The sequence below is a fragment of the Polynucleobacter sp. Nonnen-W13 genome (genome assembly GCF_018881735.1).
In the GTDB taxonomy this organism is placed as follows: domain Bacteria; phylum Pseudomonadota; class Gammaproteobacteria; order Burkholderiales; family Burkholderiaceae; genus Polynucleobacter.
Map to the genome: position 1 here is coordinate 114,269 of NZ_JACVPU010000002.1, position 57,671 is coordinate 171,939.

Here is a 57,671-nt window from a genome sequence, read left to right on the forward strand (position 1 = left end):
TTGCGTTTGCGTACCCAAGGCTAAAGCAGCGCATTGTCTCGTGTGGTCATCAGGCGTGGCTCCAATACCACCAGTACTAAAAACTACATCGCCACTAGTGAAGCTGTCTTTCAAGGTAGTGGTAATTTGCTCGGGATCATCTGCAACATATTTAGCCCAAGATAGGCTGAGGCCACGCTCATTTAAAAGCTTAATCAATTTATTGAGATGTTTGTCTTGACGACGACCGGACAAAATTTCATCGCCAATCACAATTAAACCGAAACGACGCGAATTCACTTCGGAGTCCTCGAGAATCGGCTTATTCAATACCTCAGCCATGGTTTGGTAACTCCGTATCAATAACACGCGCTTCTATATTGAGGGATTGAGTCAACTCATTGCTGCGCAATTCTTTTAGAGCCTCAAGCAAATAATATGTAAACCAAAGCGCAGCAAAGACAAATATTAAAGAATAGATCCAGAGCGCAACAAAGCTAACAATAGGAAATAAGACAAGAGCTAAAACAGAGGTTGCCCAGAAAAAGGTAGGTACTGCTCCTAACACCCCAGAAATCACTCCCATAGCCAATAGTGGCCAACGGTGTTGATGCAACAGGATATCGCGCTCCTCTGCAGTAGCATGCAAAGCCAATACATCGTAAGACATCAAACGCATGGTCAACCAGCCCCAAAGTAATGGGGGTAAGACGGCAACCAATGGTGGCATCCACCATACTGGCAAAGTGAGCATCACTAAAACTAAGCAGATCAAAGCTGACCAAAGGGTATAGACAAAGCTGCCAAATAAGCTACCGCCCTTTTTCTTCGCAATGTCTTTATAAGCATATTGCCGCGTGACCACCTTAACGATAGTTGGCACGGTTGTTAAGGCGATGAATACCAATAAACTGATTGAGATTAGAGGAATCAGTAACATTACAAAGAAGAGTGGCGCGATCCATGCACGAGCACTCTCGAAGCCGGCCCAGATCAAACCATCCGCAATCCAGCCAGTAAATATGGATGCCGTCAGAAAAGTACTCAGCATCTCTAATGCTGGCGTCCAAGTTAGCCAAATTAAGGCGCCCCATAAGACGGAGACGATCATAAATGGCCGCAAGCTCAGCAATAGCATTTTCGGATGCATTGCACCAACTAAAGCCAAGCCAAAAGATTTAAAAACTTGCTGCATGCTGTCCATAGATTTCCATTGCTGCCATGTGAACTTCTAGCTTCTATTTTGCTTTGGGAAAGATTTCTCGAAGGGAATGTATTAGACCCTGCCACTGATGCTGCAATACATTGGGCGACAACACTAGGTCTCTAACGCCAGTGGGATGAACCTCTTTTGAAAAGATTGCGGTATTGAACATCATGTCCCACCAAGGAAACAAGACTCCAAAGTTACAACCACCTAAAACGCCTGGCTTACCTTTGGCCTCATGACCGTACCCTACCGCATGATGCATCCGGTGATACATCGGGGAAATTAACAAATACTTAAATGGTCCAAGATGAATCCTTAAATTAGCATGTTGCCAGCTTTGAATTAACTGGCTCAACACCACTAATAGAATAAATTGACTAGGTGACACCCCAAACAATAGGGCAAAGAAAGAAAAGACTAATGCATGCATGATGTCATCGACGATATGGTTACGATCATCAGACCAAGCAGTCATCACCGTTTGACTATGATGCAAGGCATGCAATTGCCACCACCAATTAAAAACATGGGAGGCGCGGTGATATACGTACTCCACAAAATCAAGCAATATGAAGTAGATAAAAAAACTCACCAACGGTATCGATGTCACTGACGGCCACCAAGACTCCACATTCAATCTACCAAAACGAAAGTCATGTAAGACAGAATCAATCTGAAAGAAAAATCCTGATAAGGCGATGAAAATCAGACCGTGAAAAATACCTAGACGATGAAATAGGGTATAAAAAATATCTGCCTTAGAGCTCTTTGCAAATCGTTCTTGCATCTCTGCGGGAGAAAATCTCTCCCAGGCTCTGAGAATCACAGCAATCAGGAAAATCTGAATACATCCAAATAAAAACCAGTCGATACCATCAAATACATCCTCGGCCATCGCCATCAGATCGAAGTGATACAAAATTGGTCCAGCCACATAGGTAAACAAGAATTCTTGAACGCTAGCGTAGGCTGAAGCGATGGCAGCTATCAAAGGGTTTGAGTCCATATGCTCAATTGTGTCTCATTTATCACGTTTTGGCAGGGTTGCAAAACAAAACCCCCGGGCCTTTAAGTTCAGTATGAGTTGCTCTAGAACTGCCGGAGCCCAGGGATCCTTGCGTGACCAAATACCCAAATGCGCCATAGTGATATCGCCATCCTGCAGCTGGCTACTAGCCTTATCCAAAAGCATTTTGTTGGGATGCGTCTGCGAACTCAGTTCATCACCCAAAAATCCCGCAGGACTCCAGCCAATATGTTGATAAGCGCATTGATCGCCCATCCTGACCGAACGGGGCGATGTATTACCGCCAGGGGCACGCCAGATTTTTTCAATGCTGGCGCCTGTTAACTCTTTAAAGCGCTCATCCACTCGGCGGATTTCTCGACAATAAGCTGCTTCGTTGTAAAGAGTGGTCACTCCCGCCTTGGGACCAAATTGTGGCTTTGCAAAGATCTCTCCACTTGGACCATCCTTAACAAAGTACACATGGTCATAGGTGTGGCTACCAAAGTGATGGCCTTCACGAACCCGATCTTGCCAATACGATTTCCAAGAGTCATCCAAAGAAAAATCGCCACGGCTAGTTTTTTCATTAGCCAGAAAAAAAGTAGCTTTCACATTTTGACGATTCAAAATATCGGCGATAGTTTGTGCTACAGACATATTGCCGGTATCAAAAGTTAGGTAAACCGTTTTTTTACAATTCGCCTCTTGTGTAAAGCCAAACGAAGAGCATGAAGCTAGAATAATGAATACTGTCAGTCGAGCGAGAGTGGCATTGAAATACATCTAATTGGGCTATTCCCAGCTAGCATGCGGTGTGAAGAAAACGCCATGGGGTGATCTACCAACAGGGATTACCGAGACTAACTTCATCGTAGGTATATCAATTACCCCCACCTTTTTAGAGAAGCGGAGAGTGACCCACAGGGTTTTTCCGTCAGGCGTAATTTCCATATCATCTGGACCGGCCGGCAGGCCGGTAATATCGCCCACCTTTTCCAAGGTCTGCATATTAATCATGCTGATAGTTGACGCAATACGATTACTGACGAACACATGCTTTTTATCACCTAAGGGACGGAAGTTGTGAGCGCCCTTACCAGTAACGATTCGTTTGACCTCTTTACGGGTTTTCCAATCAATGACCTGAACATAGTCTTCACCAGTAATACCAATCAATAGGTATTGATCACCAGGCGTCATCCAAACTCCTGCTGGCACTTTACCTGTGGTGATTTTCCAAATGACAGTCTGGGTATCTAAATCAATTGCCGCCAGTTCATTCGAGTCCTGCAAGGTAATAAATGCAATCTTGCTATCTGCTGTAAATGCGACATGACTTGGCGTCTTACCAAGCTTAATTGTTTTAGCTAATTTGAGATCTGCGCCCTGCGCATGGTAAACATCCACCCTATCCAAGCGATTACCGTTTGCAACAAACCACTTATGATTGGGCGAATAACCAATTTGGTAAGGATCAATAATGTTCGGTATCTTGCCAGTTAACTCACCAGTAGTGGGATTCATCAGCACCACATCATTGCCTGCAGCATTCGCAATCAGCAAAGTCTTTTGATCTTGGGTCATCATCAAGTGATGAGGCTCTTTTCCAACCGGCACTGTCTTGATCACTTTGCGACTTGGCATATCGATCAGACTGACAGTAGCCTCACCAGAGTTCAAGACAACTGCTAACTTGGGCTCGGATGAGTTCGAGCCTTGAGCATAGGCAGCGTTCAAGAGCCCAGTCAGGGCATAGATTGCCAAGATTGAAATACTGCCAAATTTGGCTTTACGAATGTAAGTGTGCATGACTCACATTGTAAGCAAATGATTCACCTGACGTAGGCCTTTAACCACAATCACTTGACCTATCGCAAGCTAGCTAGGACCTTTTCTAGGCGCTTTAAGGACATTGGGCTTGGGGTCTTTAATTCTTGGGCATATAAAGCCACCCTCAATTCCTCGAGTTGCCAGCGAAAATCTGCTAAAGCCTGATCCTCGTTAATGTCATATGCTACAGAGCCATGGCTGGCCTGAACGAGTTTTTGCCATGGCCTAGCAACCGACTCCCAGTCTTTTTGGCACTGTGAATCCCGGCCAGGGTTAGCGCGCAATTTATCAATACGCATGGCAATGGCTTTGAGATAACGAGGGAAATGCACTAACTGAGCGTAAGGCGTATCTGAAATAAATTTAGCAAAGATCAAACCCTGGATTTGAGTCTGAATATCCACATGGGCAGTTGCTGAGGCAGCCTTTGCCTGGGATAACTTCTTTTGTAGATCTGCATAAGCCTGCAATGCCGCCAGGGCATGTTTTGAAATCTCCTGCGCAATCAGAGCCAAACGGGGCTTACCTGCCTGCAAACGCTCTGCAAACTGCTCGGCATTCACGGGTAATGGATCATTCATAAATGCCCGCTCTAAGGCGAGATTCAGAATTTGCTCAATTAAGCCATCAACAGACCCAATATTAATAAAGAGTAATCCAAGCTCCCGAATTCCAGGGAGCTGTTTCTGCAGTGCCTTGAGCGTATCTTTATTCGATAACGCAAATAGTCTACGCAATCCTTGCCAATGATGTTTGCGAGCTTCTAGTAAATCATCAAACACTTCAAGATCGCACGCCTCGGTTCGATCCACTAAAGCGGGGTAGCCAAATAAAGTGCGATTGCCTTTCTGAATTTCTAGAGTCTCGGGCAGTTCACCAAAGTCCCAGCCTCGATAACCACCCTGCTCTACCGTTTTTACTGTTGATGCATTGACGCTTTGATTGGTTTTGCCAATAGGGGCCATGTTATTTAACGGAACACTACTCCCGAGCTCATCATGGACTGCTTGCTGCGCTATGGCTTGGAAGGCTGTTCGGGCAGTCTCTCCATATTCAGCGCGTAATCGAGATAAATTACGCTCTAACTCCAGCTGACGACCGTGCTCATCCACTAGGCGGAAATTCATTGAAGCATGCAAAGGTAAGGATTCGGGCCTGAAATCAGTACGCTTAATTTCTAAGCCACGTTCTTTACGAATATCAGTAATCAGGCTATCTAAAAAGTCACCCACCCCAAACTGTTTGCCTGATAGCATCCGCTCTAAAAACGATTTTGCATACTCGGGCAGTGGGACGCAGTGGCGACGTAGTTTCTGAGGAAGTGATTTGAGTAATAACCCAATTTTTTCTTCACACATACCCGGAACCAGCCAATCACATCGACGACCATCAACCTGATTCAATAGAGTCAAAGGCACCACCAGCGTTACTCCATCTTTGGGACTGCCCGGTTCGAAGTGATAAGTCAAACTCAATTCGCTACCACCGACCATCATCTTTTTAGGATAACGATCTACTGTAATTCCAGCTGCCTCGTGGCGCATTAAGTCTGCTTTGGCTAGGCGCAAAAGACTATCGGGCGCTTCCTCAATAACGCCATTACTCGCTGATGTCTTTAGCAACCAGGCTTTCATACTCTCCCTACTCAAAACATCCTGAGGAATGCGCGAATCATAAAAAGCAAAAAGGAGGTCATCATCTACCAACACATCGGGACGTCGTGAGCGATGCTCTAAAGCTTCAATCTCTTTAATCAGTCTGCGGTTATGCCAAAAGAATTCAAAAATCCCAGGATATTTTTTTCTAGCATCGGCCTCGGTCTCCCGCATCAATGCAGGGCTATCCATACGGCCAAACATCTCTTCTTGAACTAAGGCCTGGGTAATGAATAAATTACGAGCATCTTTTGGATTGTGAGGCTCATAACGGACGCGACGACCGTGATAAATCGGGAGTCCATATAAAGTGCCGCGCTCAAAGGCCATCACCTCTCCTTGACGGTGATCCCAAAAAGGCTCGCTCAAAGATTTAATCAGGCGATGGGCTGCAACCTTCTCAACCCACCCTGGCTCGATTTTGGCAATCGTGCGCGCATACATGCGATTGGTTTCTTGTAGTTCACCAGCCAAAATCCAGGCGCCGGCCTTTTTGCCAATCGTTGAGCCTGGCCAAATAAAGGGACGGATACCGCGTGCGCCCATATAGCTACCAGTCTTGCTGCCACGCTCCTGAGATTTTTCATCTTCCTCTTTTTTAGCTACATAACCCAAGAGGCCGGTTAAGAGCGAGAGGTGAACTTGTTCATAAGTAGCGGCGGATGGATTTTCTTTCCAGCCCTTTTCAGCCAACATCGTATGCAGCTGACCATGAACATCGCGCCATTCACGCAGACGTCTTGGTGATAAAAACTTACTACGACATAGATTCTCTAATTGTCGATTGCTGTGCTTGTGCTTCAGGGCATCTTGATACCAATCCCAAAGTTTGACGAAGCTGAGAAACTCGGAACGCTCATCCGCAAACAGGAGATGCGCTTGGTCAGCGGCTGCAGCCTGATCCATTGGTCGATCACGGGGATCCTGAGTAGCTAAAGCGGAGGCGATGATGGTGACCTCACGCAATGCATTGTGCTCCTTGGCCGCTAACAGCATACGACCAATCCGAGGATCTAATGGCAGATCTGCTAACTGTTTGCCAATAGGAGTGAGCTTGAATCTGCTGTTGCTATCCGAATCACTGCTGAGGGTGACATCGTCATAGACGATAGCGCCCAACTCATCTAGAAGCTGGACACCGTCGGCAATCGCGCGACCTAAAGGTTTATCAATAAATGGAAACTCTTGAATACGGGGCAATCTTAGAGAGCTCATGCGAAGCAATACTGCCGCTAATGAGCTACGCAGAATTTCTGGATCAGTAAATTTGGGGCGACTTAAATAATCTTGCTCGCTGTAGAGACGAATACAAATACCATCTGATACGCGACCGCAACGACCTGCCCTCTGATTGGCAGCTGCCTGCGAAATTGGCTCGATCTGAAGTTGCTCTACTTTGTTGCGATAGGAATAGCGTTTGACGCGAGCCAAGCCGCTATCAACCACATAACGAATATTGGGAACTGTTAATGAGGTCTCGGCAACGTTAGTCGTCAAAATAATACGGCGGCCATTGCCGGGGTTAAATACGCGCTCTTGCTCCGCAACCGATTGTCTAGCAAAAAGACTCAAAATCTCCGGATGAAAGCGTTGCTGCAGAACATGATCTTTTCTAAGAGCTTCAGCACAATCCCGAATTTCCCGCTCGCCGGGCAGGAAGACGAGCACATCGCCTGCACCTGATACACCTTCACGCCATACCTTTGCAATTGATTCTGTTACGGCATCAGAAAGCTCTTTGGCCTCTTTAGACTCTTTTTTTCCATCAGGCTTAACATCAGGCTCCAGTGGCTCATAACGTTGCTCAACCGGGAAAAGTCGCCCGCTTACCTCAATTACCGGAGCAGACTTGCCATTTAAGGCGAAATGATCCGAAAAACGCTTTGCATCAATGGTGGCTGAGGTAATGATCAACTTCAGGTCTGGACGTTTGGGTAACAACTGCCGTAGATAACCGAGTAGAAAATCAATATTGAGGCTGCGTTCATGGGCCTCATCAATAATGAGAGTGTCGTAGGTGCGCAGCTGAGGGTCTCGCTGCGTCTCTGCCAGCAAGATGCCATCAGTCATCAACTTGATTGAAGCACCCTGGCTAGTCTTGTCAGCAAAGCGCACTTGATAGCCTACGTCTTGACCAATTGGAGTGCCCAACTCCTGAGCGATACGCTTTGCAGTAGCTGTAGCAGCAATCCGACGGGGTTGCGTGTGCCCAATGAGACAACCACCATTCATAGTGCCCCTGCCGAGATCTAAACAGATTTTGGGTAATTGGGTTGTTTTGCCTGATCCAGTCTCTCCACAAACAATCACAACCTGATGAGAGCTCAAGGCATCCTTGATGGTTTGACGTTGGCTTGATACCGGCAACTCCTCCGGAAAGCGAATCTCCAGCCTTCGAAGGGTGTTGGAAGCAGGCACAGTCTCAGGGCTCGCTTTGGGTTTTTGTTGGTTTATGGGCTCTTGCACCCTATAATTTTCTCACTATGCCAACAAATGCACCGAATCCCGGCTCAAATGCCGAAGAATCCAGCTCTAACTTTCCTTTTGTAGGATGGCTGCGTGATGTTGCGCCCTATATCCATAGCTTCCGCGAGAAGACATTTGTCATTGCCTTTGCTGGTGAGCTGGCCCAAGAAATTGGCCTAGAAAATCTGATTGAAGATATCGCCATGCTGCACGCCATGGGCATGCGTATTGTTTTGGTTCACGGCATCCGCCCTCAAATTGAAGAGCAGTTAATGCTTCGTAATATTAAGAGTCAATTTGGCCAAAGCGCAATGCATAGTTACCGGATTACCGATGCAGCCGCCCTAGAATGCGTTAAAGAAGCTGCCGGTGAATTGCGCCTAGATATCGAGGCAGCATTTAGTCGGGGATTGCCGAATACTCCGATGGCAGGCTCAAGAATATCTGTTATCTCAGGCAACTTTATTACAGCAATGCCGGTAGGCGTAGTGGAGGGAATTGACTACATTCATACTGGCTTGGTGCGTAAGGTGGACTCTACGTCCATTAAGCTCTCTCTGGATAGCAACAAGATCGTACTGCTCTCACCATTAGGATTCTCGCCAACTGGTCAAGCATTTAATCTCGCTTTTGAGGATGTAGCAGCATCTACTGCTGCAGCACTCAAAGCTGATAAATTGATTTTCTTAAGTCCTTATGCAGGCTTGAAAGATGAGGAAGATGACTTCATCACCGAACTCTCAATGCCTCAGCTTCAAGAATACGTAGCTCAGCATCCAGAACTCGATCTAGGCATGAAGAGTTTGTTAAATATTTCTGGCAGAGCAATTCGTGCTGGCGTGAGTCGGGTGCACTTCTTACCTTGCAATCAAGATGGTGCACTGCTAGAAGAGCTCTTTACTCATGATGGTATTGGCATGATGCTAGCCTCATCTGATATCGAGAATTTGCGTGAAGCCAATCAAGATGACGTTGGCGGCATTCTGCAGCTCACCAGCCCGCTTGAAGAAGAGGGTATTCTGGCTGCCCGAGGTCAAGATGTCATCGAACGTGATATTCAGCGCTTCTCTGTGATTGAGCATGACCGTGTTCTCTTTGGATGCGCAGCCCTCTTCCCATTCCCCAATGGCGTAGGTGAACTTGCTTGCCTCGCAGTCGATCCCGATGTCCAAGGCTCAGGCGATGGAGAACGTTTGCTCAAGCGCGTTGAAATGAGAGCTAAACGGGAAGGCATTAAGAAACTGTTCGTCTTGACGACTAGAACAGAACATTGGTTTTTGAAGCGCGGCTTTAAACGCGCCTCGGTAGATGATCTCCCGGAAGAAAGAAAGCAAATTTACAACTGGGATCGCAAATCTATGGTCTTGACCAAAGATCTCTAACAAGCTCTTTATTTCATATTTTCTCTTTAGTACATCGTATTTGAAAGGCAACATAAATGGCACGCATGGTTCAATGCATTAAACTTAACAAAGAAGCTGAAGGCATGGACTTCGCTCCACTACCAGGCGATCTCGGCAAGAAAGTTTGGAATCAAGTCTCTAAGGAGGCTTGGGCCGCTTGGTTGAAGCACCAGACCATGCTCATTAATGAGAATCGCCTGAATATGGCTGACCCTCGTGCTCGTCAGTACCTCCTCAAGCAGGTTGAAAAATACTTCTTTGAAGGTGGTGCAGATATGGCCCAGGGTTATGTACCGCCAACTGAATAAGAATTTTTGAATATCGCTTGACGAGTCAAATTCAGAAGCATAGGATGAAGTCGTAGTCAGTCAGTTTTCGTGATCGACTACATTGGCGAAAGCCACTACTCGTGAGCATATCTATATGCTTATGGGCATTGGGAACTAAAACTCTTCTCTTTGCCTGCGCCATGAATCATCATGGCAAACAAACCCGATGGATCAGTCTAGCTGCCCGTCGGGTTTTTTACTTAGAAAGTAATTCTGCTTACACCGGAGGCATTGCTTACCAGCAAAATATTGGCCTTCTCTTTTGCAAATAGCCCAACAGTGATTACGCCAGCAATTTGATTAATTTGGGCTTCAAGAGCGATGGGATTAGCGATCTTTAAACCCGCGATATCCAAAATCCATCCGCCGTTATCTGTCACAAAAGGCTGACTGGGTGTTTGACCTAAATCTGCACGCGTCTCTTTATTAGTTCTGAGTGTTACTGTGCCGCCCAGCTTGATCAGTTCCTGAGTAACAATTCCTTTAGACAGTGGAATGATTTCCACAGGCAATGCAAAGTTACCCAATATCGGAACCTGTTTTGAGGCATCACAGATACAGATAAATTGTTTGGCCATGGAGGCAATAATTTTTTCGCGGGTCAAAGCACCGCCGCCACCTTTAATCATGTAACCAGCAGGATCAATTTCATCAGCGCCGTCCACATAGGCAGGAAGATGGTCCACCTCATTGGGGTCCAAGACCTTAAAACCGTGTTTTAACAAGCGTTCAGTCGTGGCATTAGAACTAGATACTGTTCCCAAGAAATGCGCCCGATGAGGTGCCAAGGCATCAATGAAGAAGTTGGCGGTAGAGCCTGTGCCAACACCTAAGATCTGACCTGCGGGCAGCCTTAATACCTCATCCCGAGCGGCTTCACCTACCAATTGTTTTAGTTGATCTTGATTCATGATCTTGCCCGATATCCTTATCTGAACTGGAACAGCCTTATTTATCCATCTATCATATGATATTCAATCTATTTAACCGATTAATTTATCGAGAGTATTGCAAATAACCATGACCTCATCTGCAAGTGCCCTAAGCCAACTCAAACAACTCACTACCGTCGTGGCCGATACTGGCGACTTTGAGCGCATGCGGGAATACCAACCGCAAGACGCTACCACCAACCCCTCTCTGATCTTGAAGGCTGCCCAGCAAGCCAACTACCAGGCACTGGTAAAACAGGTCAAATCAGAGCACCCTGGCATAAGACCAGTCGATTTAGTCGACCATATCTTGGTAGCTTTTGGTCTGGAGATTTTGAAGATCGTCCCAGGTAGAGTTTCGACAGAAGTCGATGCGCGCCTCTCTTTTGACACTCAGGCGACGGTTCAGAAGGCTAAGCATCTCATCTCGCTGTATGAATCGCACGGGATTGATCGCAAGCGCATCTTGATTAAGCTAGCTGGTACATGGGAAGGAATTGAAGCAGCCAAAGCTTTAGAGGCAGAAGGTATTCACTGCAATATGACGCTACTCTTTTCTTTAATACAAGCTGCAGCCTGCGGTGCAGTCAATGCAAAATTGATTTCTCCATTTGTAGGGCGAATTACTGATTGGTATAAGGCCAAACTTGGTATCAATTGGAGTGATGAAAAAAATACCGGGGCAAATGATCCTGGCGTTACATCAGTCAAACGTATCTTCCACTATTACAAGCACTTTGGGATCGGCACAGAAATTATGGGGGCTAGTTTTCGCAATACTAGCCAAATATTAGAGTTAGCCGGGTGTGATTTACTTACCATTAGTCCGGAGTTATTGGGCGATCTTCAAAAAAGTACGGAGGTCGTAGAGAGAAAACTCATTGCAAGTAATGCAGCTAGCGCGCTTGCTAGCGAAAATATCCTAGCACTTAAGCTAGATGAGTCGAACTTTAGATTGCAACTGAATAATGATGCAATGGCCACTGAAAAGTTAGCTGAAGGCATCAGGAATTTCTGCATCGATACTGAGAAACTAGAAGCGCTCTTAAGTAACTAATTCTGTAAATTGCTAGATTGAGGAGTCAAGATGATTATTCATTGCCCGCATTGCAATAAAGGGAACCGTGTTCCAGCTGAAAAACTCAATCAAACGCCTGTCTGCGGGGCTTGTCAACAAGAGCTCCTATCGCTCCCGATTAATGCCACAGCAGCTAACTTTAGCGAACTCGTCACTCAATCTACGCTGCCAGTAATAGTCGATTTCTGGGCACCATGGTGCGGACCATGCAAGATGTTTGGGCCAACCTTTCAGGCAAGCGCCAGCACTCATGCAAATCAAGTTTTATTTGTGAAAGTGAATACTGAGGCAGAACAACTACTCGGATCGCAATGGAATATCCGCTCAATTCCAACACTAGCGGGATTTAAGGGCAGTAAAGAAGTACACCGCATTAGTGGTGCTCTGCCGCCAGCCGAACTAGAGCAATTTGTGAAGCAGTTGACTATTTAGGCTCTGTAGATAAACGCTGCCTTAGTGCCTCATACAAGCAGACGCCACTTGCAACGGATACGTTCAGACTCTCTACTACACCCTTCATCGGAATACGCACCAACTCATCACAAGTCTCGCGGGTTAAGCGGCGCATGCCCTCACCCTCTGCACCCATAACAATACCGATGGGGCCGGTCAGGTCTAAATCGTAAATCGATTTTTCAGCTTCATCATCGGTACCGATTAGCCAGACACCCGCTTCTTGCATTTCTTTCATGCTTCGAACCAGGTTAGTAACCGTAATCACGGGCATTACCTCAGAAGCACCGCTAGATACTTTACTCACAGTGGCATTAATTGAAGCTGAACGATCTTTAGGGATCACTACGGCATCCACACCAGCGCCATCAGCCACGCGCAAGCATGCGCCAAAGTTATGTGGGTCGGTCACACCATCCAAGACCAAGAACATGACCTTACTTTGATTGCTTTCTGCATCTTCAACTACCTCAGTAATGGTCCGAGCTATGGTCATCTTCTCTGCTAGAGCCACCACACCCTGATGGCGATCATGGCCCGCGAGCTTGTGAAGCCGCTCGGCATCGGCGGCATGTAATCTTTCCCCTAGAATTTCTTCAGCTTGCTTCAAAAAATCACCCATACGGCGATCTCGTCGACTGGGATCAAAATAAACCGACTTCAGACTCGCGGCATCTACTCGTAAGCGCGCTTGAACAGCATGAAAACCAACTAATATTTGCTTCATCTTTACTTATCTCGATCTAATATTGATACTTATTTGCGACGCGCTTTAGTGCTGCGAACAGGTGGTTTGGTACCAGCAGGTTTGCCGGAAGGTCTTGTAGGCTTCCCAGACTTCGCAACTTTACTTGCGGTTCGACCAGCTTGATTCTTAGATTGATTTGCGCCAAGGTTAGCAGCAGATTTGGCGGCATTCACATTCACACCAGAATGCTTTTGCGGCTCTTTGCTGCCAGGGCGCCCTTTTTTAGGGGACGCTTTTTTATTGGGTCTACCAGTATCACTAGCCAATACAATTTGACGGCGATTAGTGGTGCCTCCAGGCTCCAAGCCAACAGATTTGACCAGGCTAAATTCAATCTTGCGCGCATCTAGATCCACTCGACTGACTAAAACATGCACCCGATCACCTAAGCGGTATCGAATGCCAGTTCTCTCACCACGTAACTCTTGACGGGCTTCATCGTACTGGAAATAATCACCACCCAATTCAGTTACATGGATCATGCCCTCAACAAAGAGATTTTCTAATTGAATGAACAAACCAAATGTAGCTACCCCAGTAACTGTGCCAGCATATTCTTGACCCAAATGATCGCGCATGTAATAACACTTAAGCCATGCCTCAACATCACGAGATGCCTCATCTGCACGGCGCTCATTTGATGAGCAATGCACACCCAGTTGACCCCAAATAGGCATGGCCGCATTAGCGCCCTTAGGCAATTTAGGTAAACGCGTGCCATTAGCCGCAGCCTCTTTTGCATCGCTATGAGACTTCTTGGCATTCACGGCATTTTCGCGACCCTTACCTTTGCGTGGCAAAGTAAGATTTAAGGGAACCGTTGGCGGCAATACTGGCGTGTAAGGCTTCTTAGTGAGAATTGCCTTAATGACGCGATGGGTTAGCAGATCAGGATAGCGACGAATCGGGCTTGTGAAATGAGAGTAAGCAGGATACGCAAGTCCAAAGTGTCCTTCGTTATCAGGCTGGTACATCGCCTGCTGCATAGAACGCAAAACAACTGACTGAAGCATGTTTGCATCAGGACGCTCTTTGATTTCACGCATGAGCTTGGCATAGTCTTTTGGTTTCGGCTTTTCACCGCCGCCCAATGACAAGCCCGAGGTACGTAAAACTTGGCGTAAAGTGACCAACTTCTCTTCTGAAGGCTCGCCGTGAACCCGGTACAGACTAAGATGCTTATTCTTATCAATGAAATCTGCTGCGCAGACGTTTGCTGTCAACATACACTCTTCGATCAAGCGATGTGCGTCATTGCGAAGACGAGGTTCAATACGCAAAATCTTACCCAACTCATTACTAATAATTTGGGTTTCGGTTGTCTCAAACTCGATAGCACCACGTTTTTGACGTGCGTCTAGCAAAATTTTGTAAAGTGAGTAGAGATTAGTCAGTAGCGGTCTTAACTGCGCAAAGCGTGTCGCTTCAGGACCTTTGCTATTAGAAAGAATCTCCCAGACCGTATCGTATGTAAAGCGCTGCGCAGAATGCATCACTGCAGGATAGAACTGGTAAGCCAAGACTACTCCGCTTTGATCCACTACCGAATCACACACCATGCACAAACGATCTACATTGGGATTCAATGAGCAAAGACCATTGGAGATCTTTTCCGGCAGCATAGGTATTACCCGCCTTGGAAAATACACCGAGGTCGCACGCAGGAGTCCTTCATCATCCAGAGGATGTCCTGGCTTTACATAATGAGATACATCGGCGATAGCAACAATCAGGCGCCAAGCCTTGCTCTTGCCGTACATCACCGGCTCGCAATACACCGCATCATCAAAGTCACGAGCATCAGCACCATCAATAGTGACTAGAGGAACATCGCGCAAATCCACGCGACCTTCGAGATCAGATTGCTGAACGGTATCGGGTAAGGCATCCGCTTCCTTTTTTGCGGCTGCTGAAAATTCGTGGGGCACGCCGTATTTACGCACAGCGATTTCGATTTCCATACCAGGATCATCAATTTCACCTAGCACCTCAACAACGCGACCAACGGCTTGACGGTAACTATCCGGATAGTCAATGATCTCAACACTGACGACCTGACCTAATTTGGCATTACCCTGGCCTTTTGGTGGAATCAAAATATCATGGCCAATGCGCTTGTCTTCGGGCGCAACAATCAAAACACCATTCTCATTCAAGAGACGCCCGATGACTACTTTATTGGCGTGCAAAATGACATCAACGATCTGACCTTCTGGGCGACCGCGCCGATCTGTTCCTAATACTCTGACATTGACCCTATCCCCATGCATGACGCGGGACATTTCTCTTTCAGAAAGAAAAATATCTTCACCACCGTCATCTGGAATAACAAATCCAAATCCATCTCGGTGACCTTGGACTGTACCTAAGCGGTCAGCCTCTCGTGGTACCAAGTTTTTTGCTTTACGCATTTAATTCCTTCGGCAATACATGCCATATATTTCAATGAAAACTCTGAATTAGCTTACTGTATCAAACCATCAAGTCTGAAGGATGAAAGGCGAAAACAAATTAAGAGGTGGGCCAGAAGGCGCATACCTTTATAATAACGGCATGCCCAGGTGGCGAAATTGGTAGACGCACCAGCTTCAGGTGCTGGCGATCGTAAGGTTGTGGGGGTTCGAGTCCCTTCCTGGGCACCAAACAAGGCTTAACGGCGCTCTGCGCCTGAAAATACAAGGCCATTATGGAGAAAACTGGCCATTTCTATATAAAAATACTTACAAACTATATGGGGACGACTTTCTTAAATACAAGCCCTATTTTGCTTCACGCATCGAGCATTCGCTAATACGTCATATTAATCACTCCATAATTTGCCTGCAGTCGCCCAATCTGATTTCTTGACGTCTTGATAAATAACATCTACTGATTCAGCACTGCATCCCATGATTTTGACTGCTGCTTCCGTAATTGCCTTAGCGTATTCGCGCTTGACCTCATCGCTACGACCCTCAAATAATTGAACTTGAATTAATGGCACAGATATCTCCTATTCACTATTGATTTAATAATCCTAGATAAGCTGGCCACTCCATCTGGCCTTCCTCAACACCATCACTGCATAATTGCTCATAAGTCATCCTGCAAATTACCGGGTCGGGAGTGATCAAGCCCTCTACCCCACCTGCCAATAGCTGAATTTTGCAGGCCTTATCTAATACATCCATCAAATAAAATGCCTGCTGAATACTGACTCCACAGATAATGCTGCCGTGGTTTTCTAACAATAAAGCCTTTTTATCTCCAAGAGCCGATATGAGCGCCACTTGCTCAGACGCTGATAAAGCAAGACCTTGATAGCGATGCCTTTCAATATCACCATAGAAGCGTAAGGCATGCTGTGATATCGGCAATAAACCTGACTTTTGTGCAGAGATAGCAATAACGGAATCAACATGCAAATGCAGTACACATGCTGCATCTGGTCTAGCCGCATGTACCGCTCCATGAATAGCAAAACCAGATTGGTTGACTGGTCCTTGGCCTGAGATGATATCTCCTTGAAGATTCACCTTAACTAAATTTTCTGGTAATACCTCATTAAAGCGCAAACCAAATTGATTGATTAGATAAGCGCCCTCTTCGCCTGGAATAGAAGCTGAAATATGGGTATAAATACCATCATCCCACCCCTTCATCGCAGCTAGACGATAGGCTGCAGCTAAATTGATTCGAACCTCTTCCTCAGTCTCATTGCGATGCTTGAACTTCTTTTCATCAAGGACTTTATGAGAATGTAAACTCTCCGAATGCTTTGGGTTAGATTCATCAGTCATGAAAAAAATTCTCGCTGTTGTGCTGGCCTCATATCGATCAACTAGAGACCCATAGAACGATGCAAAATCTTAGGCTTCATTTCATCCCAAAGACCCTCAAACTCTTCGACTCTATCCTCTGATAACTCAATAGGCTCAAAGAGTCCGCTAAAGAAGATTGTCTTTTTGGGAGCTAGGATCTTTTCAAACTCTGTTAGCCCAACTGGCTTATCGTCAATATCTCGAGTTAATTGGGCAGAACACACAATTGCCTGTGCGTCATCCTGATCAATGACTGCAAACTCAATGAGTTGTTGAGACTTCTCCAGAACCACTAATGTACCGCGTGCATAACAAACCGCCTCATGCTCTTGCACGATATAAGCTAAAAATTGATTCTCTTCATCCCCATTCATACGCAAGTCGTCAATAAAAAAGAGGTATTGACTCCCCTCTCCATTGACCAAGGTAAAGACCTTAGGAATCACTCCATGCCCTAGGGCAAGATTACGGTAATAAGAAGAAAGTTCAACAGCGAGGTTTTCGGCGAAAAGATGCATAAAGTAGATCTATAAGTAAGGCGCTTATAAAGTGAGCTGAGCTTTTAAGAAGGCCATCGTGCGATCCCACGCTAAATCTGCAGCTGCAGAGTTGTATTTCAATGGTGGCAAGCCTCTAGCGTCTGACTTTGGATTAGCAAAAGCATGCTTAGCGTCATAGCGCTGGAAATCATGGGTAACTCCAGCGGCTTTTAACTTTTCTTCTAGTTGATCTACGCCAGCGATAGAGAAAAATTCATCATGCAGAGCCCAATGGGCCAACATCGGCTTTTTAATGGCCTGCGCATCAACGTACTCTAATGGAGGATAGCCATACCAAACTACCGTTGCATCGCATTCTGGAACAAGGCCAGCTGATAGAACTGTGAGTGCCCCGCCCATGCAAAAGCCAGTAACAGCAACTTTAGTGCTACCTGTTTCTTTGAGATACTGAACAGCGCCACGAATATCCTGACTGGCAGCGTCACCAAAATTCAGGTCATTCATGAGGTGCTCTGCTTCATTTGCTTCCAAGGCGAGCTTGCCTCGATACAGATCTGGAACTAAGGCGCGATATCCTGCTTTTGCTAAACGGCTAGCAACGTTCTTAATCTCATCATCAAGACCCCACCACTCTTGAATCACCACCACACCAGGAGCATTTGTCGGGTTAGCAGGCTCAATTAAATAAGCTTCTACTGAAGTACCATCTGGTCTCTTATATGAAATCATCACAATCTTTCTTTTCAAATATATTAGATTTACTGCGCTTGCTTATCAGTATGAATATAGCCCACCAACCAGAAGGTAAGCAAGCCACATGCTGCCGCCCCATAACCAACTAGGTTGTAGTGCTCCATTTTTCCATCTGCACTAATTGTCACCACCATGCCAGCAAGCACTGAGGCAAGCCCCGACGCCAACATTTGCACTGAGCCCATCAAGCTCATAAAGGTACCCCGAATTTTGGCGTCCACCACCTGACTCACGATTGCCATCGCCGGAATCATGCGCCCGGAAACTAAGACAAAGAATGCCGTGGAGTTAATCAATACTACCCATAGCGGTACCGGCATTAAATTAGTGGTCACTAGTAATGGAACTAAGCTGATCAATGCCAGCGCCTTAAACACTTTGACCTTGCCGTAACGATCAGACATCTGCCCAATCAGGCGAGAGCTCAACAGCGTAGCAAGGCCGCCACAAAGATAGATCAAAGAAATATAGGAGTTTTCAACACCGACATTCGAGGTGAGATAGAGTGCAATATACGGAATGACAGAAAACCCCGTCAACATGATCAACGCCATAAAAAAGAATGCGCGTAGATGTTGGTGGGCAAGCAAGATATTCCAGATCTGGCTGAGGCGACTTCCCTCGTGAATGTGCTGTAGGTGGCCAGAGATCTTGGGGATATTGCGATAACCCAAATACAAAATGAGACTGGATATCAAAGCAATAAAAAAGAATGGTGCTCGCCAACCTAAGTACGGAATATTGTGAGCCAACAATAGACTAAGAGGAACTCCCGCTACAGTTGATACCGAGAAAGCAGACATTACCGTACCTAAAGCCTTGCCTCTCCGCTCAAACGGAATGGAGTCCGCAACAATCGTTTGCACTAGTGCACTCAAAATACCGCCAAATGCACCTGCAAATGCGCGAGCAATAAAAAGGGAGTGGTAATCCGGCGCCAAACCACAGACTAAGGTAGCGATAATGAAACAGGCGTACAAACTCAGAAGCAGTACTCGCCTCTCAAAGCGATCTACAAAGTAAGTGGCAAAGACACCAGCAAGAGCCGCGGCAAAAGTATAGGAAGAAAGTAATAGACCGAACTCATGAGTATTGATATTGAGCTCGCGAATAAATTCGGGGCCCAAAGGCATCATGATCATGAAGTCCAGGATGTGGGTGAATTGAATTCCGGCCAAGGAGAATAAGAAAAAGTGTTCCTTCTTTTTGCCGCCTGGCATGTGATGCTCGGTCAATGGTTTCTTAATATGAAATTAGGGATACTGCATTATCAACCTAGGGGATGGAAACCTAGCCTTGCTGAATTGAGAGCGCCGCCCAGTAAAAGTGGATCCTGATAGTCAACGTCTGCAATAAATTAGCATAAGGTGTATCATTAGGGTTAACCCTTAAAGGAGCTCACCATGGCACATTCAAACTCAGTACAGTTTCAACAGGCATCCGCTTTCAGTTTTAAGCCTTTTTTAGCGATTAAAGACTTTTTCGTATTGCTGGCAGTTGCTTTTAGCGAAGCTAAAGTGATGGAACAGAAATCACGTAGAACTAGTGGAAATTGGTAATTTATTGCTGATTTAGCTCTGTTTTAGGCCATTTTTGGTCATTTTTGATGAATTAAGCCTCCGTATTTTGGAGGCTTTTTCTTTATCAATAGCGCCCCTAGCGGAAAATATAGTAGCCATAAACACAGCGTGACCCAGCCCGAGACGGGTTGTGGGTATCCTGAATAACGCCGTCAATGACAGCCGTAAGATGCTTAGAAACCTTCACAATTAATCTACCCGATGGCAGCTCATTTGCCAGTAAATGGACTTTACAGCCAGCACCAACCTGCATAGTCGACACCCAATCAAACCCATGACCCAGGATGTAGTCATGAAATACATTGCGATGATTGCCGTTGCGCGGTGAAGCACCCTGAGCATTGAGCCGTCTAGCTAACCTATCGTTTCTTTGATCGGCATAGGCCGCATTGGCAGCACGAAGATCTTCGTAAACTTGTATATAAGGCAGTTGGGCAGCAATAGCAATCGCCCGAACAACGCAGTCACCTGCCCCACCTTTGAAGCCTGCCAACTCCCTACCCCCGTCATTGACTTCAAAGCCTAGCTCTTGGCCACGACTGCTAGATGGCTTGGTGAAGAAGTTTAGAAAGCTCAGCATTGAATGAGTGGGAATGGATGGAAGTTGTGACCAAAAAGAAAAAATGGACTTGCCTTTCGGCAAATCCATTCTAAATGCTGCTCACTTAAGATTACTTTGCTTGCGCCTGCTTGACCTTCAAACGCCAAGCATGCAACAAGGGTTCGGTATACCCGTTTGGCTGCTCAAGACCCTTAAAAATCAGATCACTTGCAGCCTGAAATGCGTATGAATCCTTATAGTTTGGCATCATTGGCTTGTATAAAGGATCGTCAGCATTTTGCGTGTCAACAATAGTAGCCATACGTTGCATCGCTTCCTCTACTTCAGCCTTAGTTACATACTTATGTAGCAACCAGTTGGCAATATGCTGACTAGAAATACGCAATGTTGCGCGATCCTCCATTAAGCCTACGTTATAGATATCAGGTACCTTGGAGCAACCAACACCCTGGTCAATCCAGCGAACTACATAACCCAAAATACCTTGGCAATTATTATTCAGAGATTCGCGAATCTCCTCTTTAGTCCAATCAGGATAAAGCGCAATAGGCACAGTCAAGAGCTCATCGGTTAAGGCCTCATACTCAGCTGCAGTATCCTGCTTCTCCATGTCCTCTTGGATCTTTGCTACATCGACTTGGTGATAGTGCATTGCATGCAAAGTTGCAGCGGTAGGTGATGGCACCCAAGCTGTATTTGCTCCTGCTTGAGGGTGTGCAGCTTTTTGCTCTACCATTTCCTTCATGAGATCTGGCGCAGGCCACATACCTTTACCAATTTGTGCGCGACCACGTAAGCCGCAATCTAAGCCTGCTAATACGTTGCGGCGCTCATAAGCTCCAAACCATTTAGCAATCTTCATCCTACCTTTACGAACCATGGCGCCGCCATACATGCCGGTATGCATCTCATCACCAGTACGGTCTAAGAATCCAGTATTAATGAAGGCAACACGAGCACCAGCCGCAGCAATAGCAGCTTTAATATTGACGCTCATACGGCGCTCTTCATCCATGATGCCTAATTTGACAGTGTTCTCAGGTAAGCCGAGTAATTTCTCAACCCGACCGAATAGTTCGCTAGCAAATGCTACTTCTTCTGCGCTATGCATTTTTGGCTTAACAATATAGACAGAGCCCTTCCGTGTATTACCAATAGCCTGAGTCGCTGGGCGATTGATGTCATACAAAGCAATCAAGACTGTCACGACTGCATCTAAGATGCCTTCGTAGATTTCCTTGCCATCGCCAGTGATGATGGCTGGGTTGGTCATCAGGTGACCAACGTTACGGAGAAACAAGAGTGATCGGCCATGCAAAGTAACAACACCATCTTTAGCATTAATAGCGCCAATGCCTGCGGTGTATTGACGGTCTGCGTTGAGTTTGCGGGTAAACGTCTTGCCACCTTTGCTGACTTCTTCAACCAAGGTGCCTTTGAGAATGCCTAACCAATTCTCATAAGCAAGTACCTTGTCATCGCCATCAACTACTGCTACTGAGTCCTCAAGGTCCAAAATAGTAGAGAGCGCGGCTTCAAGCACCACATCATTTACTCCCGCTAAATCAGCAGCCCCAATGGTTTTGGTCTTATCAATTTGAATATCAATATGAATACCATGATTGCGCAATAAAACAGATGATGGTGCAGAGGCATCGCCTTGGTAACCAACAAACTGCTTCTCATCAACTAAACCCGTTGTGCTTCCGTCTTTTAATTTCACGGACAGTTTTTTGTCTACGACGCTATAAGCAAGGACATCACCATAGGAGGCCTTAGCCAAAGGTGCTGCTTGATCTAAAAACTGACGTGCGTAGGCAACTACCTTGGCGCCACGAATTGGGTTATAGGCCCCCGCTTTAGTAGCGCCATCTTCCTCAGAAATAACATCTGTGCCGTACAAAGCATCATATAAAGAACCCCAACGCGCATTTGCAGCATTTAAGGCATAGCGTGCATTGAGTACCGGAACAACCAGCTGCGGACCGGCTTGAAGAGCTAATTCGTCATCCACATTTTGAGTAGTAGCCAAAACTTTGGCAGGCACATCGTCGATATAACCAATTTCTTTTAAATACTTGCGATAAGCAGGCATATCCTTGATCGGACCAGGGTTAGCTTGATGCCATTTATCCAAATCCAATTGCAAGCGATCACGCTTAGCTAGTAAAGCTTCATTTTTTGGACTCAGATCTTTCACGATCTCGTCAAAACCCTTCCAAAAATCTGCGCTTTTAATACCTGTGCCAGGCAAAACTTGATCTTCAATAAAACGGTAAAGCGGTGTAGCTACTTGAAGGCTATTACATTGTGTACGTGCTGTCATTTCTAAATCCCAAAGCAAATGTGTAAATTAAATATAAAAAGTTAAAAAAGAAGTATTTTATTAACCTTTGAATGGATGTTGCAGAAGAATCGTTTCATCACGCTCTGGTCCTGTTGAGACCATGGCGATCGGCTTTCCTGCAACTTCTTCGATACGACGCAGGAACTTCTGTGCCTCTATTGGGAGTTTGTCCCATTCACGAATACCAAAAGTAGTTCCCTTCCAACCTGGGAAATCCTCATAAATTGGTTCGCAACGCGCAACCGCTTCGGCGCCACGCGGCAATACATCTAATTTTTGACCGTCAAGGGTGTAACCCACACAAAGACGAATCGTCTCAAAGCCATCCAATACGTCAAGCTTAGTAATGCACAAGCCAGATAAGCCGTTAATCTGAATAGAACGCTTTAGTGCGGCGGCATCCAACCAACCAGTGCGACGCGGACGGCCAGTAACAGAACCAAACTCCTTACCCACTTCAGCCAAACGAATCCCAACTGGATCTTGCTTGGCTGGGTTATCAAAGTCGTACAACTCACTTGGAAACGGGCCGGCGCCAACACGCGTGCAATAAGCCTTGGTGATACCCAAGATATATTGCAATGAATCTGGGCCTACGCCAGATCCAGCTGCGGCATTACCAGCCACACAATTACTGGAAGTTACGTACGGATAGGTGCCATGATCAATATCAAGCAAGGTGCCTTGCGCACCCTCGAATAATAAGTTTTGACCAGCCTGTTCTGCTGCGTATAAAGCACTAGAGACATCCACCACCATCGGCTTGATGCGCTCCGCATAAGACATGGCCTCTTCTAAAGTCTTTTGGAAATCGACTGGCTCAGCCCCATAGTAATTTGTGAGCATGAAGTTGTGATATTCCAAGTTCTCGCGCAATTGCGCAGCAAACTTTTCTGGATAAAACAAATCTTGGACACGTAAGGCGCGTCTGGCTACCTTATCTTCATAGGCCGGTCCGATACCACGACCAGTTGTCCCAATCTTGGCATTGCCACGCTTTTTCTCACGGGCATGATCAATCGCTACGTGATAAGGCAAGATTAAGGTTGTCGCTTCAGAAATCTTTAAGCGAGACTGAACATCCAATCCAGCAGCCTCTAGCTCAGCAATTTCTTTAAAGAGCGCTTCTGGAGAAAGCACAACTCCATTGCCAATGTAGCAAATCACATTCTTGTGCATGATGCCAGAAGGAATCAGACGCAAAATCGTTTTTTTATCGCCAATAATCAGCGTATGACCAGCGTTATGTCCACCCTGAAAACGTACGACTGCTTGCGCATGGTCAGTCAACCAATCCACTACTTTGCCTTTGCCCTCATCACCCCACTGGGTGCCAATGACAACGACGTTACGACCATGAGCTTGTTGCTTTGAAGACATAATGAAATCCAAAAGGTAATTACAGAATTAGTGTGTTGTTAATAAAGCTTTTACTTCTTTTTTACTACCCATGAGCTATCTTGCTTTACCAACTCACGATCGCAATGATATTCAGCGGTTTCTACATCATCACCGCCAAGCGCTTGAATGACCACTTCACCGGCATTGCGCAACTCGCTAATCTTGCTAGCTAGGCTGGAATCCAAAGTCCAAGGCGCTACGATAGCGGGCTTTTTTTGCGCTACAGGGGCAAGGTTAGCCAGAGTCAATAAATCCATAGAAAAGCCAGTCGCAGGACGGGAGCGTCCAAATGCTTGACCGACATGATCGTATCTGCCACCTCTAGCAATTGGTTGCGGCAACTGATCAACATAAGCTGCGAACATCACACCGCTGTGATATTGATATCCACGCAAATCCGCCAGATCGATACTGAGCTCAACATTTCCTGGAAGTGCATCAGTGGTTGCAGCTAAATTTTCTAATTGCGCCAAAGCCTCATCAATCAATTGATGTTTAGGCAAAGACTTTCTAGCGCCAGCCAATACTTGCGCGCAAGGGCCATTTAATTCAGTGAGAGCCATTAAGGCTTGAGCAGATTTTGCTGGTAGTCCTTTAGCCCAGATAGCCAAACGTGGTCGATCCTTACTTTGGAGCAAGCTATACAGAGCCTCAACATCGCCCTTCTCTTTAACTTGTCCATCCAGAATTCCTTCCAGCACACCCGCATGCGAAAGATCAAGATATACCTTATTCAGCCCAGCTAGACGTAAGGTTTGTAGCAATAAAGTAATCGCCTCGAAATCGGCTTCCGAAGTAGCGCATCCATAAATCTCTGCGCCAATTTGTAATTCTTCGCGAGCGGAACTGCCTACTGGTGTGCGCGCATGAGCAACAGATCCTGCATAGCAGAGCCGTGTTACACCTTTACGATTGAGTAAATGCGCATCAATACGAGCAACTTGCGGGGTCATATCTGCACGTAGACCTAATGTACGGCCAGACAACTGATCAACCAATTTAAATGTCTGTAAATTAAGGTCTGAACCAGTACCAGTGAGCAAAGAATCCAGGAACTCCAATATAGGAGGGGCAACTAACTCATAGCCATAGGACTGATACAAATCCAGAATAGCGCGACGCAGAGCCTCCACCTTGCGAGCCTCGGCTGGCAAAACATCAGCAATATCTTCAGGAAGTAACCAGCGATTCATGATTTGAAATATTCACTCTTAATTTTTTTTGTGCATGAATTTAAAGAATTCGCCGTTAGGCTCAAGCACCATCACGTCCTTCTTATCTTTAAAGGAGCTTCGGTAGGCCTGAAGACTTTGATAGAACTGTGCAAACTGAGGGTCACGTCCAAACGCATCGGCATACAAAGCAGTAGCTGTGGCATCACCAGATCCCTTAATTTTTTGGGCTTCACGATAGGCTTCAGCCAAAATCGTGTCACGCTGACGCTCTGCATTGGCTCGAATCTTGTCTGACTCTGCAGCACCTGTGGAGCGTAGCTCGTTAGCGACGCGTTTACGCTCTGCTTCCATCCGCCTATAAACGGAGTCACTGATTTCTGCCAATAGATCAACTCGCTTGAGGCGAACGTCAACAATTTCAACGCCAATATCAGAGGCATCGTCAGCTACTTTTGTACGAATACCCTGCATCACTTGCTCACGTTGATCTGAAATAATCTCTCTGACCGTACGCTTAGTAAATTCTTCATTCAAGGCAGAGCGCACTAATTGAGTCAAGCGATCTTGCGCCAAACGTTCATCACCTTTAAAGCTAACAAAGAACTTGCGGGGATCAACAATACGCCACTTCACATAAGAATCTACCAAGAGATTTTTCTTCTCAGAGGTGATAAAGCGCTCCGCTTCCGGAGTGTCAATTGTCAAAATACGACGATCAAAGAAGCGTACGTTTTCAAAGGGTGCTGGGAACTTCACTTGCAGACCAGGCTGCTCAATCACGCGCACGATTTGCCCAAAAGAAAACACCACAGCAAAGTTACGCTGATCGACCACAAAAATACTTGAAGTCAGAACATAGAACAGGCCAATCAGGCCAGCAGTGGCGGCTAAGAGACGATTTGCGTTCATTATCTTGCATCCCCTCTATCACGGTTTCTCAAGCCGTCGCGTTTATCGGAAGCGCCAATGCCTGAGGTGTTGCTGGGGCTGGGGCTAGCAGTATTGTTACTAAATGGAGCCGCTGGATTACCTGTCGCACCACCCACTGTCACAGATCCAGTAGGCGTTGAAGTTGGCGCCTGACCGGAAGCAACTTGCGCGCTTTCCGCGCTTACCTGGGCGATGATTTTATCTAGAGGCAAGTACAGCATGCTGTTGCTCTTAGTAGTGTCTACTAATACCTTAGACACGTTGTTGTACATCTCGCGCATGCTATCGATGTACATCCGATCACGTGTCACACCTGGCGCTTTTGCGTACTCAGTCAGCACTTGCTTAAAGCGGTTTGCATCACCCTCTGCGGTGGCAACTACTCTAGACTTATAACCTTCGGCCTCTTGAATGAGTCGGTCGGCTGTACCCTTGGCACGTGGAATGATGTCGTTCGCATATGCTTGACCTTCACTCTTGAGTCGCTCCTGATCTTGTCCAGCCTTAACAGCATCATCGAATGCTGCCTGCACTTGCTCAGGCGGTTGAACGTTTTGAACAGTCACGCTCGTCACGTAAATACCAGTTTTATAGCTATCTAGAATCTTCTGTATTGAGGCAGCCAAGTCAATCGCAATCTTTTCACGGCCTTCATACAAAACGGTATCCATCTTGCTACGCGCCACAATTTCACGTACTGCAGTTTCTGCAGCTTGCACCACAGTGGTGTCGGGATCGCGATTGTTAAACAAATAATCGGTTGGATCTTTTAAGCGGTACTGCACTGCGAAACGCACATCAATAATATTTTCGTCTTCCGTGAGCATGGAAGTATCTTTTTGATTGGTTGCTTTAATCAAAATAGAACGGCCAACCTCGACAGAACGTACACCGGAGACGTTAACGATTTGCTCGGTCTGAACAGGCCAAGGCATGCGCCAGTTAATACCAGGACCAGCAGTGTAAGCATACTTACCAAAAGTGGTAACCACGCCCGACTGGCCCTCTTGAATGATGTAAAAGCCACTAAAGATCCACAGCAGTACGACACCGCCTGCAGCCATGATTACCGTGACTTTAGATCCAAAGGGATTGGTGAAATTAAAGTTAGGCGCATTAAAGCCGCCACCACCGTTACCACCATTACCGCGCTGTGATGGCGGAGGAATATCAGTACTGCTCGGCTTATTGCCTGGCGCACTGGATGTGGAGCCTGGCTTTTTCTTGCCGCCAAAAATACCACTCAGGCGATCATTAAAGTCGCGCCATAACTCATCCAAGTCTGGAGGACCATCTGGCCTCGCAGGCTGATTTTGTGGTTGAGCTTCAACAGGCTTATCTGACCCCGGCTTAGCAGGATCTACTTTTGGAGCCTGATCAGAGCCTTGACCTTCTTTGGCATCTTTAGATCCATTACCAGGTTGACTGTTACCCCAGCCTGGATCATTGACCGAAAATAGTTCGAGAAATTTACGCATCGTTTGGTGAGTACTTACGGTTAGGAATCGGATTAAATTCGGAAGTTTCTGGTCGTTCTGGTAAAGGAGCTAAAAACTCGTCTGGGTCCATTTGAACTTTGGCGCGATTCTGCTCGACCCTTATTCTATCAGTCATTTGAGAGCATTCAGCAAGGGCTGATCGCAATAAATCAAGGCCTAGGCCCGTCTTGGCGGAGAGGAAAACCTGGCTAGGAATTCCCTCGGCATCGCGTACTAGGACCGCCCCTTCCGTAAAAGTCTGGGGCATCTGATCAATCTTGTTCATGACCTCGATTCGGGGGATATCATCAGCCCCGATTTCCCGTAAAACAGCTTCTACTTCAGCCTTTTGCTCCCTTGCGACTGGGCTACAGGCGTCAATCACGTGCAAAATCAGATCAGCATGAATGGTTTCATCCAAGGTTGCCCTGAATGCCTCCACCAGTTGATGCGGTAACTCTCGGATAAATCCCACTGTATCGGAAACCACAATTGAACCCACACCGTCTAAATGGACTTTACGGGAGGTTGTGTCTAGGGTTGCAAATAACTGATCTGCCGCATAAGTCCCTGCTTTTGTAAGGGAATTAAACAAAGTGGATTTACCAGCGTTGGTGTAACCCACCAGCGAAACTGAAAAAATGTCCCTTCGATTACGAGCTCTTCTTTGCGTTCTCTGCTGGCGCTGAAGCTTCTCAAGCTCGGTCTCTAGACGTTTAGCCTTAGTTGCCAGCATCCGCCGATCTAACTCCATCTGGGTTTCACCAGGACCGCCCCGCACACCAATACCACCGCGTTGACGCTCTAGGTGACTCCAGGCACGTACCAATCGAGACATACGGTAGCGAACCTGGGCTAACTCGACCTGCGTTTTACCGATATGACTTTGCGCTCTTTGGCTAAAAATGTCCAAAATCAGACCAGTTCGGTCCATCACATGAAAGCCAATATGGCGCTCTAAATTACGTTGCTGGGTTGGGGAAAGCGGATGGTTAAAGATCACCAATTCTGCACCATGCTCTTCCATCGCTTTTTTAACTTCATTCGCCTTGCCTGAACCAATAAACAAAGCGGGATCCGTTTTACCCTTGCGGGCAATCACACTGGTGATAGGTATGGAGCCGGCACTTTGCGCAAGCAGGCTGAGCTCTGCCATGCTGTCCGTAAAATCTTCACGGCCTGTGTCGACACCAACCAGAACGGCACGCGCCGCATCTACACCCGTTTTAAACAGAGCTAACTTCTTCCGTGCGGAACTCCACTGCGCGAGCAGGAACAATGGTAGAAATTGCGTGTTTGTAGACCATCTGCGTTACGGTATTGCGCAAGAGGACTACGTATTGATCGAACGATTCAATATTGCCCTGCAGCTTAATGCCATTAACAAGATAAATGGAGACAGGAACGTGCTCTTTGCGTAAGGCATTGAGGAAAGGATCCTGTAGTAATTGGATTTTGCTGTTGTTCATACTGCTCCTTAATGGTTTTTCTTTGCTGCTATTTTGGGAGTCTTGCTTTTTTATCTATTGATCTATTACTAGGTGATGCTAAAACGGCTGTATATCTCCAACATAAGGGGGCTGATACTTAAAAAAACAAGCCCCTCACTTAGAACACAATTAAAACTGTAGCTCTATTGTTATCTTTTTACTTCTTTTTACCTTTTTTAGCCTTGTCCGCATCAACATAAGGGTTTTTAGCGGTATTCATCTGAATGCGCAAAGGGGTGCCCCGCAACTTGAAGACCTCTCTAAAGCGACCTTCTAGGTAGCGCTTATAGCTATCGGTTACACCACTCAAGGAGGTTCCGTGAATCACCACAATGGGGGGATTCATACCGCCCTGGTGGGCATAGCGTAATTTTGGACGACCCATGCCGACACGCTTAGGCTGTTGGTGCTCAATAGCCTCCTGCAAAATGCGAGTCAGTTTCGGAGTTGGCAATTTCGCCATCGCTGCTGCATAAGCTAGATCAACATCTTTAAATAGCTCTTTGAGGCCGGTACCCTTTTTAGCAGAGATCGGATGTACGTTTGCAAAATCGAGGAAACGTAATTTTTGAGCAATCTCTAAACGCGCGCGTTCTTTGACGTAAGTGTCCAGACCATCCCACTTATTCACGGCCACGACTAATGCACGTCCTGCCTCGACAATAAATCCAGCGATATGGGCGTCTTGCTCAGAAATATCCTGTTGAGCATCGAGCATCAGAATAACCACATTGCAATCTGCAATCGCTTGTAATGTTTTAACAACTGAAAATTTCTCAATCGCTTCAAATACTTTTCCACGACGGCGCAAACCTGCAGTATCTACGAGGATATAAGGCTTACCATTGCGCTCAAACGGCACTTCAATGGCATCACGGGTAGTGCCTGGCATATCAAATGCGATCACACGCTCTTCACCGATCAATTTATTGATCAGGGTGGATTTACCAACGTTAGGACGGCCCACCACCGCAATCTTCATGGGACGATTGGGATCGTTTTCTTGCTCTTCTGGTTCTGGCTCTGGAATACCTAGAGAATCTAAAGCGTCATCAATCAAACCACGTACACCATCACCGTGCGCTGATGAGATCGGGAATGGCTCGCCTAAACCCAGTTCATGAAAGTCTGCGGTGACCACGCCAGACTGCATACCTTCAGTTTTGTTCACCGCCAAGATGATCGGCCTACCAGTCTTGCGCAAGAAATCGGCAATCACGCGATCTTGTGGAGCCATACCTAAACGGCCATCCACCAAGAAAATCACAATGTCGGATTCAGCAACAGCTTGTTTGGTTTGCTTTGCCATTTCGGCAACAATGCCGGTCTTGGCTACAGGCTCAAAACCACCGGTGTCTACGCAAATAAATGCGCGTTCGCCAATCCGGCCTTTGCCGTAGTGACGGTCACGGGTCAGACCTGAGAAGTCAGCAACCAAAGCATCGCGTGAACGCGTTAAGCGATTAAAGAGAGTCGATTTACCAACGTTAGGACGACCGACAATAGTAATTACTGGATTCATTTTGGACTGTACGCCGCTATTTTTCCACCTTGAGACTGAACCAAGATGAGGCCATTCACCGCAATCGGTGCGGCTGTGATGGGACTACTGTCATGACGAATGCGTGCCAGCATTTCACCATTTGCTTGTGAGAGTGCATGCACATAACCTTGTGCATCACCAAGGAGTAAAACCTTGCCAACCGCCATTGGCTCGCCGACATCTCTAAATGTCAGTTGCGTATTTTCCCAAAATTGTGAACCGTCCTTTACGGCAAAGGCGGTAACATGCGATTTCTCATTTGAGGAGAAAACCAAATCCGGACTTTGCGCTGTGCCGGTATAGCTTGAGTAATCTTTGAACCACAGTAAATTACCGGTACGCGCTTGACCACAACCTATACGGCCCTGATAAGAGACTGCGCAAATGATTTCGCCTTCCATGCTCGGCTTAGCTGTCACGTCATTGAGCCGCTCAATTTCAGAAAATCCCTTTGGAAATGAAACCGGGGTTTCCCAAACTAGACCGCCATTCGCAATCGCAATCATGCCAAAGCGACCACCAGAAAACCCAGTCACAATCACTTCATTACCAATGGCGAGCATGCCGTAACCAACGCGCAATGAAAGAGCGGATTGTTGGCGCTGATAAGTCCACTTGCGCACACCGGTCTGAGCATCAAAACCAATAAAGCGATTATCCAAAGCTCGAATAATCACTATGCCACCAGCAACCACCGGCTCTGATAGAACCTCGCTACCAACGCTCACATTCCAAATAGCCTTGCCAGTATCGTCGTAGGCATAGACCGTTCCTTTGGTGGTGACTACTGCGGTAGTACGACCATCCGACCCAGGCCCAATCGATAGGCGATCTGGTACAGATACTTCCCATACTTTTTGACCAGTGCGTAAATCAATCTTGGCGAGATTGCCACGATGAGAGGCAGCATAAACAGCATCACCCGTCACTGCAGGATGAAAATTAAATGGCTCAGATGAACCTACGCTGGCTGTCCATACAGGAGCAAAGTCAAATTGATTGCTAACGGGAACTAGCTCCGCAGGCTTGCGTACACGCGAGCCGCCTGAACAAGCTACTAGGGCTGCCACCACAGAGCCTAGTACTAAAGCTGTACTTGCTAGTTTTGCTACGCGTTTGCAATCCATCATCACTGAGCTACTCCTCCGACGGCATCCAATTTAACTTTCAAAAGACGACGCGCCTCTTCAGGGAATTCTTTTGCATCATTTAACTGCTTCCAAGCAGCCTCATAACTCTTGCGTGCATCCGCCGTATTCTTTTGTGCCAAATACCAATCGCCGCGGCGCTCTGACCATAAAGGCTCAAAGCCTGAAACCGGTTTTTCTTTCAATATTGCATCCGCTTCTGCAAAATCTTTTTCTGTACCAAGCTCAATTAATTGTGCAGTTAGGCGTAATTTAGCTAAGGCTAAATATCCTTGATCAGAGGCATTCTTCGTAGCCCAGCGCAAATAATCCATCGCTTTTACTACGTCACCCGCATCAGAGGCAATCTTGGCAGCCACTAAACTAGACATTGCCGCATAGGGAGTTCCAGAGAACTGTTTTTGCAAATCATCAGCGGCACGTAAAGTTTGATCTTTATCACCCTTGTTAATCGCAGTAACCATAGTCTCGTATAACTGGGATGCCGCTGCAGCTTGGCTAGTCCGCCACCATTGATATCCGTTATAGCCTGCATAGGCAAATAAGGCAGCTGTCACCACAGCAGTGATCAGGTTGCGATACTTTTGCCAAAACGCTTTAAGTTGATCTAATTGTTCTTGTTCTTCTAGGTCTAAAGGCATGTCAATCCAAGCAAATAAATACAGTATTAATCATCAATGGCTTCATTCTATTCGGTGGCGCCTACTATGGCGTCAATTACCGCCTCTACAACGCTGTCGAGGGCAACTGCCTTCTGTTCACCAGTACTACGCAAATCTTTGAGTTGAGCCTCATTCTTAGCCAACTCATCTGGGCCAATGATGACAGCATAGGCTGCCCCACTCGCATCCGCTTTCTTCATTTGCGACTTAAAGCTAGCAGCCTGACCATCGGGAGGGCAAAACAGGATGGCATCGATGCCCGCATTACGTAGGCGCTCAGCAATGATCATGGCGGAAGTTAAAGTCTCACCCCCTTGATGAATAACAAAAGCATCGCATTGAGCCTGTGCTTCTGGCAAAGACCCAGAAACCTTCATGAGCTCTAAGACACGCTCCATTCCCATTGCCCAACCGCAGGCTGGAGCAGCTTTGCCACCCATACGTTCAATCAAGGGATCATAGCGACCGCCGCCAGCAATCGTGCCTTGAGCCCCTAGTTCTTCTGTAATCCACTCGAAAACAGTCAGGTTGTAATAATCCAAACCACGTACCAAGCGGGGATTGATTTTGCAAGGAATGTTGTTGGCCTTGAGTAATGCTTGCACCGCCTCAAAATGCTTGAGCGATTCTTCACCTAAGAAATCCAATAACTTGGGTGCGCCTTCAACCAACTCTTGCATTGCTGGATTCTTAGAATCCAAGATACGCAATGGATTCGTTAATAAACGGCGCTGAGAATCTTCATCGAGCTGATCTTTGTTTTTCTCAAAGTACGTTACCAAGGCGGCGCGATGCTCGGCACGCTCAGGTGCTTGACCTAAAGAATTAATCTCCAGACGCACACCCTTCAAACCAAGCTCGTCCCACAAACGTTGACCCATCAAAATGATTTCCGCATCGATATCTGGACCAGCAAAGCCTAAGGCTTCAATACCAAATTGATGAAACTGACGATAGCGACCACGCTGTGGACGCTCGTGACGGAACATCGGTCCGGTATACCAAAGACGCTTTGGTCCTTCATACAAAAGATTGTTTTCAATCACGGAGCGAACTAAAGCAGCAGTCCCTTCTGGACGCAATGTGAGCTGTTCACCATTCAGTCGGTCTTCAAACGAATACATCTCTTTTTCAACAATGTCGGTTACCTCACCAATACCGCGCTGAAATACTGCAGTGGCCTCAACAATCGGAGTGCGGAGGAATTCATATCCATAGGCACGGGTGAGGTCACGCAGAACATGTTCTAAATGTGTCCACTGCGCAGCATCAGCTGGCAAGAGATCATTCATGCCGCGTACGCCATTGATTTTTTGAATCTTTTGCGCTTTAGTTGGGTTTGCCTGGTCAGTCATGAGGTGCTTTGGTGGATTTCTTTTTTATTGTTATTTCGGTGCGTAATTTTGCTTCACGTACTCATCGACAATGACCTGAAACTCTTGAGCAATATTATCGCCACGCAAGGTTTTGACTTTGATGCCATCCACGAATACAGGTGCAGCTGGAGTTTCGCCAGTACCTGGCAATGAGATACCAATATTGGCATGCTTACTCTCACCGGGGCCATTGACAATACAACCCATCACAGCGACATTCATTGCCTCAACACCCGGGTGGGTTTTTTTCCACACCGGCATTTGCTGACGAAGGTAGGATTGAATATTGGCGGCCAATTCTTGAAAGGTGGTGCTCGTTGTTCTGCCACAACCCGGACAGGCAATCACCATGGGTGTGAAATTACGCAATCCCATAGTTTGTAAAATCTCCTGAGCCACAATAATTTCATTCTCTCGTGGCGCACCTGGGTCAGGCGTTAAAGAAACTCGAATGGTGTCGCCAATACCCTCTTGCAACAAGATACCCAATGCCGCAGTGGAGGAAACAATACCCTTGCTTCCCATGCCTGCTTCGGTTAATCCCAAATGCAATGGGTAATCTGAGCGATTAGAGAGATCGCGATACACCGCAACCAGATCTTGTACGTTACTGACTTTACAAGACAAAATAATTTGGTTTGGATTCATACCAAACTCCACCGCTTTTTCAGCAGACTGCAAGGCTGACTGAATCAAAGCTTCAATCATGACCTCTTGCGCAGTCTTGGGAACTGGCAGTGCTGCATTAGCATCCATGATGCTGGCTAACAAGTCTTGATCCAAGCTACCCCAGTTCACACCAATCCGAATTGGCTTGTCGTATGTACAGGCCGCTTCAATCATTTGGGCAAATTGCGGATCACGTTTAGCGCCCTTACCTACGTTACCGGGATTAATTCGATACTTAGATAAAGCCTTCGCACACTCAGGATAGTCTTTTAATAGGGTGTGTCCGTTGTAGTGGAAGTCGCCGATCAATGGCACTAAGACATCCATCTTGTCTAACTGCTCACGAATATAGGGCACTGCTGCAGCTGCAGCTGGTGTATCCACAGTAATACGAACCATCTCTGAGCCAGCACGAGCCAACTCTTTAATCTGGATAGCGGTACCGACTGCATCAGCAGTATCGGTATTGGTCATCGATTGCACGCGCACAGGCGCGTTACCACCAATCGTAATGATGTTGGTTTTCCAGGCAACTGTTGCCTGACGTGTTTCTCGTTTTGGCAATGGGCCTAATGGCAGCTTTGCAGGATTGCTAGATGTATCGCTCATAGGACTCTTTTTATGAAATTAGTCGTCTAATCTTTTAAGCCACTGCACTGGGTGCTCGGCTTGGTACTCTTGCTCTTCTTCATCATCAAGACTATCAGTATCGCCATCTTGACCCAAATTCATCTGCTTGTCATGTACGGCACGCTCACGCACATTGGTGCGATCAACCACATCACCCGCTAATTGACCACAAGCTGCAGCAATATCATCACCCCGGGTTTTACGAACAGTAGCGACCATGCCAGCGTCTAACAAAATGCTGGCGAAGGCATGAACGCGCTGCGCTGTTGAGCGTTTTAATCCAGACTCTGGAAATGGATTAAATGGAATCAGATTGATTTTGCATTTGATGTTTGCCAGTAAACGCACTAACTCCTTAGCCTGAATATCAGAGTCATTAACGCCATCGAGCATGCAGTATTCAAAAGTTAAGAAATCTCTTGGGGCAAAAGGTAAATACCGTTCGCACGCAGCAAGCAATTCTCTTAATGGATACTTTTGATTGAGTGGAACGAGTTGATCGCGTAGCTTATCGTTAGGTGCATGCAATGACACCGCCAATGCGACTGGGCAATCTTGTGCCAAGCGATCAATCATCGGCACTACGCCAGAGGTTGAGAGCGTCACACGCCGACGCGATAAACCATAGGCTCTGTCATCGAGCATCAAACGTAAAGCCGTTACCACGTTGTCATAGTTGAGCAAAGGCTCACCCATACCCATCAGCACTACGTTCGAAATTACACGACCCGTGTGCTCCCAACCTGGAGTCGGGTATTTCTCAATACGGCGAACGGCATTTGGATCTGTGCGGAGTAAATGTTCTGCAAACCAGAGTTGACCAATGATTTCACCAGCGGTGAGATTGCGTGAGAAGCCTTGATGCCCCGTTGAGCAAAAACGGCAATTGACTGCACAACCAGCCTGAGATGAAATGCACAAGGTGCCACGATCATCTTCAGGAATAAATACAGACTCGACAGCATTTCCAGCGCCAACATCAAGCAACCACTTCCGGGTGCCATCGGCTGCATGCTCATCTTTCATGATTGGCAGTGAAAGAACTTCTGCCTTATCGAGCAGCGTTGCTCTAAAGCTTTTTGCTAGATCACTCATGTCATTAATGTCAGAAACACCACGTTGGTGTATCCACTGCATGAGCTGCTTTGCCCTAAAGGGCTTTTCATTTAACCCCGCGACATACGCTGCCATTTGGTCAGCGTCAAAATCTAAGAGATTTACGCGCGGGGAGGTCAATGCGACTACTTATGTATGAAATAGCTTATTCGTTAGCAATCGTGAATTAACGATTGAAAACATTCATGCCAGCGAAGAAGAATGCAACTTCGACAGCTGCAGTTTCAGGAGCATCAGAGCCATGAACCGCGTTTGCATCGATGCTGTCAGCGAAATCAGCACGGATAGTGCCTTTATCTGCCTTCTTAGGATCGGTAGCACCCATCAAGTCACGGTTCTTAGCAATTGCGCCTTCGCCTTCCAATACCTGAATCATGACAGGACCAGAAATCATGAAGCTCACTAAATCCTTGAAGAAAGGACGTGCTGAGTGAACGGCATAGAACTGCTCGGCTTCAGCTTGTGACAAATGCGCCATTCTGGACGCAACAATCTTCAAACCAGCAGACTCGAAACGGTCATAGATCTTGCCAATGACGTTTTTTGCTACAGCGTCAGGTTTGATGATAGAAAGGGTGCGTTCAATAGCCATGTAAAACTCCAATAGTGATTTCAAAGATTTTGCCAAATTGGCGCTGAATTAGGTCTAGAGAGAACTTCTCCCCTACTTCCTACAACGCGCCAGGATTTCGGCGACCCCCAAATTATACATCGGCTGACCGTATTTACCCTGATCTGAGCGGGTCTAAGCCATTGAATTTACAGGGCATAACCCTTCAATTTGTAGTCCTTTTCAGGGGGGGCTTGAAATTACCCTATTTTGTCTATACTTACTGTCAACAGTCCCTTGTGGGCTTATGTATTCACTATGAAAAAGGAGTCAATATGAGCGATCTAAACTCTTACGGCTTTGGGCAAACTGGCTCGATTAGCACCCCTCAAGTACGCAACCGCGTACTGCGCAACACTTACGCCCTTTTGGCGCTGTCGATGGTTCCGACTGTCATTGGCGCATGGCTTGGCGTTGCTTTTGGGCTGAACTTTATGGCGGGCAGTCCTTTTCTAGGCTTCATCGTCTTCATGGCAATCGCTTTTGGTTTCTTCTGGGCGATTGAGAAAAACAAAGACACTGGAGCAGGCGTTCTGCTACTGCTGGGTTTCACCTTCTTTATGGGCATCATGATGTCCGGCTTAGTGGGCTACACCCTCAATAGCTACAGTAATGGCGCCACCTTAATCATGCTGGCCTTTGGTGGTACAGCTGCAATTTTTGCAGTCATGGCATCCATTGCAACTGTGAGCAAGAGCGACTTCTCAGGCATGGGTAAGTGGTTGATGGTAGGTGTACTGCTCTTGATCGTGGCTTCATTAGCCAACATCTGGTTGCAACTACCTGCCTTGATGCTCACTGTGATGGTTCTCGCAATTGCGATCTTCTCAGCGTTCATCTTGGTTGACGTACAGCGCATCATCAACGGTGGTGAGACCAACTACGTGATGGCAACTTTAGCTATCTACCTAGATGTGTATAACGTCTTCACAAACTTGCTCGCACTCTTGGGTATTGTGGGCGGTAATAGAGATTAAGCATTGGTATGCTTCAATAGAAAAGGCACCTGAGGGTGCCTTTTTCTTTACCTCGATTACTAGCTGCAAAGTTGTCAGGGTCTTTCAAATACCGCCATGGATTCCACATGGGAGGTATGGGGGAACATATTTACAATGCCTGCACTCTTAAGAATGTAGCCTGCTTGATGGCACAAAATATCTGTATCTCTAGCAAGAGTTTTGGGATTACAGGAGACATAGACAATACGTTGTGGTGGTAGATCGCTGCCTTGCTCATGCAATTGGGCTAAGGCTTGGCATATTTCCATAGCACCTTCGCGCGGCGGATCCATTAACCAGCGCTCAGCTTTGCCCCATGAGGCAATCGTTTCTGTTATCACTTCAAACAAATTGCTTTGCATGAAACTGACTTTATCTGCCAGTTGATTGTGTTCGGCATTGGCTTTAGCTCTAGCTGTCAGAGTTTCTAAGCCTTCAATACCTAAGACAGTATTTGCTCGCCTTGCAAGCGGTAAGGTGAAGTTACCAATGCCACAGAATAAGTCGAGTACACGATCACTTGCCTGAACATCTAAAAGACGAATCGCCCTACTGACCAATGCACGATTCATCATGTGATTGACTTGCGTGAAATCCGCCGGCTTGAAGGGCATCTCGATTTCAAATTCAGGTAAGCGATAACAAAGCTTACCTGTTAGCGGGTAGAACGGCGCAACAGTTTCTATGCCTTTGGGCTGCAACCAAATCCAGACCTGATGCTCATCTGCAAAATCTCTGAGCAACTGTTCATCTGCTGGTGTAAGTGGAAGGAGATTTCTAAACACCAAGGCAGTGACCGGCTTTGCTTTTTTAAGGTCGTCCGAATTGGGATCCTCGGGCTCACCAACAGCGATTTCGATTTGCGGCATACGATCCACAATCGATAAGCCCATCACCAATTTACGCATCTCTGGCAATAAATCAGATACATGCTTAGGTAAAATTTCGCAAGCAGTCATATCAGCGACATAGCCACTCTTGCCTTCATGAAATCCAATCAGTACGGTACCTTTTTTAATCGAGCGATTGACGGCGCTTAAGCGTGCGCGATGACGATACTCCCAAGCAGGGCCACCCATCGGACGAAGAATCTCTTCAGGAGCCACTTTTGCTATGTGCTTGAGATCATCTTCGAGTACCCGTTGCTTCATGGCTACCTGCGCTCGAATATCTAAGTGCTGCATAGTGCAGCCACCACATACGCCAAATGCTTTGCACTTAGGCTCCGCTCTAAATACGGCAGGCTTGAGGATATCGAGAACTTTGGCTTTACTAAAGCGAGCTTTGTCACGCGTAATGACGTAAGTGACTAGTTCAGTTGGCAAGGCACCTTGAATAAAGACAACCTTACCGCTTTGACCTTGATTAAGCTCTTCCTCGTTAGGTGTCAAGCGTGCAATCCCTTGTGCTTCTAAATCAAGGGAATCAACTCGGACTGGCTCAGTCACAATAATGTGGACTGGCTTTTCTCCTCTACGCATCCGGAGTAAAGCCTAAGAGATATTCTTGCCACTGTTCACCATGTGGCTCTTTAGACTCTTTCTCTAAATACGCTTTTACAAAAGCAATTTCTTCTTTGTATTCTTCTAATGAGAAACCACCACGCAGTAGCTGAAAGCGGCAATACATCAGATAGGTATTAACCACATCAGTTTCACAATAGCGACGAATCTCATCAATTCTGCCTTCTTGATACGCAGGCCATACTTGACTGCCATCCATTCCCATCTTGCCTGGGAAACCGCAAAGTTTTGCTAGGCCATCGAGAGGTGCGTTGGCGCGACCATTAAATTTAGCTAGGAGATCCATTAGATCTAAATGGCGCATGTGATAACGACTGATGTAGTTGTTCCACTTAAATTCTCGGCTATCGTTTTCTTGGCTCTCACCCATCTCCCAATACCGCGGGGCTTGCACATGGTTTGCTAATGCGCGGTAATGCAGTACCGGCAAGTCAAAACCACTGCCATTCCACGAAACTAACTGGGGAGTGTACTTTTCAATGAGCTCAAAGAAGGTCTGAATCAATACTTTTTCATCATCTTGCGCACTGCCTAAGGTTCCCACCTTAATTTGAGGTGAGCCGTCTTTGCTGGTTCTGCGAATGACACAGGAAATAGCGCAGATACGCTGTAAATACAGTGGGAGAAATTCGCTACCGGTTTTCTCGGCGCGCTCTGCCATCGCTTTTGTAGCAACTTCACTATCTGAAAGCATATCCGGATAGTCATTGAGGCGACGTAGTCCTGCAACATCAGGAATAGTTTCAATATCGAAGACGAGAACGGTTGCCATACTTAAATCGCTAGCAATAGATTGAAAGCAATTACTGCAAGTACGGCGTTGGATTTACAGGCTTGCCATTCACGCGTAATTCGAAGTGGAGCTTGACTGAAGTCGCATCGGTATCACCCATCTCGGCAATCTTCTGACCCTTCTTAACTGAATCACCCTCTTTCACCAAGAGTGTGCGATTGTGAGCATAGGCCGTCAGATATGTATTGTCATGCTTGATGATGATCAGGTTGCCGTAGCCACGCAAGCTGTTGCCAGCGTAAACCACCTTGCCTTCAGAAGCTGCCATTACAGGCTCGCCTAACTTACCTGCAATATCAATACCCTTGGTCTTTTCACTGAAATCATCTGTGACCTTACCTTTAGCTGGCCACGATAAACGAATACCCGGCTCAGCAACGATTTCTTTAGGGACTTCTTTGGCAGCATCTACTTTTGGCGCATCGGTTTTGGGAGTATCGCCAGCTGTTTTCGGAATTGGCTTCACAGTCATTTTGCTATTGGCTGGCGGCCTTACCAAAATGAGCTCATCTACTTCAATTAAGTTTGGGTTCGATAAATTATTCCACTGCACTAAATCGCGTGGAGACTGACCGTTATCTAATGCAATCCTCGCCAAGGTATCACCGCGTTTAACGCGATAGTAGCCTGGAGGAGTTGGCTCACTGCTGCCACCGCCACCGCTACGATCTACCACAGTCGCTGGCTTAGCTCTCGGGGTAGTTGAGCAACCGACATTGAGCAGCAAAGAAGTGATTGCCAGTATCAGTAGGAGGTATTTAGATGGGAGATTCATAGGAATTTTCATACTACCCCTGATTGTAAGGGGACAAAAAAGACCTCGTCCAGAACGGTTCTTTGATAGCGCTGGGAGCTCATCCGCTCAACCATGATCAATTGCTGTTCTTTCTCATTCTTGGCAACCGGGGCCACTAGGCGTCCGCCAATGGCCAATTGATCCAATAAGGCGTCTGGAATACCTAAACCTGCAGCTGCCAGAATGATTCCATCAAAAGGGGCTGCTTGAGGCAAACCCAGGATACCATCCCCATAAATGAGGCGTAGGTTTTTAATCCGGAAAGGTCGCAACCTCTCTCTTGCCATATCGTGTAATGGACGAATACGCTCGATTGAATACACCTCATCCGATAACAAACTGAGAACGGCTGCCTGGTATCCACAGCCAGTACCAATCTCCAATACTTTTCCTAAAGATTGCTTGGGCTTATGCAAAAGCTCAATCATGCGTGCCACTACCGATGGCTTGGAAATCGTTTGCGAGTGACCGATTGGTAAAGCGGTATCTTCGTAGGCTTGAGGATGCATACCTGCATCCATAAATGCATGGCGCGGGACGGTAGCAATGGCCTCTAAGGTTTTGCCGTGCTTCACTCCAGCAGCAAGAACTTTGGCTGCTAAAGCTTGCCGATGGCCAGCGTTACGTTCTGCCGCTGACTTCAACCGCGTGTCCAGCCGTTAGCCCGCATGGCAGCCAAGCGCGCATGATGCGTTAAATCTAATTGCATCGGCGTGATGGAGATGCACCCCTCATCAATGGCATGAAAGTCTGTACCTTCAGAGCTGTCTTTGGCATGTCCTGCTGCACCAATCCAATAAATATCATCACCACGTGGACTTTTTTGCACCACTACCGGTTGCGAGTGATGGCGATTACCTAAGCGCGTCACACGCCAGCGATTAAGGTCGGCATAGGGGCGATTCGGAATGTTGACGTTGAGTAAGGTAGCGGCGCCATCGGTGTGGGTCACATTGGATGCCAGGGTTTGCGCGACGATATCGTGCGCTGCTTTGGCGGCATCTTCAATCCGGTTCCAGCCCTTATCGATTTGTGAAAAGGCAATTCCTGGAACACCAAACATCACACCTTCTACTGCGGCAGCTACAGTGCCCGAGTACAGGGTATCTTCACCCATGTTCTCGCCTTGATTGATACCAGAAACTACCAAGTCTGGCTTCTCATCCAAGAAACCCGTCATGGCGATATGCACACAATCGGTCGGCGTGCCATTAATAAATAGGAAGCCATCACGCTCACCACCTGCCACCCGATGAATTGATAGTGGTCGTGAGAGTGTTAACGAGTTTGATGCGCCACTGTGATTTTGCTCAGGAGCAATTACTGTAACTCGACCTAATGGGCGAATGGCGTTGACCAAAGCTAAAAGACCAGGCGCAAGATAGCCATCATCATTTGAAATCAGAATATGTGGCTGTTTTGTGTTTTCACTCATCAATATCAATGCTTTCTTAGCAGCCCTAAGCTTTTGCCATCTTGGTTAATGCACGACCTCGGAACCATCCATATATTACTGGCAATACCAAGAGGGTCAAAATAGTCGTCGTCACCATGCCACCCACAATTACTAGAGCCAAAGGACGTTGCGCTTCAGAGCCAATTGAATGGGATAAAGCGGCTGGTAAAAGTCCTAAGCCAGATAGTGCGGCGGTCATCAATACTGGACGCACACGCAAGGAGGCCCCCTCCACCATCACATCTTTCATCTCACCATGCTCGGTAGCTGCCGTCTTATTAATAAAGGAGATCAGAATCACGCCATCCTGAATCGCAATACCAAACAAGGATAAGAATCCAAAGAAAGCAGAGATACTTAAGGTCTCACCCGCAAGGTGCAAGGCAATCACACCGCCAATAGCAGCAAATGGTACGTTAATCATCACGATCACTGCGTCACGGAAATTACCAAAAGCACTTACTAGCAACAAGAAGATACCCAGCAAGGCCAATGGCACGATCAGCATCAACTTCTTCTGTGCCTGCTTCATTTGATTAAATTGACCATCCCAGCTAATCGAGTAATTTGGTGGCAAGGTGATGTTTTTCTCAACCAAGAACTGTGCATCCTCTACGGCACTACCTAGGTCACGGCCACGGACGCTAAATTTAATTGCAATATAGCGCTTACCTGCTTCACGATAGATAAAGAATGGACCATCACTGAGCTGAACCGTTGCGACCATCGACAAAGGAATCGCTGCCCCACTTGGTGAATCTACTAAGAGGTGTCCAATATCCGCAATATCATTACGGCTGCCTTCATTTAAACGAATGGCAATACCAAATGTCTTCTCATCCTCGAGGAGGTTGGTAACGGCAGCACCGCCAATGGCATTGGCAACTACTGTCTGTATGTCATTTACATTAATGCCGTAACGAGCGGCACGTTCCCGATCAATCTGAATATTTAAAGTCGGCTGACCTAATTCTTTCAGAATGCCTTCGTCCGCTACGCCGCGTACTTTTTTGAGTTGATTAATCACCTCATGGGCTTTTTGATCTAAAACCTCTAAATCGGTTCCGTAGATTTTGACGGAGTTCTCACCCTTCACGCCAGAGAGCGCTTCGTTGACGTTGTCCTGGATGTATTGCGAGAAACTATAAGTGATGCCGGGGATCTTATTGAGCTCCATCTCTAGATTTGTAATCAAATCCTTTTTACTTGTGCCTTTTGGCATGTTTTCCGGGCTCTTTAGATAGAGGCCATATTCTTGATTAAATACACCAGTAGAATCTGTGCCATCATCAGGACGGCCAATTTGAGCGGCAACCTTTTCAATCTCAGGCTGCTTTAAGAATGTTTCGCGCAACTGATTGGCAATCTTGACTGAATAATCTAGGTCTACTGTATTTGGCAAAGTGACGCGTAGCCAAATATTGTTCTCTTCTAGTGTTGGCAAGAAAGCTGTGCCTAGGCGAGTAACACTTAATAAGGTCAGACCCAGAACAAATACCGCTACAGATACCACTGTTAATGGACGGTCCATCCATTTTCTCAAAAGCGGTTTATAAGCGTTGAGAAGCTTAGTGATAAATCCTGGCGGTTTGTGATGCAAGTTCTCACCAAACACTAGGGAGATCATGGCCGGCAAGAAAGTGAGACTCAGAATCATCGCGGCAATCAAAGCAAAGCCCATCGTGAACGCCATTGGCTTAAAGATGATGCCCTCTACTCCACCCATAAAGAACAATGGGGAGTAGGCAACAATAATGATCCCTGTAGAGTAGATCATGGCGCGCTGTACTTCACTCGTCGCCAAAATAATGCTTTGATTGAGGCGCTTTCCGCCCTCTTCCAAGTGACGCATGACATTCTCAGTCAGAATCACTGCAGAATCCACGATCACACCAAAGTCAATCGCACCTAAAGAAATCAGGTTTGCCGGCACACTCCATAGGTGCATCTGAATAAACGAGACACAGAGCGCTAATGGAATGACTGCTGCTACCACTGCAGCTGCGCGCAAATTACCTAAGAAGAAAAACAGTACTGCTAGAACTAAAGAGATACCAAAGAACAAAGTATGTTTAACAGTACCGATGGTGATGTCCAATAGCACTTGGCGATCATAGAACGGCACCACTTTAATTCCGGGTGGCAGCACTTGTTTGTTGATATTTTCAACAGTATCACGCACACGAGCCAATACTTCGGAAGCATCTTCGCCACGACGCAAATAGACAATACCTTCAACAGAATCGGGATTCTCATTGAACTGGAACATGCCTAGACGTGGCGCATTACCAATTTCTACCCGGGCTACATCGCCGATGCGAATTGGCACACCGTTATGAATGGAGATCACTACCCGTTTAATATCATCAATATCTCTCAGTAGACCAACACCGCGCACCACAAATTGCTGTTCACCGCTTGGCAATAGTCCGCCACCAGTATTGCTATTGGCATTTGTTAGAGCGGTAATAAGATCGGTAACGGTCACGCCTTTTGCTTGGAGGCTTTCTGGACTAACAATCACTTGATACTGACGGACCTTGCCACCAAAAGAAGAAACATCTGCAACACCAGGTGTTTGCTTGAGCCCTTTATAAATATCGTAGTTCTGTAATGTTTTTAATTGGGTAGATGAGGCGTAATCCGACTTCACCTCATAACGCATAATTTCGCCAGTAGCATCAGAGTCCGGACTGATGCTGGAGGTCACCCCTGGAGGAAAACTCACATTAGCTAAGTTAGTGATAAATGTTTGGCGAGCTTTAAACGGATCGGTTGTGTCGTTGAACTTGAGCGTAACAACGGACAAGCCAAATAAAGAAACCGAACGGAAGGCCTGTAGACCAGGAATACCTGCTAATGCATTTTCAACGGGGATGGTTACCTGCTGCTCTACCTCAGTCGTACTTCTGCCTGGCCATTGAGAAATCGCCTGAATGGTTAGTGGCGCCACCCCTGGGTAAGGCTGAATTGGCAACTTAGAAAGGCTGAATATTCCCAAACCGAGGAGTACGACTGAGCCGACGATAACCAATACGCGTTTCTCAAGTACACCCCGAATAAAGGAAGTAAATGCGCTCACTTAGTCTTCCTGCTTTGCAAATCGATCATTTAACAAGACTGCGCCTTCGGCCAAGATACGTGAACCAGGCTCAACGCCTTCGGTAATGGCAAAAGTTTTACTGTTTAAATCGTAGCCCTTCACTGGCAAGCGGCGATACACCTCATCTCCCGCTTTAACGATGACATAACGCATCTCCCGTATACGCACGACCGCGGTTTGCGGCACGACAATCGCATCAGCCATGCCAGTGGTTAACCTTGCTGAGGCGAACATATCTGGACGCAATAGATCATCATTGTTCTCAATGTCTGCACGTATCAGTAAAGCACGGGTTTGTGAATCAATCGTCGGAGCCACGTAATTTGCATAAGCCACAAACTCTTTACCGGGATAAGCCTCTACTTGCAGCACCATTTTTTGGCCCGGCTTCACAAAACGAAAATCTTGTTCAAACACATTTCCCAAAAACCACAGTTGCTTTGGGTCTGCCAAGGTAGCAATCACATCTCCGGAACTCACTGCAGATCCCGGCTCTACATTACGTTTAACCACTACCCCTTTTAAGGGAGCGCGCATGATTAAATTATTCTGAGTCTTACCAGTTGCTTCAATGGACCGAATATCAGCATCGCCAGCACCTAGATTACGCATTCGGTTTGCTGCAGCTTGCTGAGTAATGCGGGCATCGCCTAGTAAATCGCTCATAGTCTTACTCGTCTCCAACACCCTAGCTGTTTTTGAAGAGAGTAAATACTCTTGTTGGGCAGATAGAAATTCTGGGCTATAAAGCTCCACTATTGGAGAGCCAATATTGACCTCAGCACCATCAAATGCATAAATACGCTCTACGCGACCCGGCGCACGTGCGGATAGCACTTTAGACTTTTCCGCATTAAATGCTAAGCGGCCTGGCACTCTAATATCGACTGGTACCTGCACTTTTTCAGCGGTTTGGAAAACATACACTTCAGGATTCAGTTTGACGCCAGCCAACTTCAATTCCAGAATGCCACTCTTCTCCACCTTCAACGCTTTATCAGAGGCTTCAATTTTGACGTTGCGATTGACGTTAGTAATCCGACCCAAAACGATACCCATTGAAAGAATGGCGAATGCAACAGCAGCCAAACGAACGCGATGACGATTTTGAGGAGTCAAGTTCCAATACAGGCCGGCAACACTAGCAAAAGCTAGCTGCAATCGATGACCACCAAAACGCAAGGCCTTATCAGTAACAGGCTTTGCCTTATCGGCTAACTGCTTTAGAAAAGAAAGAATTTGGTCTTTCAACACTGCTCCTTAAAAAGGTTCTTTGCCAGATGTCGCCAGCAATACTGCTTGCGCTTGTAGTAGATTACTCTCTGCAAGCGCCAATTGAACTTCCAGATTACGCAATTGCGTTTGCGCTGTCAGCAAATCATTAAATCCCTGACCATTATTTGAGTACTGAGTTAAGCCAACCTTATAAGCAGCATCTGCTTGGGGGACTTGGCGCTCTTTTAAAAACTGGGTTTGATTCTTAGCCTGCTCATAGCCAGCATAAGCACTATTGACGGCCAACACAATTTGTTGACGATTGGAGATATTGCCTGCCTCGGCAGCCGCTTGATTGCGCTGCGCCTGCTCTACCCCATATCTCTCTTTGGTAAAGAAATACAGTGGAATGATGAGATCAAGCTCTAGCTGATAAAACATTGCGCCGTTGTTGGCAGAAAATGGACCACGTGGTGTAAATGAAGACCCAATCACCTGAAAATCGGGCAAGTACGCCTTCTTAGCCAGATCAACACCCTTACGCGCTGCCTCGAGCTGCAGCGCAGAGCTCTTTAATGAAGGATGACTAGTTTCAGCATAGTCTTCTAACTCTAGCAAGGTTGGCACGCTGTTCATGGCACGACGCACATCACCACGCAAGACGAGTTTTTCTCTTGAGTGGCGCCCCACCAAGGTATTGATGTTGTTTAATGCGACCGATAGCTGACGCTCAACATTAAATTGATCCGCCTGAGCTGCGCTTTGCGCTACTTGCGCATTGAGATACTCAACATAAGCAGCGGCATTATTGGCATAACGCGCTTTGGCTACGTTCTTAATCATCTCCAAACGCATGACCGATTCTTTGAGCACCTGTAACTGCTTTTGTGATGCCAAAGCGGTGTAATACAAAGTAGATAGCTGAGCACCTAGCTGTAAGTAGGTAGATTCGCTTTGCGCTAAGAGTGCTTCAGCATTGGTATTGGCGATATCGGATGCCAAACTCTTCTTACCTGGGAACTGAAATGGCTGGGCTATCGAGATGGAATTATTGTTACTGATACCACCAGGATTTGCAGCACTAGGCGTATTAGCCCCACCTAATGCAAATGGAGAATTCACCGGCATACCAGACCACACCAAACCTACCTGAGGATTGGCTGGAGAATTAATCTGCGGCACGGTTGCCTTGGCGGATAAATAGGACTCACGCAATGAAGACAATTGCGGGTTATTGAGCTTAAGCTCATTCCACAGTTGACGCAAATCCATATCCGTTGGACCAGATGGTGCACCCTTGGTATAAATCTTAGGGGTATCGCTCTTCGTTACTGGCGCAAATAGTGATGCTGCATTTGCAGGGTTGGTGGTCTCATTACTGATTACTGGCGGCGTTGATAATGAATCGTTAGATTGACTCACTTGCACTGTGACGCTGGCTGGAATCGGAGCATTGATCTGGGCAAATACAGGGGAGGCAAAAATCAGCGAGGCGAATACACAGGCAACCCGTTTCATGGGGATTGCAGTAGCAATAACAAATTCGCTCGTTTTTATCTGGCCGTAAATCAAATCGGCTACCTCTAAATCTGTACTAATGCTGTTTTTGTAGCCCAAAACACAGGTTTACCTATGCTTGCAAGGGAATTAGAAGATTATAGGTGAGAAACTCCAAAAGTCGAATTATTGGAGTTTTATAACTTATTGATTATAAAGAAAATAATTAATCTGAGCGGCCTTGAAAGGCTCAAAACTCGGCATGAATCCTAAATGACAGGATGTTGACCGGTCCGCGGGCAGAGTTATAGGCTGGATTGATGATGTGTTGGAAGTTCAAACCGGCAAGCACGTTCTTAATCACCGTAGCGTTGTAATAGACCTCACCAATCCGCTCAGGTGAATAAGAAATCGTCTGACTTGGGCTAGCGTAGTCGCCAATGAAATAAGACACACCCCCTGCTTTGAGGTAGCTGCGACGATAGCTTGATAAACCATTTTGCATTGCGGAGATCCCAATACTGTCATGCGGCCGCTTCCAACTAGTGCCATTCATGCCCATGCCCACAGATATGGAATTATCTGCCTCTGTAAAAGACATTGTTTCGGTATGACCATCGGAAGTAAAGGCGCGGCCATAAACACCGAGGTCTTTCGTGAGAGCCTGCTCACCATGCAAACCAATACCCGTTTTGATCTGCATATTGTTGCGGACATTATTAATCGCTTGAGTACCTTGGCGAGCGCTCGGATCTTGGTCAATGTAATTAGTAGCGTCTGAGAAACGTGCCAACATCATTTTGTTGCGATAGGCCAAAACGCTGACCTTGCCAGGCAGATCTGCAATGTTGTGCTGACGCTCTACTTCTACTTGATCACCATAGGTATTAAAGATTTGCCAATTGAGATCACGACCATTCGGTGATTTAGGGGCGAGCATGCGGGAGGCGCGCATGACCCAGTGATCGAGGTACCACTCACCCGCCAAGCCCCAGCTGTAGCCTCTGGCATCAGCTGCATAGTCATAGGCTAGATAGGTCATATTGCCCCAGTTCATGAACTGAATACGGGGATCTTTGGCATAACGGCTGTCATCAAAAATATCGAGTGTGGAGAACTGACCGCCTGTGAGCACCACGCGATTGCTACTCACTGTTTGCGTAATTTGATTGGCTTCATTCTCCAGAACGACTTTGTCGCCTTCTTGATTAATGATGTGGCGCGCAAAAGCGCGAGCAGAATACATTTTGGCCTGCGCACCATTGGCTTTGGTCGCCTCACCGTTGGTGAAGCCACCCAAACCATTTAAGCCAGAAAAAGGAACTCCAGAAATCACCTCTGGATTAAAGTAAATATCGGTATCTGGTGCAACACGAGCACCCATGAATAAGGTGCCTGACCAGGTGTAGCTCATCGCCTTATCGTTGGACAGACTTCGCATGCCGGAATACGAAGATGTGAAGTTGTTATATCGCTGATTGATATACGTAGTCTGACCGTGGACATTGACTGGCAATCCAAAGAGTTCCCCCTCAGTGGGTAAGCTCTCAATCGGAGATGCAAAGGTTGCGATTTGATCTGAGCCAGATCCCGCCTTCTGTGCGTGCGCAGTCGTGCTACCAAAGGCAGCAAGCAAGCTCAACAGGAGAAAATAGGATTTGTGGGTCATTCACAATTTCACAATACTTAGCATCAATGACCAATGAAACACTAAAAGAAACTAGAAGTAACTAAAGGCCAAATCAACCGGGGTAACAACAAGACAGCTCGGTTAGGCACGGCGTGAGATTGAAGCTCAACAGGGGTGCAGACCAAATTATCCCCAAAAATAGGTAATTTACCTAGACTTTATGTCGATTCAGTGACCATCGAGACTCTTAGGCTAGGCAGTGCCTTACCTTTTAAGGTCTCGATAAAAATTTTCATGGACTCCATAGCCAATTAATGCAATCTGAGTTCCATCCAGACTGACTGAATAAGCCAACAACATTTGTTGCTGAAGATGGCGAAACTTATAAACCTGTACACCCAATAAATCACCCTTCTTCATCTCACCAGCAAATGGCTCAGAAATAATCGCCTTGACTGCAGAATCAAGGGTCTTTTTTTCGGCAGGGGAGATTTTCTTAATAGCTCGATCAAATCGAGGAGTTGTTAATATCCTCATCCGAATTGATATGGGGAAAGATTGCCAGCTTTTACCTCTTCAATACTCACAAGCATATCTTGAAGCATATGGATGGGCAGATCAGGATTCTCCTCGGCCACTTTACCCAAGCGAGCCCAGTACTCAATTTGCTTTGGCACCGACCTATGCATTGCTTGAGCATAAGGCTTGGCATCTTCCACCAAAAGATCAGATAACTTGATTGCAATAGCCATAATGAACCCCTTATTAAACTGGTAACAATTTAATACAAAAGGTTGCAAAAAGCAACCTTTTGTATTAAGTACCCTATTAAAAGGGATTTAGGGTATAACTTAGATGCACTAGACCTAGCGACGATCCATCAGCGCTCTGGCCAGGGTGCCTGCATCCACATACTCCAACTCACCACCAACTGGAATACCTCTAGCGATTCTGGTGACTTTAATTCCTTTGGATTTCAGTACTTCACCAATGTAGTGGGCAGTGGCCTCACCTTCACTGGTGAAATTCGTTGCTAGAACTACTTCTCTCACTGATATTCCAGTATCGGGAGATTCAATACGATTGAGTAGTCGATCAAAATGTATTTCATTAGGACCCATGCCATCGAGTGGTGAGATGCGCCCCATTAATACAAAGTAATTACCCTTAAAACTCATAGTCTGCTCAACCATGACTTGGTCGGCAGGAGTTTCCACAATGCACAGCAAAGATGGATCACGACGGTCATCCATGCAAGTGCCACAGATTTGGGTCTCTGAAAAAGTATTGCAACGGGCGCAGTGACCTACAGTCTCTACTGCTTCACCTAATGATTGAGCTAGCACTGCTGCGCCATTGCGATCATGCTGCAGTAAGTAAAAAGCCATGCGCTGCGCTGACTTGGGCCCTACTCCAGGCAATACGCGCAATGCCTCGATCAAACGACCAAGGGCATCTTGCGGAGCTTCTTGACGCGCCATTAAATGAACAGTTTTTGGTTAATGATTAAAACGGCAACTTAAAGCCCGGGGGCATTGGCATGCCCGCAGTAGCACCGGACATCACTTGTGAGCTAGCTGCTTCGACTTGTTTGAATGCTTCTGTATAGGCAGTAACTAGTAAGTCTTCAAGCATTTCACGATCATCCATTGCGCCTGGATCAATCTGTACACGCTTCATTTCGTGTTTACCAGAGATAGTGACTTTGACTAAACCACCAGCAGCTTGACCGGTGACTTCGAGCGCAGTCAATTGCTCTTGCGCTACTTTCATCTTCTCTTGCATCTGCTGGGCTTGTTTCATCAAACCAGCAAGGCCGCCTTTCATCATCGCTTTATTTCCTTATGTTTTCTGATCTTTAGATTGGCTTAACAGAGCCCCCGACTACTTTGGCTCCAAACTCTTTTTCCAATTGCTGAATAAATGGATCTTGCGCAATCATTTGTTCTGCGTTTTGTCTTTTCTCTTGGTGTATCTTGGCATCGACTTTTGCGACGGTCTTACCTTCGACCTCACCCTTCTCCATGACTACTTTGATAGGTTTGCCAAAGTGTGCAGTGAGTGCATCCGCAAGGCGGCCAATGGAAGCCTCTGAAACTAATTGCGGCATCGGTGTCACCACTGTGGCGCGTACGCCTGCTGGTGAATCTTCCCAATTCTGCAACTCTGTCTGAAACGCCAACTGTTGCACTAGACCTTTAACGGGCAACTGACGCATTAAGGTATGCCAGTCTGGACGATCAGAACTAGAGGCTGATGCAGCAGGCATAGCTGCTGGTACTGGTGCTGGAGCAGATGCTGCAGGTGCAGACCTGACTGGGGCAGCAGTTTGATTTGCTGGCGCAGAGGGTCTTGGCGCTGATGCTACTGGTGGCGCTGAATTACCTGCCCTGCCTGGAGTTTCATTTCCAGGACGAAAGGCCAACATCCGCAAGAGCGTCATGGCAAAGCCAGTTTGCTCATCGGGTGCTAGTGATAAGTCTGGGCGGCTGGTAATACTGATTTGATAGAAGAGCTGCGCTTCTTCTTTTGTCAGTGCACTAGCTAAGCGACGAATCTCTGCTGCTTCTGGCCAATCTTCTAATACTGATTCAGGAACAATTTGTGCGGCTGCGATTTTTTGGATGAGGCTAGATAAATCAGCCAGCGCTAATGAGAAAGACATGCTGCGCTCACCCATTTCATTTGAGATAGCCAATAGTGTTGCGCCATCTTTTGCAATGAGGGCATCTAAAATTTTAATGAGGTATGCATCATCCAAAGTGCCAAGCATGCCGCGCACGGCTTCTTCAGATACTTTGCCGGCAGCATAGGCGATAGCTTGATCAGTCAAAGACAAAGCATCACGCATCGAGCCTTGCGCCGCTTTTGCTAAAACACGTAGTGCATTGGTCTCGCTATCGACTTTTTCTGCGGCGAGTACTTTTTCTAGATGCTCCACGATGAGTGGTACTGGCATTTGCTTGAGATTGAACTGCAGACAACGCGAAAGAATAGTGACAGGAATCTTTTGGGGATCGGTAGTTGCTAGTATGAACTTCACATGTTCAGGCGGCTCTTCGAGCGTTTTTAGCATCGCATTAAAGGCATGATTGGTGAGCATGTGCACCTCGTCAATCATGTAGACCTTATAACGTGCGTTACTTGGGGCATAGGCTGCTTTTTCTAATAGCGCGGCAATGTCATCTACCCCGCGATTACTCGCAGCATCCATCTCGATATAGTCAACAAAGCGTCCTGCATCGATTTCTAGGCATGCTGGGCATTTTCCGCAAGGCTCGGAGGTCATACGCCCTTGGCCATCTTCTCCGGTGCAATTGAGGGCTTTGGCCATAATTCGGGCAATGGTGGTCTTTCCGACTCCGCGAGTGCCTGTAAAGAGCCATGCGTGGTGTAGTCGACCCTGATCTAAGGCATGGGTTAATGCCTTAACCACATGGTCTTGTCCTACCAATTGGGAGAATGTTTTAGGTCGCCACGAACGGGCTAAAGCCAATGCTGTCATGTATTACATTCTAACAAGCTAAAATGGAATTGGACGGGCCTCCCCGCATGGCGGTTTGGATAACCTGGTCAGGTCGGGAACGAAGCAGCCAAACCCAATTCTGTCAGTGCCGGGGGTCGGGCTCGTCCACCCCCCCTCATATATTGAGAATAATTGTCGCCCCTTAGGGTTATGGGCCTAGTGTCAAGTTCTTAGGACTCTATTTTGATTTTCTTAAACTTATCTAAGAGTGCCAAGCTAGCTAAGATTTGATTGGCCATATCTGCATCAATCTCCCCTTTGGCTAGTGCATAGAGCACTTGATCAGCGTGCTCTGCTTCTGGGGCATCTAGTAAAGCCTTAAAGATTTCTTTTTGCGTCATGCCTACATGAATCTGTAATGGCGCCAAATTGATTTGCACAGCGCTGCCCTTAATACCAAAGCGCACTTGAGCCATCTCAATGAGTTCACTGCGCTGCTTTTCTTGGAGCTGGGCAAATGAAGGTAATGGAGAATTTGCGCTAGATGAGTTCGGTGAGCCATCAGCAGAAGAGCCTAAAGCAGGGCCTTTGCCACGCTTTTTATATACCAAATCGTCCATAAAATCATCCATGAGAGCCTCCTAAGTAACTTATGAGTGCAGGGTCATTCATGATCAGAATATTACCGCGATCTTTTGAAGGAGGCATTTTTAGGAATTTAAAGAATATGAAGAATTTTCATGATTTGCCAAATCATTAAGATGATTAATAACACTAATACAGTGCGCGCGTCCATCACCAATCTAAACAAACGCAATTGCTTGTGAGTGCATTCAACTGAAACTTGCATTATTGATCCCTCTGTAGCTAGAAAAGTTCAGCGTAGAGGGTTTGATGAAGAAATGACAGGGATGGGTGTTGATCTATGTGTAGGAAAGTATTGCACTCCCACACACCCAATTAACAAAGATTACTTTTGTGGGATTTCACGCCCTCCGTGCCTAGGGAAAACGCTAGAGATAATCAATATTTGATGTAGGGGAATTGTGTCATTATTTTTTGTCACATGCCTTTTAAAAACATGGCCCCTGTATAAATAAATCAAGCACTTAGAAGCGACATCGTATTGTTGCTTTGCAACTAAATTTCATCTCGTAAAAAATTCAAAAAATCATTGGACAAGATGGTTCTTCAAGAACAAGATAAAGCTATGTCGATGAATCAGTTAAGCGTGCGAACGGTCCCGTTTCGATACAGCATGAATTAACTGATTTGTTGACAACCAAATGTACATTCCTGAAGAGCACATCATGAATCACAAACAATTAGAAATTGAGGAAGACCAGTTTCCGAAGCAGGCATTTGAATTACAAAATCACGAATTAGTCGAAGAAAGACTCATTTGGCATCATCTTACGAGAAAGAAATTGCACAAGATGAAGTGGAGTCCAGAGTCAGACTCTAGCAAGTTAAGGCAAGAATAACGATGTTTGATAGAAAACCAACTAGCGCACAACTGACCTTCACCAATGAAATTGGCTCGGGGTCTAAAGTACTCGGAAACCTAGAGGGCAATGGCAATATCCGGGTTTTGGGTCACTTTGTGGGCGATATTACCGAAGCGTCAGAGAGTAAAGCAACCCTAGTAATCGACAAAGATGGGGTCTTAACTGGCGACCTGCATTACACCAATCTCATTGTTGCTGGCACGATTGAAGGCACTATTACCGTAGATGAAAAAATTGAGGTCTATCCTAGCGCGCTGATCCGCGGTGATATTCACTATAAATCGATTGATATCCATCCAAATGCCAGAGTCAATGGGCTTCTTACCTGCGCAGTGTTAGATAAGGGCGCACTGAACCCATCGGATGTGATTGCCTTTGATCTCACCAAAAAGATCGCTTCATAATCCACTAACCTCAGTTACTACTTCGGCTACAACTCAACGGAGTCCTCTATGCCTTTTAGAATTTCACCTAAAAATGAATTTCACATCACTGAGCGTATGACCTACCGCAAAGACAATAAAGAGATTAACTGTGGTTTTCTGTGGAAAAGTGGGTCTTTCATTACGGAGAGTCCACCCAATTTTTTAGCCGAATATGATGAGCATATTGGTATTAGCGTGGGGAGTCAGGACTTTACGGAGGTGAATCTCTCTAGCGAAGGTCAGCACCTTATCTACTTCTCAGAGACCACTCCCAAAGGTGAGCAAGCAACGCTTACTGAGATTTTTATGCATAGCAATACTACAGATGATTTTGATATTGGTTTTCAACACAAAGGTTGGCAATTAGTTGATATGGATATCGTCATGTGGGGTGAATTATCAATCACTAGCAAGCTCGATACCTAAATCCAACATCAAGGCTCGCCTACTGCATTTGCTCAGCCTCTTGTAGCAAAGCATCAAATACCTTTTCTAGCTTGGCATTAGTTCCTCTGATGCCAGCCACCACTGCTTCAGACCAAGCAAAATACTCTTGCTTGCGTTTGAGATCCCACCCAGCTGGCGGGGCAACCAATATATCGCGTAGATTGCAAATCTTATCAGCAAGTTTGACAAGCTTGGCCTCATGGCTAGCAAAAGGAGCATGGGCAATTTGCAAGCTTTTGCGTACCTCTTTGGCAAGCGATTTATCGTCGGTCAACTCTTTCACAATCGCAGTGACTTTTTCACCAAAATGGTTAATTAACTCTTCTTCAGTCGTTTGGGTATCTTCAATTACATCATGTAGTAAGGCTGCGCACAGAACATCCCAAGACAACACTCCACCCTCATTTACTAAAACATTCACTAGCTCAATGGGGTGATTAATGTAAGGCGTTATTTGCGCATCCTTGCGCCGCTGATTTTTATGCTTCTCAGCTGAAAATGCCAAGGCAAGAACAAAATGATTAATCATGATGTCGCCTATTATAAGGATGAGCTATTAATCTTTCTTCTGTTCTTTTGCCGTGGCGTTTTGCAGTAGTATTTTTAGCATACTACTTTGCAGTCCCGTCACATTATCAGGATTATCAATGTATTTACTTAGCTCTTGACGGTCTGACACACTCACAATTTGCTGCAACTTAGAGATGGTGATCTTCAGTTGCTCAGCAGCTAACTCTGGGTGCTTAGACAAAAACTCTAGACTCATTTCGCTAGTGGCACCCTTACCTGTTTTAGCATCCTTGGCTGGGGCATGCTCAATACCCATTTCCACCTTCGCCTTTTCTAGTAAGCGCGTGAGCTCTCCCTGAGATAGATGCAAACGCTTAGCCTCGGCCTCAATGAGCTCTTGCTCATCGGCTGAAATCACGCCATCTTCTAGCATGTGGTAGAGCTCATTCATCATTCTTTCGCGCTCAATCCGTAGTTGATCACTCAGTGCGGATGAAAGAATCGCCGCCGGAATCGCAAAAATACCAATACCCAAGAGCGCAATAACAATTGTCACCGCTCTACCCGCTGGGGTTATCGGAGAAATGTCGCCATAACCCACGCTGGCCAAAGTAATCACAGACCAATAAATTGCTTGGGGAATATTTTCAAACTTATCGGGCTGAGCTTCATGTTCAAAGACATAACCCAAGCAGGCGGCAAGCATGACCAATAAAAGCAAAATGAAAACCGCAGCCTTCATGACAGGCCACTCGCGTTGAATCACAGTAAATAAGGATTGAGTGGCGCCAGAATAACGCGCTAGCTTGAGTAAACGCATCAATCTAAAGACTCGCAAGAAGCGCAAGTCAAAGAGGTGATGCAGCAGACTCTCTAAATAGAATGGCACAACTGCCATAAAATCAATAATGCTCGTTGGCCTACATGCGTATCTTAAGCGTCCTTTGAACCAAGCCTGGTACTTAGGATCCTCAGGGGCGCTATAAATCCTCATGATGTATTCTGTCGAGAAAATCACCACTGCAATAGTATCGAGAATAATAAATTCAGAATGTAAGTGATAGCTAATGCTCTGCACTGATTCAAAAATCACAGCCAGCACCGACACAATGACCCAGCTCACAATAAACATATCAAAGATATGATGGAGGTTGCCGCTGGTCGGAGTTTCATTGACTAGGGCATAAATCTTATAACGATAGGATTTGTCTTTATTCAGCTCTAAAAATTCATTGAACGCTGGTGCCAAAGCACGGAAGAGCTTGAGTAAACGTAGTAATCGTAAGGCCCTCAGAATCCGTAAGTCAGCCTCAAAGAAAGCGCTCAAGTAAAACGGCAAAATCGATACCAAGTCAATGAGGGCAAATGGACTCTTACAGTAAGCAAGACGAGGGTATTTAGCCGAACTAAAGGCAGGATCTTCTGGCGCAACATAGACACGT

54 protein-coding genes, 1 tRNA gene, 1 other RNA gene and 1 pseudogene (2 of these 57 running past the window's edge) are annotated in these 57,671 nt (G+C 46.4%); 11 read left to right on the forward strand and 46 right to left on the reverse strand.

All coding sequences use genetic code 11. The annotated features are described in order from the left end of the window. The 6 genes in view from ICN27_RS05875 to hrpA are tightly spaced (at most 59 nt apart) and all read right to left on the reverse strand, a layout consistent with a single transcriptional unit that may run on beyond the window. A protein-coding gene (locus ICN27_RS05875; RefSeq protein WP_216269342.1) for a molybdopterin-binding protein crosses the window boundary here: on the reverse strand, positions 1–321 show its start. 543 nt of this gene lie to the left of the window's left edge; only the first 321 of its 864 coding nucleotides appear in the window; the start codon lies at positions 319–321; its stop codon lies beyond the left edge, outside the window. After that, a complete protein-coding gene (locus ICN27_RS05880; protein WP_255535037.1) occupies positions 314–1,174 on the reverse strand; it encodes an EI24 domain-containing protein in 861 nt (286 codons plus the stop codon). The genes ICN27_RS05875 and ICN27_RS05880 overlap by 8 nt, the downstream gene beginning before the upstream one ends. A 43-nt stretch (positions 1,175–1,217) precedes the next feature. Beyond that, on the reverse strand, positions 1,218–2,195 hold the full coding sequence (locus ICN27_RS05885) for a sterol desaturase family protein (protein ID WP_216269344.1): 978 nt from the start codon (positions 2,193–2,195) through the stop codon (positions 1,218–1,220). Positions 2,196–2,210: 15 nt separating this feature from the next. After that, positions 2,211–2,981, reverse strand: a complete 771-nt coding sequence (locus ICN27_RS05890) for a polysaccharide deacetylase family protein (protein WP_216269345.1) — start codon at positions 2,979–2,981, stop codon at positions 2,211–2,213. A 9-nt stretch (positions 2,982–2,990) separates the two neighbouring features. Next, the gene (locus ICN27_RS05895) at positions 2,991–4,007 is read right to left on the reverse strand and encodes a cytochrome D1 domain-containing protein (protein ID WP_215307358.1); all 1,017 of its coding nucleotides are present in this window, start codon (positions 4,005–4,007) and stop codon (positions 2,991–2,993) included. Positions 4,008–4,066: 59 nt separating this feature from the next. Beyond that, positions 4,067–8,149, reverse strand: a complete 4,083-nt coding sequence (gene hrpA / locus ICN27_RS05900) for an ATP-dependent RNA helicase HrpA (RefSeq protein ID WP_370624488.1) — start codon at positions 8,147–8,149, stop codon at positions 4,067–4,069. Between the two features lie 17 nt (positions 8,150–8,166). Here hrpA and argA point away from each other — a divergent pair, with 17 nt between their 5' ends. Together argA and ICN27_RS05910 are read left to right on the forward strand one after the other, a co-directional pair. Beyond that, positions 8,167–9,531, forward strand: coding sequence for an amino-acid N-acetyltransferase (argA, locus tag ICN27_RS05905; RefSeq protein WP_215307362.1), 1,365 nt, complete (start codon positions 8,167–8,169; stop codon positions 9,529–9,531). A gap of 56 nt (positions 9,532–9,587) precedes the next feature. Next, on the forward strand, positions 9,588–9,860 hold the full coding sequence (locus ICN27_RS05910; RefSeq protein ID WP_215307364.1) for an oxidative damage protection protein: 273 nt from the start codon (positions 9,588–9,590) through the stop codon (positions 9,858–9,860). Between the two features lie 221 nt (positions 9,861–10,081). On the opposite strand, the gene rpiA is transcribed toward ICN27_RS05910, so the two are convergent. Then, positions 10,082–10,792 (reverse strand): ribose-5-phosphate isomerase RpiA, encoded by a 711-nt coding sequence (gene rpiA / locus ICN27_RS05915; protein WP_216269346.1) that lies wholly within the window; start codon positions 10,790–10,792, stop codon positions 10,082–10,084. 109 nt (positions 10,793–10,901) lie between these two features. Here rpiA and tal point away from each other — a divergent pair, with 109 nt between their 5' ends. Next, positions 10,902–11,870, forward strand: coding sequence for a transaldolase (gene tal, locus ICN27_RS05920; protein ID WP_216269347.1), 969 nt, complete (start codon positions 10,902–10,904; stop codon positions 11,868–11,870). 30 nt (positions 11,871–11,900) lie between these two features. Further along, complete coding sequence (gene trxC / locus ICN27_RS05925) at positions 11,901–12,323, forward strand: thioredoxin TrxC (RefSeq protein ID WP_216269348.1); 423 nt, start codon at positions 11,901–11,903, stop codon at positions 12,321–12,323. On the opposite strand, the gene rlmB is transcribed toward trxC, so the two are convergent. Continuing rightward, positions 12,316–13,071 (reverse strand): 23S rRNA (guanosine(2251)-2'-O)-methyltransferase RlmB, encoded by a 756-nt coding sequence (gene rlmB / locus ICN27_RS05930; RefSeq protein WP_216269349.1) that lies wholly within the window; start codon positions 13,069–13,071, stop codon positions 12,316–12,318. The genes trxC and rlmB overlap by 8 nt on opposite strands. A gap of 29 nt (positions 13,072–13,100) precedes the next feature. Next, the gene (gene rnr, locus ICN27_RS05935; RefSeq protein ID WP_216269350.1) at positions 13,101–15,503 is read right to left on the reverse strand and encodes a ribonuclease R; all 2,403 of its coding nucleotides are present in this window, start codon (positions 15,501–15,503) and stop codon (positions 13,101–13,103) included. Between the two features lie 144 nt (positions 15,504–15,647). Here rnr and ICN27_RS05940 point away from each other — a divergent pair. Beyond that, a tRNA-Leu gene (locus ICN27_RS05940) sits at positions 15,648–15,734 on the forward strand. A 158-nt stretch (positions 15,735–15,892) separates the two neighbouring features. Here the strand turns inward: ICN27_RS05940 and ICN27_RS05945 are convergent. Genes ICN27_RS05945 through ICN27_RS05965 form a run of 5 tightly spaced genes read right to left on the reverse strand, consistent with a single transcriptional unit; the run spans position 15,893 to position 19,380 of the window. Then, entirely contained in the window at positions 15,893–16,075 is a 183-nt protein-coding gene (locus tag ICN27_RS05945) for a 4-oxalocrotonate tautomerase (protein WP_215307375.1), read from the reverse strand. A gap of 16 nt (positions 16,076–16,091) precedes the next feature. Further along, a complete protein-coding gene (locus tag ICN27_RS05950; RefSeq protein ID WP_216269351.1) occupies positions 16,092–16,871 on the reverse strand; it encodes a class II aldolase/adducin family protein in 780 nt (259 codons plus the stop codon). A gap of 41 nt (positions 16,872–16,912) precedes the next feature. Continuing rightward, positions 16,913–17,410 (reverse strand): hypothetical protein, encoded by a 498-nt coding sequence (locus ICN27_RS05955; protein WP_216269352.1) that lies wholly within the window; start codon positions 17,408–17,410, stop codon positions 16,913–16,915. A 24-nt stretch (positions 17,411–17,434) separates the two neighbouring features. Beyond that, the gene (locus ICN27_RS05960; RefSeq protein ID WP_216269353.1) at positions 17,435–18,121 is read right to left on the reverse strand and encodes a dienelactone hydrolase family protein; all 687 of its coding nucleotides are present in this window, start codon (positions 18,119–18,121) and stop codon (positions 17,435–17,437) included. A gap of 29 nt (positions 18,122–18,150) precedes the next feature. Next, positions 18,151–19,380: an MFS transporter gene (locus ICN27_RS05965; protein WP_255535038.1), complete on the reverse strand. Its 1,230-nt coding sequence runs from the start codon at positions 19,378–19,380 to the stop codon at positions 18,151–18,153. A 168-nt stretch (positions 19,381–19,548) separates the two neighbouring features. Between ICN27_RS05965 and ICN27_RS05970 the strand changes: the two genes are divergently transcribed. Next, on the forward strand, positions 19,549–19,704 hold the full coding sequence (locus tag ICN27_RS05970) for a hypothetical protein (protein WP_215307385.1): 156 nt from the start codon (positions 19,549–19,551) through the stop codon (positions 19,702–19,704). Positions 19,705–19,801: 97 nt separating this feature from the next. Here the strand turns inward: ICN27_RS05970 and ICN27_RS05975 are convergent, their stop codons facing one another. The 15 genes from ICN27_RS05975 to ndk all read right to left on the reverse strand — a co-directional run bounded on the left by ICN27_RS05975 (position 19,802) and on the right by ndk (position 36,844). Continuing rightward, on the reverse strand, positions 19,802–20,305 hold the full coding sequence (locus ICN27_RS05975) for a hypothetical protein (protein ID WP_216269354.1): 504 nt from the start codon (positions 20,303–20,305) through the stop codon (positions 19,802–19,804). 91 nt (positions 20,306–20,396) lie between these two features. Further along, complete coding sequence (locus ICN27_RS05980) at positions 20,397–22,613, reverse strand: malate synthase G (RefSeq protein WP_216269355.1); 2,217 nt, start codon at positions 22,611–22,613, stop codon at positions 20,397–20,399. A gap of 60 nt (positions 22,614–22,673) precedes the next feature. Then, entirely contained in the window at positions 22,674–24,014 is a 1,341-nt protein-coding gene (locus ICN27_RS05985; RefSeq protein WP_216269356.1) for an adenylosuccinate synthase, read from the reverse strand. 50 nt (positions 24,015–24,064) lie between these two features. After that, on the reverse strand, positions 24,065–25,228 hold the full coding sequence (locus ICN27_RS05990; RefSeq protein WP_216269357.1) for an ATP phosphoribosyltransferase regulatory subunit: 1,164 nt from the start codon (positions 25,226–25,228) through the stop codon (positions 24,065–24,067). Between the two features lie 18 nt (positions 25,229–25,246). Continuing rightward, positions 25,247–26,119, reverse strand: coding sequence for a protease modulator HflC (gene hflC / locus ICN27_RS05995; protein ID WP_216269358.1), 873 nt, complete (start codon positions 26,117–26,119; stop codon positions 25,247–25,249). Next, positions 26,119–27,618, reverse strand: coding sequence for an FtsH protease activity modulator HflK (gene hflK / locus ICN27_RS06000; protein ID WP_215307396.1), 1,500 nt, complete (start codon positions 27,616–27,618; stop codon positions 26,119–26,121). Before hflK ends, hflC begins: the two co-directional genes overlap by 1 nt. Then, positions 27,611–28,816 (reverse strand): GTPase HflX, encoded by a 1,206-nt coding sequence (gene hflX, locus ICN27_RS06005; protein ID WP_216269703.1) that lies wholly within the window; start codon positions 28,814–28,816, stop codon positions 27,611–27,613. The genes hflK and hflX overlap by 8 nt, the downstream gene beginning before the upstream one ends. 28 nt (positions 28,817–28,844) lie before the next feature. Next, positions 28,845–29,087 carry an RNA chaperone Hfq gene (gene hfq / locus ICN27_RS06010; protein ID WP_114653200.1) on the reverse strand — a complete coding sequence of 81 codons (243 nt, stop codon included), beginning with the start codon at positions 29,085–29,087 and terminating at the stop codon, positions 28,845–28,847. 178 nt (positions 29,088–29,265) lie between these two features. Continuing rightward, the gene (gene der, locus ICN27_RS06015) at positions 29,266–30,630 is read right to left on the reverse strand and encodes a ribosome biogenesis GTPase Der (protein ID WP_216269359.1); all 1,365 of its coding nucleotides are present in this window, start codon (positions 30,628–30,630) and stop codon (positions 29,266–29,268) included. Further along, on the reverse strand, positions 30,627–31,781 hold the full coding sequence (gene bamB, locus ICN27_RS06020) for an outer membrane protein assembly factor BamB (RefSeq protein WP_216269360.1): 1,155 nt from the start codon (positions 31,779–31,781) through the stop codon (positions 30,627–30,629). The genes der and bamB overlap by 4 nt, the downstream gene beginning before the upstream one ends. Continuing rightward, positions 31,781–32,440 carry a tetratricopeptide repeat protein gene (locus tag ICN27_RS06025; protein WP_216269361.1) on the reverse strand — a complete coding sequence of 220 codons (660 nt, stop codon included), beginning with the start codon at positions 32,438–32,440 and terminating at the stop codon, positions 31,781–31,783. The genes bamB and ICN27_RS06025 overlap by 1 nt, the downstream gene beginning before the upstream one ends. A gap of 47 nt (positions 32,441–32,487) precedes the next feature. Continuing rightward, positions 32,488–33,816 carry a histidine--tRNA ligase gene (hisS, locus tag ICN27_RS06030; protein WP_216269362.1) on the reverse strand — a complete coding sequence of 443 codons (1,329 nt, stop codon included), beginning with the start codon at positions 33,814–33,816 and terminating at the stop codon, positions 32,488–32,490. 30 nt (positions 33,817–33,846) lie between these two features. Further along, positions 33,847–35,115, reverse strand: coding sequence for a flavodoxin-dependent (E)-4-hydroxy-3-methylbut-2-enyl-diphosphate synthase (gene ispG, locus ICN27_RS06035; RefSeq protein ID WP_216269363.1), 1,269 nt, complete (start codon positions 35,113–35,115; stop codon positions 33,847–33,849). 18 nt (positions 35,116–35,133) lie between these two features. Continuing rightward, positions 35,134–36,327: a 23S rRNA (adenine(2503)-C(2))-methyltransferase RlmN gene (rlmN, locus tag ICN27_RS06040; protein ID WP_216269704.1), complete on the reverse strand. Its 1,194-nt coding sequence runs from the start codon at positions 36,325–36,327 to the stop codon at positions 35,134–35,136. A 91-nt stretch (positions 36,328–36,418) separates the two neighbouring features. Then, complete coding sequence (gene ndk, locus ICN27_RS06045) at positions 36,419–36,844, reverse strand: nucleoside-diphosphate kinase (RefSeq protein WP_215307408.1); 426 nt, start codon at positions 36,842–36,844, stop codon at positions 36,419–36,421. 293 nt (positions 36,845–37,137) lie between these two features. Here ndk and ICN27_RS06050 point away from each other — a divergent pair, with 293 nt between their 5' ends. Further along, positions 37,138–37,839, forward strand: coding sequence for a Bax inhibitor-1 family protein (locus tag ICN27_RS06050; protein WP_215307409.1), 702 nt, complete (start codon positions 37,138–37,140; stop codon positions 37,837–37,839). A 74-nt stretch (positions 37,840–37,913) separates the two neighbouring features. Here the strand turns inward: ICN27_RS06050 and rlmD are convergent, their stop codons facing one another. The 14 genes and pseudogenes from rlmD to dnaX form a co-directional block, all read right to left on the reverse strand. Continuing rightward, the gene (gene rlmD, locus ICN27_RS06055) at positions 37,914–39,341 is read right to left on the reverse strand and encodes a 23S rRNA (uracil(1939)-C(5))-methyltransferase RlmD (RefSeq protein ID WP_216269364.1); all 1,428 of its coding nucleotides are present in this window, start codon (positions 39,339–39,341) and stop codon (positions 37,914–37,916) included. Then, the gene (locus ICN27_RS06060) at positions 39,334–40,155 is read right to left on the reverse strand and encodes a 3'-5' exonuclease (RefSeq protein ID WP_216269365.1); all 822 of its coding nucleotides are present in this window, start codon (positions 40,153–40,155) and stop codon (positions 39,334–39,336) included. The genes rlmD and ICN27_RS06060 overlap by 8 nt, the downstream gene beginning before the upstream one ends. Positions 40,156–40,186: 31 nt before the next feature. Further along, entirely contained in the window at positions 40,187–40,951 is a 765-nt protein-coding gene (locus ICN27_RS06065) for a peptidoglycan DD-metalloendopeptidase family protein (RefSeq protein WP_215307417.1), read from the reverse strand. A gap of 8 nt (positions 40,952–40,959) precedes the next feature. Next, positions 40,960–41,583 (reverse strand): annotated as a pseudogene (locus ICN27_RS06070) (protein-L-isoaspartate(D-aspartate) O-methyltransferase); the annotation flags it as partial. Between the two features lie 29 nt (positions 41,584–41,612). Next, complete coding sequence (surE, locus tag ICN27_RS06075) at positions 41,613–42,407, reverse strand: 5'/3'-nucleotidase SurE (protein WP_216269366.1); 795 nt, start codon at positions 42,405–42,407, stop codon at positions 41,613–41,615. A 25-nt stretch (positions 42,408–42,432) separates the two neighbouring features. Then, the gene (locus tag ICN27_RS06080) at positions 42,433–45,510 is read right to left on the reverse strand and encodes a CusA/CzcA family heavy metal efflux RND transporter (protein WP_216269367.1); all 3,078 of its coding nucleotides are present in this window, start codon (positions 45,508–45,510) and stop codon (positions 42,433–42,435) included. Continuing rightward, positions 45,511–46,782, reverse strand: coding sequence for an efflux RND transporter periplasmic adaptor subunit (locus ICN27_RS06085; protein WP_216269368.1), 1,272 nt, complete (start codon positions 46,780–46,782; stop codon positions 45,511–45,513). Between the two features lie 9 nt (positions 46,783–46,791). Continuing rightward, positions 46,792–48,363 carry a TolC family protein gene (locus tag ICN27_RS06090; RefSeq protein WP_255535040.1) on the reverse strand — a complete coding sequence of 524 codons (1,572 nt, stop codon included), beginning with the start codon at positions 48,361–48,363 and terminating at the stop codon, positions 46,792–46,794. Positions 48,364–48,493: 130 nt separating this feature from the next. After that, positions 48,494–49,912 carry a carbohydrate porin gene (locus ICN27_RS06095; protein ID WP_216269369.1) on the reverse strand — a complete coding sequence of 473 codons (1,419 nt, stop codon included), beginning with the start codon at positions 49,910–49,912 and terminating at the stop codon, positions 48,494–48,496. A 225-nt stretch (positions 49,913–50,137) separates the two neighbouring features. After that, positions 50,138–50,410 carry a type II toxin-antitoxin system RelE/ParE family toxin gene (locus tag ICN27_RS06100; protein WP_216269370.1) on the reverse strand — a complete coding sequence of 91 codons (273 nt, stop codon included), beginning with the start codon at positions 50,408–50,410 and terminating at the stop codon, positions 50,138–50,140. After that, entirely contained in the window at positions 50,407–50,625 is a 219-nt protein-coding gene (locus ICN27_RS06105; protein WP_216269371.1) for a ParD-like family protein, read from the reverse strand. Before ICN27_RS06105 ends, ICN27_RS06100 begins: the two co-directional genes overlap by 4 nt. A gap of 114 nt (positions 50,626–50,739) precedes the next feature. After that, a complete protein-coding gene (recR, locus tag ICN27_RS06110; protein WP_216269372.1) occupies positions 50,740–51,354 on the reverse strand; it encodes a recombination mediator RecR in 615 nt (204 codons plus the stop codon). A gap of 25 nt (positions 51,355–51,379) precedes the next feature. Continuing rightward, positions 51,380–51,703 carry a YbaB/EbfC family nucleoid-associated protein gene (locus tag ICN27_RS06115; protein ID WP_216269373.1) on the reverse strand — a complete coding sequence of 108 codons (324 nt, stop codon included), beginning with the start codon at positions 51,701–51,703 and terminating at the stop codon, positions 51,380–51,382. A 28-nt stretch (positions 51,704–51,731) separates the two neighbouring features. After that, entirely contained in the window at positions 51,732–53,378 is a 1,647-nt protein-coding gene (gene dnaX / locus ICN27_RS06120) for a DNA polymerase III subunit gamma/tau (protein ID WP_216269374.1), read from the reverse strand. Between the two features lie 32 nt (positions 53,379–53,410). On the opposite strand from dnaX, the gene ffs reads away from it, so the two are divergent. Then, positions 53,411–53,508, forward strand: an RNA gene (gene ffs, locus ICN27_RS06125) — signal recognition particle sRNA small type. 61 nt (positions 53,509–53,569) lie between these two features. Here ffs and ICN27_RS06130 read toward each other — a convergent pair. After that, the gene (locus tag ICN27_RS06130) at positions 53,570–53,971 is read right to left on the reverse strand and encodes a hypothetical protein (protein ID WP_216269375.1); all 402 of its coding nucleotides are present in this window, start codon (positions 53,969–53,971) and stop codon (positions 53,570–53,572) included. Between the two features lie 678 nt (positions 53,972–54,649). Here ICN27_RS06130 and ICN27_RS06135 point away from each other — a divergent pair. From ICN27_RS06135 to ICN27_RS06145, 3 genes are read left to right on the forward strand one after another with little or no spacing between them, the layout of a single operon-like run. Further along, the gene (locus tag ICN27_RS06135; protein ID WP_215307525.1) at positions 54,650–54,823 is read left to right on the forward strand and encodes a hypothetical protein; all 174 of its coding nucleotides are present in this window, start codon (positions 54,650–54,652) and stop codon (positions 54,821–54,823) included. A gap of 2 nt (positions 54,824–54,825) precedes the next feature. Further along, complete coding sequence (locus ICN27_RS06140; protein WP_215307527.1) at positions 54,826–55,251, forward strand: polymer-forming cytoskeletal protein; 426 nt, start codon at positions 54,826–54,828, stop codon at positions 55,249–55,251. 48 nt (positions 55,252–55,299) lie between these two features. Next, positions 55,300–55,698 carry a hypothetical protein gene (locus ICN27_RS06145; RefSeq protein WP_215307529.1) on the forward strand — a complete coding sequence of 133 codons (399 nt, stop codon included), beginning with the start codon at positions 55,300–55,302 and terminating at the stop codon, positions 55,696–55,698. A 19-nt stretch (positions 55,699–55,717) separates the two neighbouring features. Here ICN27_RS06145 and ICN27_RS06150 read toward each other — a convergent pair whose 3' ends face one another. Continuing rightward, on the reverse strand, positions 55,718–56,245 hold the full coding sequence (locus tag ICN27_RS06150; RefSeq protein WP_216269706.1) for an HD domain-containing protein: 528 nt from the start codon (positions 56,243–56,245) through the stop codon (positions 55,718–55,720). Between the two features lie 30 nt (positions 56,246–56,275). Then, a protein-coding gene (locus tag ICN27_RS06155; RefSeq protein WP_216269376.1) for an ion transporter crosses the window boundary here: on the reverse strand, positions 56,276–57,671 show its 3' portion. Its footprint extends 251 nt past the window's final position; only the last 1,396 of its 1,647 coding nucleotides appear in the window; the start codon falls outside the window, past its right edge — the gene reads right to left on this strand; its stop codon occupies positions 56,276–56,278.

Bases quoted from the DNA above. Each gene is read 5' to 3' on its own strand.
- ICN27_RS06060 (WP_216269365.1), bottom strand. From the start codon at position 40,155: ATGGCAACCGTTCTCGTCTTCGATATTGAAACTATTCCTGATGTTGCA.
- ICN27_RS06025 (WP_216269361.1), bottom strand. From the start codon at position 32,440: ATGCCTTTAGACCTAGAAGAACAAGAACAATTAGATCAACTTAAAGCG.
- ICN27_RS05910 (WP_215307364.1), top strand. From the start codon at position 9,588: ATGGCACGCATGGTTCAATGCATTAAACTTAACAAAGAAGCTGAAGGC.
- ndk (WP_215307408.1), bottom strand. From the start codon at position 36,844: ATGGCTATTGAACGCACCCTTTCTATCATCAAACCTGACGCTGTAGCA.
- tal (WP_216269347.1), top strand. From the start codon at position 10,902: ATGACCTCATCTGCAAGTGCCCTAAGCCAACTCAAACAACTCACTACC.
- hisS (WP_216269362.1), bottom strand. From the start codon at position 33,816: ATGACTGACCAGGCAAACCCAACTAAAGCGCAAAAGATTCAAAAAATC.
- ICN27_RS05970 (WP_215307385.1), top strand. From the start codon at position 19,549: ATGGCACATTCAAACTCAGTACAGTTTCAACAGGCATCCGCTTTCAGT.
- ICN27_RS06100 (WP_216269370.1), bottom strand. From the start codon at position 50,410: ATGAGGATATTAACAACTCCTCGATTTGATCGAGCTATTAAGAAAATC.
- trxC (WP_216269348.1), top strand. From the start codon at position 11,901: ATGATTATTCATTGCCCGCATTGCAATAAAGGGAACCGTGTTCCAGCT.
- ICN27_RS05885 (WP_216269344.1), bottom strand. From the start codon at position 2,195: ATGGACTCAAACCCTTTGATAGCTGCCATCGCTTCAGCCTACGCTAGC.
- ICN27_RS06115 (WP_216269373.1), bottom strand. From the start codon at position 51,703: ATGATGAAAGGCGGCCTTGCTGGTTTGATGAAACAAGCCCAGCAGATG.
- ICN27_RS06105 (WP_216269371.1), bottom strand. From the start codon at position 50,625: ATGGCTATTGCAATCAAGTTATCTGATCTTTTGGTGGAAGATGCCAAG.
- ICN27_RS05950 (WP_216269351.1), bottom strand. From the start codon at position 16,871: ATGACTGATGAATCTAACCCAAAGCATTCGGAGAGTTTACATTCTCAT.
- bamB (WP_216269360.1), bottom strand. From the start codon at position 31,781: ATGATGGATTGCAAACGCGTAGCAAAACTAGCAAGTACAGCTTTAGTA.
- der (WP_216269359.1), bottom strand. From the start codon at position 30,630: ATGAATCCAGTAATTACTATTGTCGGTCGTCCTAACGTTGGTAAATCG.
- ICN27_RS05975 (WP_216269354.1), bottom strand. From the start codon at position 20,305: ATGCTGAGCTTTCTAAACTTCTTCACCAAGCCATCTAGCAGTCGTGGC.
- rlmB (WP_216269349.1), bottom strand. From the start codon at position 13,071: ATGAAGCAAATATTAGTTGGTTTTCATGCTGTTCAAGCGCGCTTACGA.
- ICN27_RS06145 (WP_215307529.1), top strand. From the start codon at position 55,300: ATGCCTTTTAGAATTTCACCTAAAAATGAATTTCACATCACTGAGCGT.
- rnr (WP_216269350.1), bottom strand. From the start codon at position 15,503: ATGCGTAAAGCAAAAAACTTGGTACCACGAGAGGCTGACCGCTTAGGT.
- ICN27_RS05985 (WP_216269356.1), bottom strand. From the start codon at position 24,014: ATGTCTTCAAAGCAACAAGCTCATGGTCGTAACGTCGTTGTCATTGGC.
- ICN27_RS06095 (WP_216269369.1), bottom strand. From the start codon at position 49,912: ATGACCCACAAATCCTATTTTCTCCTGTTGAGCTTGCTTGCTGCCTTT.
- ICN27_RS06140 (WP_215307527.1), top strand. From the start codon at position 54,826: ATGTTTGATAGAAAACCAACTAGCGCACAACTGACCTTCACCAATGAA.
- hflK (WP_215307396.1), bottom strand. From the start codon at position 27,618: ATGCGTAAATTTCTCGAACTATTTTCGGTCAATGATCCAGGCTGGGGT.
- surE (WP_216269366.1), bottom strand. From the start codon at position 42,407: ATGAGTGAAAACACAAAACAGCCACATATTCTGATTTCAAATGATGAT.
- ICN27_RS06130 (WP_216269375.1), bottom strand. From the start codon at position 53,971: ATGGATGATTTTATGGACGATTTGGTATATAAAAAGCGTGGCAAAGGC.
- dnaX (WP_216269374.1), bottom strand. From the start codon at position 53,378: ATGACAGCATTGGCTTTAGCCCGTTCGTGGCGACCTAAAACATTCTCC.
- rlmN (WP_216269704.1), bottom strand. From the start codon at position 36,327: ATGGCAGCGTATGTCGCGGGGTTAAATGAAAAGCCCTTTAGGGCAAAG.
- ICN27_RS05890 (WP_216269345.1), bottom strand. From the start codon at position 2,981: ATGTATTTCAATGCCACTCTCGCTCGACTGACAGTATTCATTATTCTA.
- ICN27_RS05880 (WP_255535037.1), bottom strand. From the start codon at position 1,174: ATGCAGCAAGTTTTTAAATCTTTTGGCTTGGCTTTAGTTGGTGCAATG.
- ICN27_RS06065 (WP_215307417.1), bottom strand. From the start codon at position 40,951: ATGAATCTCCCATCTAAATACCTCCTACTGATACTGGCAATCACTTCT.
- ICN27_RS05955 (WP_216269352.1), bottom strand. From the start codon at position 17,410: ATGCATCTTTTCGCCGAAAACCTCGCTGTTGAACTTTCTTCTTATTAC.
- argA (WP_215307362.1), top strand. From the start codon at position 8,167: ATGCCAACAAATGCACCGAATCCCGGCTCAAATGCCGAAGAATCCAGC.
- ICN27_RS06050 (WP_215307409.1), top strand. From the start codon at position 37,138: ATGAGCGATCTAAACTCTTACGGCTTTGGGCAAACTGGCTCGATTAGC.
- ICN27_RS05980 (WP_216269355.1), bottom strand. From the start codon at position 22,613: ATGACAGCACGTACACAATGTAATAGCCTTCAAGTAGCTACACCGCTT.
- recR (WP_216269372.1), bottom strand. From the start codon at position 51,354: ATGGCGCGTCAAGAAGCTCCGCAAGATGCCCTTGGTCGTTTGATCGAG.
- ICN27_RS05990 (WP_216269357.1), bottom strand. From the start codon at position 25,228: ATGAATCGCTGGTTACTTCCTGAAGATATTGCTGATGTTTTGCCAGCC.
- ICN27_RS05895 (WP_215307358.1), bottom strand. From the start codon at position 4,007: ATGCACACTTACATTCGTAAAGCCAAATTTGGCAGTATTTCAATCTTG.
- hfq (WP_114653200.1), bottom strand. From the start codon at position 29,087: ATGAACAACAGCAAAATCCAATTACTACAGGATCCTTTCCTCAATGCC.
- hflC (WP_216269358.1), bottom strand. From the start codon at position 26,119: ATGAACGCAAATCGTCTCTTAGCCGCCACTGCTGGCCTGATTGGCCTG.
- ispG (WP_216269363.1), bottom strand. From the start codon at position 35,115: ATGAGCGATACATCTAGCAATCCTGCAAAGCTGCCATTAGGCCCATTG.
- ICN27_RS05960 (WP_216269353.1), bottom strand. From the start codon at position 18,121: ATGATTTCATATAAGAGACCAGATGGTACTTCAGTAGAAGCTTATTTA.
- rlmD (WP_216269364.1), bottom strand. From the start codon at position 39,341: ATGCGTAGAGGAGAAAAGCCAGTCCACATTATTGTGACTGAGCCAGTC.
- ICN27_RS06135 (WP_215307525.1), top strand. From the start codon at position 54,650: ATGAATCACAAACAATTAGAAATTGAGGAAGACCAGTTTCCGAAGCAG.
- rpiA (WP_216269346.1), bottom strand. From the start codon at position 10,792: ATGAATCAAGATCAACTAAAACAATTGGTAGGTGAAGCCGCTCGGGAT.